General features: G+C 76.6%; 53 protein-coding genes and 1 tRNA gene (2 of these 54 running past the window's edge). 28 read left to right on the forward strand and 26 right to left on the reverse strand.

What is annotated here, in order from left to right:
- Positions 1-278: the 5' portion of a GXWXG domain-containing protein gene (locus WAA21_RS03625; protein WP_336921393.1), read on the reverse strand. The gene continues 262 nt to the left of window position 1, outside the view; the window shows 278 of its 540 coding nt (coding positions 1-278); it begins with the start codon at positions 276-278; its stop codon lies beyond the left edge, outside the window.
- Positions 275-1,876 (reverse strand): DUF7059 domain-containing protein, encoded by a 1,602-nt coding sequence (locus WAA21_RS03630; protein ID WP_336921394.1) that lies wholly within the window; start codon positions 1,874-1,876, stop codon positions 275-277. The genes WAA21_RS03625 and WAA21_RS03630 overlap by 4 nt, the downstream gene beginning before the upstream one ends.
- A 406-nt stretch (positions 1,877-2,282) precedes the next feature.
- Between WAA21_RS03630 and sthA the strand changes: the two genes are divergently transcribed.
- The gene (sthA, locus tag WAA21_RS03635; protein WP_336921395.1) at positions 2,283-3,752 is read left to right on the forward strand and encodes a Si-specific NAD(P)(+) transhydrogenase; all 1,470 of its coding nucleotides are present in this window, start codon (positions 2,283-2,285) and stop codon (positions 3,750-3,752) included.
- Positions 3,753-3,815: 63 nt separating this feature from the next.
- Here the strand turns inward: sthA and WAA21_RS03640 are convergent, their stop codons facing one another.
- The 3 genes from WAA21_RS03640 to WAA21_RS03650 all read right to left on the reverse strand — a co-directional run bounded on the left by WAA21_RS03640 (position 3,816) and on the right by WAA21_RS03650 (position 7,195).
- Entirely contained in the window at positions 3,816-6,116 is a 2,301-nt protein-coding gene (locus WAA21_RS03640; protein ID WP_336921396.1) for a sodium-translocating pyrophosphatase, read from the reverse strand.
- 247 nt (positions 6,117-6,363) lie between these two features.
- Positions 6,364-6,798 carry an ATP-binding protein gene (locus WAA21_RS03645; RefSeq protein ID WP_336921398.1) on the reverse strand — a complete coding sequence of 145 codons (435 nt, stop codon included), beginning with the start codon at positions 6,796-6,798 and terminating at the stop codon, positions 6,364-6,366.
- Between the two features lie 4 nt (positions 6,799-6,802).
- Positions 6,803-7,195 (reverse strand): STAS domain-containing protein, encoded by a 393-nt coding sequence (locus tag WAA21_RS03650; protein ID WP_336921399.1) that lies wholly within the window; start codon positions 7,193-7,195, stop codon positions 6,803-6,805.
- A 197-nt stretch (positions 7,196-7,392) separates the two neighbouring features.
- On the opposite strand from WAA21_RS03650, the gene WAA21_RS03655 reads away from it, so the two are divergent.
- Positions 7,393-9,969, forward strand: coding sequence for a DEAD/DEAH box helicase (locus WAA21_RS03655; protein WP_336921400.1), 2,577 nt, complete (start codon positions 7,393-7,395; stop codon positions 9,967-9,969).
- Positions 9,970-10,083: 114 nt separating this feature from the next.
- A complete protein-coding gene (locus WAA21_RS03660; protein WP_336921401.1) occupies positions 10,084-10,731 on the forward strand; it encodes a hypothetical protein in 648 nt (215 codons plus the stop codon).
- Between the two features lie 70 nt (positions 10,732-10,801).
- Here the strand turns inward: WAA21_RS03660 and WAA21_RS03665 are convergent, their stop codons facing one another.
- The 6 genes from WAA21_RS03665 to ssd all read right to left on the reverse strand — a co-directional run bounded on the left by WAA21_RS03665 (position 10,802) and on the right by ssd (position 15,507).
- Positions 10,802-11,179 carry an Rv3654c family TadE-like protein gene (locus WAA21_RS03665; RefSeq protein ID WP_336921402.1) on the reverse strand — a complete coding sequence of 126 codons (378 nt, stop codon included), beginning with the start codon at positions 11,177-11,179 and terminating at the stop codon, positions 10,802-10,804.
- Complete coding sequence (locus tag WAA21_RS03670; RefSeq protein ID WP_336921403.1) at positions 11,158-11,493, reverse strand: TadE family type IV pilus minor pilin; 336 nt, start codon at positions 11,491-11,493, stop codon at positions 11,158-11,160. Before WAA21_RS03670 ends, WAA21_RS03665 begins: the two co-directional genes overlap by 22 nt.
- Before the next feature lie 109 nt (positions 11,494-11,602).
- The gene (locus WAA21_RS03675; RefSeq protein ID WP_336921404.1) at positions 11,603-11,872 is read right to left on the reverse strand and encodes a DUF4244 domain-containing protein; all 270 of its coding nucleotides are present in this window, start codon (positions 11,870-11,872) and stop codon (positions 11,603-11,605) included.
- 169 nt (positions 11,873-12,041) lie between these two features.
- Complete coding sequence (locus tag WAA21_RS03680) at positions 12,042-13,088, reverse strand: hypothetical protein (RefSeq protein WP_336921405.1); 1,047 nt, start codon at positions 13,086-13,088, stop codon at positions 12,042-12,044.
- Positions 13,085-14,194 (reverse strand): TadA family conjugal transfer-associated ATPase, encoded by a 1,110-nt coding sequence (locus tag WAA21_RS03685; RefSeq protein WP_336921407.1) that lies wholly within the window; start codon positions 14,192-14,194, stop codon positions 13,085-13,087. Before WAA21_RS03685 ends, WAA21_RS03680 begins: the two co-directional genes overlap by 4 nt.
- Positions 14,191-15,507, reverse strand: a complete 1,317-nt coding sequence (gene ssd, locus WAA21_RS03690; protein ID WP_336921408.1) for a septum site-determining protein Ssd — start codon at positions 15,505-15,507, stop codon at positions 14,191-14,193. The genes WAA21_RS03685 and ssd overlap by 4 nt, the downstream gene beginning before the upstream one ends.
- A gap of 430 nt (positions 15,508-15,937) precedes the next feature.
- On the opposite strand from ssd, the gene WAA21_RS03695 reads away from it, so the two are divergent.
- Positions 15,938-16,753: an HAD family hydrolase gene (locus WAA21_RS03695; protein ID WP_336921409.1), complete on the forward strand. Its 816-nt coding sequence runs from the start codon at positions 15,938-15,940 to the stop codon at positions 16,751-16,753.
- A gap of 25 nt (positions 16,754-16,778) precedes the next feature.
- Here the strand turns inward: WAA21_RS03695 and WAA21_RS03700 are convergent, their stop codons facing one another.
- The 3 genes from WAA21_RS03700 to xylA form a co-directional block, all read right to left on the reverse strand.
- Entirely contained in the window at positions 16,779-17,627 is an 849-nt protein-coding gene (locus WAA21_RS03700; RefSeq protein WP_336921410.1) for a hypothetical protein, read from the reverse strand.
- A 317-nt stretch (positions 17,628-17,944) separates the two neighbouring features.
- Positions 17,945-19,408: a xylulokinase gene (gene xylB / locus WAA21_RS03705; protein ID WP_336921412.1), complete on the reverse strand. Its 1,464-nt coding sequence runs from the start codon at positions 19,406-19,408 to the stop codon at positions 17,945-17,947.
- An 8-nt stretch (positions 19,409-19,416) separates the two neighbouring features.
- The gene (gene xylA / locus WAA21_RS03710) at positions 19,417-20,607 is read right to left on the reverse strand and encodes a xylose isomerase (protein WP_336921413.1); all 1,191 of its coding nucleotides are present in this window, start codon (positions 20,605-20,607) and stop codon (positions 19,417-19,419) included.
- 211 nt (positions 20,608-20,818) lie between these two features.
- On the opposite strand from xylA, the gene WAA21_RS03715 reads away from it, so the two are divergent.
- The 7 genes from WAA21_RS03715 to acs all read left to right on the forward strand — a co-directional run bounded on the left by WAA21_RS03715 (position 20,819) and on the right by acs (position 29,046).
- Positions 20,819-22,066, forward strand: coding sequence for a sensor histidine kinase (locus WAA21_RS03715; protein ID WP_336921414.1), 1,248 nt, complete (start codon positions 20,819-20,821; stop codon positions 22,064-22,066).
- 19 nt (positions 22,067-22,085) lie between these two features.
- Positions 22,086-22,847, forward strand: coding sequence for a LytR/AlgR family response regulator transcription factor (locus tag WAA21_RS03720; RefSeq protein WP_336921415.1), 762 nt, complete (start codon positions 22,086-22,088; stop codon positions 22,845-22,847).
- Positions 22,844-23,227: a hypothetical protein gene (locus WAA21_RS03725; protein ID WP_336921417.1), complete on the forward strand. Its 384-nt coding sequence runs from the start codon at positions 22,844-22,846 to the stop codon at positions 23,225-23,227. The genes WAA21_RS03720 and WAA21_RS03725 overlap by 4 nt, the downstream gene beginning before the upstream one ends.
- A complete protein-coding gene (locus WAA21_RS03730) occupies positions 23,224-24,819 on the forward strand; it encodes a sodium/solute symporter (RefSeq protein ID WP_336921418.1) in 1,596 nt (531 codons plus the stop codon). Before WAA21_RS03725 ends, WAA21_RS03730 begins: the two co-directional genes overlap by 4 nt.
- Positions 24,820-24,999: 180 nt before the next feature.
- Positions 25,000-25,293: a DUF485 domain-containing protein gene (locus tag WAA21_RS03735; RefSeq protein WP_336921457.1), complete on the forward strand. Its 294-nt coding sequence runs from the start codon at positions 25,000-25,002 to the stop codon at positions 25,291-25,293.
- Positions 25,290-26,909 (forward strand): solute symporter family protein, encoded by a 1,620-nt coding sequence (locus WAA21_RS03740; RefSeq protein WP_336921419.1) that lies wholly within the window; start codon positions 25,290-25,292, stop codon positions 26,907-26,909. The genes WAA21_RS03735 and WAA21_RS03740 overlap by 4 nt, the downstream gene beginning before the upstream one ends.
- Before the next feature lie 151 nt (positions 26,910-27,060).
- Positions 27,061-29,046 (forward strand): acetate--CoA ligase, encoded by a 1,986-nt coding sequence (acs, locus tag WAA21_RS03745; RefSeq protein WP_336921421.1) that lies wholly within the window; start codon positions 27,061-27,063, stop codon positions 29,044-29,046.
- A 721-nt stretch (positions 29,047-29,767) separates the two neighbouring features.
- On the opposite strand, the gene WAA21_RS03750 is transcribed toward acs, so the two are convergent.
- Positions 29,768-30,706: a type IV toxin-antitoxin system AbiEi family antitoxin domain-containing protein gene (locus WAA21_RS03750; protein WP_336921422.1), complete on the reverse strand. Its 939-nt coding sequence runs from the start codon at positions 30,704-30,706 to the stop codon at positions 29,768-29,770.
- A gap of 337 nt (positions 30,707-31,043) precedes the next feature.
- On the opposite strand from WAA21_RS03750, the gene WAA21_RS03755 reads away from it, so the two are divergent.
- From WAA21_RS03755 to WAA21_RS03805, 11 genes are all read left to right on the forward strand, one after another.
- A complete protein-coding gene (locus tag WAA21_RS03755; protein WP_336921423.1) occupies positions 31,044-32,441 on the forward strand; it encodes a dihydrolipoyl dehydrogenase family protein in 1,398 nt (465 codons plus the stop codon).
- A 37-nt stretch (positions 32,442-32,478) separates the two neighbouring features.
- Positions 32,479-33,657, forward strand: a complete 1,179-nt coding sequence (locus tag WAA21_RS03760; RefSeq protein ID WP_336921424.1) for a baeRF2 domain-containing protein — start codon at positions 32,479-32,481, stop codon at positions 33,655-33,657.
- 243 nt (positions 33,658-33,900) lie between these two features.
- Entirely contained in the window at positions 33,901-36,864 is a 2,964-nt protein-coding gene (mbhE, locus tag WAA21_RS03765; RefSeq protein WP_336921425.1) for a hydrogen gas-evolving membrane-bound hydrogenase subunit E, read from the forward strand.
- A complete protein-coding gene (locus WAA21_RS03770) occupies positions 36,861-37,289 on the forward strand; it encodes a sodium:proton antiporter (protein ID WP_336921426.1) in 429 nt (142 codons plus the stop codon). The genes mbhE and WAA21_RS03770 overlap by 4 nt, the downstream gene beginning before the upstream one ends.
- Positions 37,279-38,922 (forward strand): monovalent cation/H+ antiporter subunit D family protein, encoded by a 1,644-nt coding sequence (locus tag WAA21_RS03775; protein WP_336921427.1) that lies wholly within the window; start codon positions 37,279-37,281, stop codon positions 38,920-38,922. The genes WAA21_RS03770 and WAA21_RS03775 overlap by 11 nt, the downstream gene beginning before the upstream one ends.
- Positions 38,919-39,368, forward strand: coding sequence for a Na+/H+ antiporter subunit E (locus tag WAA21_RS03780; RefSeq protein ID WP_336921428.1), 450 nt, complete (start codon positions 38,919-38,921; stop codon positions 39,366-39,368). The genes WAA21_RS03775 and WAA21_RS03780 overlap by 4 nt, the downstream gene beginning before the upstream one ends.
- Positions 39,365-39,631 carry a monovalent cation/H+ antiporter complex subunit F gene (locus tag WAA21_RS03785; protein WP_336921429.1) on the forward strand — a complete coding sequence of 89 codons (267 nt, stop codon included), beginning with the start codon at positions 39,365-39,367 and terminating at the stop codon, positions 39,629-39,631. The genes WAA21_RS03780 and WAA21_RS03785 overlap by 4 nt, the downstream gene beginning before the upstream one ends.
- On the forward strand, positions 39,628-40,044 hold the full coding sequence (gene mnhG, locus WAA21_RS03790; RefSeq protein WP_336921430.1) for a monovalent cation/H(+) antiporter subunit G: 417 nt from the start codon (positions 39,628-39,630) through the stop codon (positions 40,042-40,044). The genes WAA21_RS03785 and mnhG overlap by 4 nt, the downstream gene beginning before the upstream one ends.
- 124 nt (positions 40,045-40,168) lie before the next feature.
- Entirely contained in the window at positions 40,169-41,488 is a 1,320-nt protein-coding gene (gene nhaA / locus WAA21_RS03795; RefSeq protein ID WP_336921458.1) for a Na+/H+ antiporter NhaA, read from the forward strand.
- An 84-nt stretch (positions 41,489-41,572) separates the two neighbouring features.
- On the forward strand, positions 41,573-41,980 hold the full coding sequence (locus WAA21_RS03800) for a phage holin family protein (protein WP_336921431.1): 408 nt from the start codon (positions 41,573-41,575) through the stop codon (positions 41,978-41,980).
- Positions 41,981-42,029: 49 nt separating this feature from the next.
- Complete coding sequence (locus WAA21_RS03805; RefSeq protein WP_336921432.1) at positions 42,030-42,911, forward strand: alpha/beta fold hydrolase; 882 nt, start codon at positions 42,030-42,032, stop codon at positions 42,909-42,911.
- A gap of 26 nt (positions 42,912-42,937) precedes the next feature.
- On the opposite strand, the gene WAA21_RS03810 is transcribed toward WAA21_RS03805, so the two are convergent.
- Positions 42,938-44,179, reverse strand: coding sequence for a MarP family serine protease (locus WAA21_RS03810; protein WP_336921433.1), 1,242 nt, complete (start codon positions 44,177-44,179; stop codon positions 42,938-42,940).
- A 26-nt stretch (positions 44,180-44,205) separates the two neighbouring features.
- The gene (locus WAA21_RS03815; protein WP_336921434.1) at positions 44,206-44,913 is read right to left on the reverse strand and encodes an NUDIX hydrolase; all 708 of its coding nucleotides are present in this window, start codon (positions 44,911-44,913) and stop codon (positions 44,206-44,208) included.
- Between the two features lie 201 nt (positions 44,914-45,114).
- On the opposite strand from WAA21_RS03815, the gene WAA21_RS03820 reads away from it, so the two are divergent.
- Both WAA21_RS03820 and WAA21_RS03825 read left to right on the forward strand, forming a co-directional pair.
- Positions 45,115-45,645 carry a hypothetical protein gene (locus WAA21_RS03820; protein WP_336921435.1) on the forward strand — a complete coding sequence of 177 codons (531 nt, stop codon included), beginning with the start codon at positions 45,115-45,117 and terminating at the stop codon, positions 45,643-45,645.
- A 127-nt stretch (positions 45,646-45,772) separates the two neighbouring features.
- On the forward strand, positions 45,773-46,447 hold the full coding sequence (locus tag WAA21_RS03825; protein WP_336921436.1) for a Crp/Fnr family transcriptional regulator: 675 nt from the start codon (positions 45,773-45,775) through the stop codon (positions 46,445-46,447).
- Here the strand turns inward: WAA21_RS03825 and WAA21_RS03830 are convergent.
- The 5 genes from WAA21_RS03830 to WAA21_RS03850 all read right to left on the reverse strand — a co-directional run bounded on the left by WAA21_RS03830 (position 46,404) and on the right by WAA21_RS03850 (position 49,662).
- Positions 46,404-47,018, reverse strand: a complete 615-nt coding sequence (locus WAA21_RS03830; RefSeq protein ID WP_336921437.1) for an NUDIX hydrolase — start codon at positions 47,016-47,018, stop codon at positions 46,404-46,406. The genes WAA21_RS03825 and WAA21_RS03830 overlap by 44 nt on opposite strands.
- Positions 47,015-47,887: an MBL fold metallo-hydrolase gene (locus WAA21_RS03835; RefSeq protein WP_336921438.1), complete on the reverse strand. Its 873-nt coding sequence runs from the start codon at positions 47,885-47,887 to the stop codon at positions 47,015-47,017. Before WAA21_RS03835 ends, WAA21_RS03830 begins: the two co-directional genes overlap by 4 nt.
- Complete coding sequence (locus WAA21_RS03840) at positions 47,884-48,675, reverse strand: NUDIX hydrolase (RefSeq protein ID WP_336921439.1); 792 nt, start codon at positions 48,673-48,675, stop codon at positions 47,884-47,886. Before WAA21_RS03840 ends, WAA21_RS03835 begins: the two co-directional genes overlap by 4 nt.
- Before the next feature lie 10 nt (positions 48,676-48,685).
- Complete coding sequence (locus WAA21_RS03845) at positions 48,686-49,156, reverse strand: RidA family protein (RefSeq protein WP_336921460.1); 471 nt, start codon at positions 49,154-49,156, stop codon at positions 48,686-48,688.
- Positions 49,157-49,506: 350 nt separating this feature from the next.
- Positions 49,507-49,662, reverse strand: coding sequence for a hypothetical protein (locus WAA21_RS03850; protein ID WP_336921440.1), 156 nt, complete (start codon positions 49,660-49,662; stop codon positions 49,507-49,509).
- Between the two features lie 114 nt (positions 49,663-49,776).
- Here WAA21_RS03850 and WAA21_RS03855 point away from each other — a divergent pair, with 114 nt between their 5' ends.
- The gene (locus tag WAA21_RS03855; protein ID WP_336921441.1) at positions 49,777-50,772 is read left to right on the forward strand and encodes an ArsA-related P-loop ATPase; all 996 of its coding nucleotides are present in this window, start codon (positions 49,777-49,779) and stop codon (positions 50,770-50,772) included.
- The gene (locus tag WAA21_RS03860; protein ID WP_336921442.1) at positions 50,769-51,932 is read left to right on the forward strand and encodes an ArsA family ATPase; all 1,164 of its coding nucleotides are present in this window, start codon (positions 50,769-50,771) and stop codon (positions 51,930-51,932) included. Before WAA21_RS03855 ends, WAA21_RS03860 begins: the two co-directional genes overlap by 4 nt.
- 66 nt (positions 51,933-51,998) lie before the next feature.
- Here WAA21_RS03860 and WAA21_RS03865 read toward each other — a convergent pair whose 3' ends face one another.
- The gene (locus WAA21_RS03865) at positions 51,999-52,334 is read right to left on the reverse strand and encodes a WhiB family transcriptional regulator (protein WP_336921443.1); all 336 of its coding nucleotides are present in this window, start codon (positions 52,332-52,334) and stop codon (positions 51,999-52,001) included.
- A gap of 281 nt (positions 52,335-52,615) precedes the next feature.
- On the opposite strand from WAA21_RS03865, the gene WAA21_RS03870 reads away from it, so the two are divergent.
- Both WAA21_RS03870 and WAA21_RS03875 read left to right on the forward strand, forming a co-directional pair.
- Positions 52,616-55,252, forward strand: a complete 2,637-nt coding sequence (locus WAA21_RS03870; protein ID WP_336921444.1) for a penicillin-binding protein — start codon at positions 52,616-52,618, stop codon at positions 55,250-55,252.
- Positions 55,253-55,342: 90 nt separating this feature from the next.
- Positions 55,343-55,416: transfer RNA gene (locus WAA21_RS03875), tRNA-Pro, on the forward strand.
- Positions 55,417-55,532: 116 nt separating this feature from the next.
- Here the strand turns inward: WAA21_RS03875 and WAA21_RS03880 are convergent.
- From WAA21_RS03880 to WAA21_RS03890, 3 genes are all read right to left on the reverse strand, one after another.
- A complete protein-coding gene (locus WAA21_RS03880) occupies positions 55,533-56,246 on the reverse strand; it encodes an aspartate/glutamate racemase family protein (protein ID WP_336921445.1) in 714 nt (237 codons plus the stop codon).
- The gene (locus WAA21_RS03885; protein WP_336921446.1) at positions 56,243-57,538 is read right to left on the reverse strand and encodes a carboxylate--amine ligase; all 1,296 of its coding nucleotides are present in this window, start codon (positions 57,536-57,538) and stop codon (positions 56,243-56,245) included. Before WAA21_RS03885 ends, WAA21_RS03880 begins: the two co-directional genes overlap by 4 nt.
- Before the next feature lie 92 nt (positions 57,539-57,630).
- Positions 57,631-57,671 carry the end of a hypothetical protein gene (locus tag WAA21_RS03890; protein ID WP_336921447.1) on the reverse strand. 295 nt of this gene lie beyond the right edge of the window, so only the last 41 of its 336 coding nucleotides appear in the window; its start codon lies off the right edge, out of view; it ends in the stop codon at positions 57,631-57,633.

Raw genomic sequence — 57,671 nt, forward strand, 5'->3', positions numbered from 1 at the left:
GCCGAGCGAGGCAGCACACCCAGCGTACGCGCGGCCAGTGGCAGCAGCCGGGGCTCCAGCGCCCGGACCCGGCCGTCGCGGCCCTCGAAGAGCAGGGGGTCGACGTCGTCGTCGGAGCGGAACGCCTTGCCCCACCAGCCGTAGGTCCCCAGCAGCCCGTCGAGCACGTGCCCGGTCGGCACCGCCGAGCCCCGCCAACGGCCGTGCAGGGCCGAGGTCGGCAGCGGCTCGCCGGCGTCGAAGCGCTCGAGCGCCCTGTCCCGGTCGCCGCGGCTCACCCCGCCGTCCCAGGCTGCGGCAGCTCGAGCAGCCCCTCGCGGACGAGGTCCTCGACGGCCGGCAGCAGCCGGTCGACGAGCGGTCCGGCCGGCTCCTCGAGGAGGTCCGCGAGCGCGGCGGCCAGCTGCCCGACGGTCAGCTCCCCGTCGCAGGCACCGACGAGGCCCGCGAGCGCGGCCGAGGCCTCGACGACCCGGCCCCGGCGACGGGTGTCGACGAGGTGCACCGTTCGCAGGTCGGCCGCGCCGGGGTCGAGCTCGCGGCGCTCCACGACCCCGGCGGCGACGACCGGGCGGGCGGCGAGCAGCGCCGAGCGGTCGCGGTGGGCGCCCGCGCGTCCGAGGGCGTCGTGACCCGCGAGGCCCGCGGCGAGCACGTCACGCCACGCGCCCGGGACGCTCGCGTGCTCCTCGTCGAGCCGCAGCAGCGGCGGGGTCGAGGGGTCGGCGGCCCGGCGGCGCAGCGTGACGACACCGAAGCCGACGGCCTCGACGCCGCGGGCGTCGAAGTCCTCCAGCCACGCCCGGTACCAGCGCGCCGCCTCGGCGGGGTCCGGCCGCCCGCCGTCGGCGATCCACGCCTCGGCGTACAGGGCGGGGTCGGCGAGCTCGCGCTGCACGACCCACACGTCGAGCACGTCGGCGCCCCCGCTCGCGGTCGCGACGTCGTGCTGCGACTGCTCCGCCCAGCCCCGCAGCCGCGCCCGCCAGCCCTCGCCCGCACGGTCCTCCCAGTTGCCGAGGAACTGCGCGAGGCCGCCCTCGGCGAGGTGCAGCGGCGCCTCCCGCAGCATCCGGCGCACCACGTCGTCGCCGTCGAGGCCGGCGTCACGGTACGTGTACGTCGGCACGTCGGGCCGACGGGGCGTGACGACGAAGGGCAGGTTCGCGACGACCCGGTCGAAGCGCTCGCCCGCGACGGGGGCCAGCAGGCTGCCGGGCCGCACGTCGACGTCGACGTCGTTGAGCGCGGCGGTGAAGCGGGCGAAGGCGCACGCCCGCTCGCTGAGGTCGGTGGCGACGACGCTCGCGCCCGTGCGCGCCAGGTGCAGCGACTGCACGCCGGACCCGGCTCCCACGTCCAGGCAGCGCATGCCGGACAGGGCGGGCACCGTGGCCTCCACCAGCGTGGTCGACGCCGCGCCGACCCCCAGCACGTGGTCGGTGGGCAGCACCCCACCCTGCTGCGCGACCTCGCCCAGGTCGGCGCACACCCACCAGGCCGACTCCCCCAGGTCGTCGGCGACCGCGTGCGGCTGCAGGTCGACGCAGGCGCGGACCCCGCCGTCGACGACGCGCAGCAGGCCGAGCGACTCCGCGGCGGCGACCCCGGTGGACGGCAGGGCCGCCTCCGCCTGCGCCCGCGACACCTCGTCGCCCAGGGTGAACAGCCGCAGCAGGACCCCCACCGGGTCGTCACCGTCGGCCAGGACCCGGCGGGCGGGGACGGCCTGGTCCCGGGCCAGCGCCCGCGCGGCGACGTCCCCGAGCCGCTCGACCACGCCGTCGACCGTGTAGCCGGCGGCCGCCAGGTCCGCCCGCAGCGGCCCCAGGTCGAGGTCGGCTCGGGGCGGGGGCGTGGGGAGGTCCTCGGGCACCGGCCCACGCTATCCACCGGCCGGGGCACGACCACCCGCGAGGAACGTCCCGTCGTGCGGTTCCGGTGCGTGCGGTCCTAGCGTGGCAGCCCATGACCGGCCGGGACCGTCGTCGCCACCGTCCCGCCCCCGGGGGGACCGTGGCCGTGCTGGCCCTGGTCCTCGCGGGCTGCTCGGCCTCCGGCGGGGTCACGTCGGCCCCGGTCACCGACGCGCCGAGCACGGCCGTGGCCGCACCGAGCACTGCGGATCTACCCCCCCGAACGAGACCGCGTCGCTGTTCGCGCCCTACCCGTCCACCGGGTGCGCGGCCGACGACGTCCGGCTGCTGACGGTGCGGCCGTACGCACCCGAGGGCTGAGCCGACGGCTACCCACCACGAGCCGATACGGGCAGACTGCTCTCGGTGACGACCGAGAGCATCCCGGACGCGCCCGCCGTGGCCCCGCACGACCCGGGCCCGGACGACCTCCGCTACGACTACGACCTGCTCGTCATCGGCTCCGGCCCCGGGGGGCAGAAGGCGGCGATCGCCGCGGCCAAGCTCGGCAAGCGGGTCTGCGTGGTCGAGCGCAAGCACATGGTGGGCGGGGTGTGCGTCAACACCGGCACCATCCCGTCCAAGACGCTGCGCGAGGCCGTCATGTACCTCACGGGCATGGCCCAGCGCGACGTGTACGGCGCCAGCTACCGCGTCAAGGCCGACATCACCGTGCAGGACCTGCTGGCCCGGACCCAGCACGTCATCGGCCGCGAGGTCGAGGTCGTGCGGGCGCAGCTGCTCCGCAACCACGTGACGCTGCTGTCGGGCAGCGGCCGCTTCGTCGACCCGCACACCGTCGCGGTGACCGGCGACGCCGGGTCACCCGACCTCACCGTCACCGCGGCGAACGTCGTGCTCGCCACCGGCACGAGCCCCGCCCGGCCGTCCTCGGTCGAGTTCGGCCCCCGGGTCGTCGACTCCGACGGCGTCATCGACCTCGAGCGCGTGCCGTCGTCCATGGTCGTGGCCGGCGCCGGGGTCATCGGCATCGAGTACGCGTCGATGTTCGCCGCGCTCGGCACCCGGGTGACGGTCGTCGACAAGCGCCCGGCGCTGCTGGAGTTCTGCGACCCGGAGGTCGTGGAGTCCCTCAAGTTCCACCTGCGCGACCTCGCGGTCTCCTTCCGGCTCGGCGAGGAGGTCGCCTCGGTCGAGGCGAACGGCTCGGGGACGGTCACGACGCTGACCTCCGGCAAGCGGATCCCGGCCGAGACGGTCATGTACTCCGCGGGGCGGCAGGGCCAGACCGACGCCCTCGACCTCGCCGCCGCCGGCCTGGAGGCGGACTCCCGCGGCCGGATCGCGGTCGGGGACCACTACCGGACCTCGGTGCCGCACATCTACGCCGTCGGCGACGTCATCGGCTTCCCGGCGCTCGCGGCCACGAGCATGGACCAGGGCCGGATCGCGGCCTACGAGGCGTTCGGCGAGCCGGTGCGCGACCTCACGGCGCTGCAGCCCATCGGCATCTACACGATCCCCGAGATCAGCTACTGCGGCCGCACCGAGGCGGACCTCACCGCCGACGCCGTCCCGTACGAGGTGGGCGTCGCGCGCTACCGCGAGCTCGCACGCGGGCAGATCGTCGGTGACCCGTACGGGATGCTCAAGCTGCTCGTCCACACCGGCACCCGCGAGCTGCTCGGCGTGCACGTGTTCGGCACGGCCGCGACCGACCTCGTGCACATCGGTCAGGCGATCATGGGCTGCGGCGGCACGGTCGACTACCTCGTCGACACCGTCCTCAACTACCCGACCCTGTCCGAGGCGTACAAGGTCGCCGCGCTCGACGTGACGAACAAGATCCGGGCGGTCGAGCGGTTCGCCGTGTGAGGCGTGGGTCTGCGTCCCTGTCGACGGACGCGCCGTCCGTCGACAGGAACGCAGGCACGGGGCTCAGACGCGCGTGGCCACCGGCACGTCGTCGGTCATGCTCGACCTGCGGAACTTCGACACGACGACCGCGACGACGATGACGGCGAACGCGACACCGGCGATGCCGTAGCGCAGCGCGTCGTTCTGCCCGTCGCCGATGCTGAGCGACACGACCGCGGGGGCGATGAGGACCGCGACGAGGTTCATCACCTTGATGAGCGGGTTGATGGCCGGGCCGGCGGTGTCCTTGAACGGGTCACCGACGGTGTCGCCGATGATCGTCGCCTCGTGGGCGGGAGAGCCCTTGCCGCCGTGGGCGCCGTCCTCGACGAGCTTCTTCGCGTTGTCCCACGCGCCGCCGGAGTTGGCGAGCAGCACGGCCATGAGCGCACCGGCCGCGATCGCGCCGGCGAGGTAGCCCGCGAGGGGGCCGACACCGAGGCCGAAGCCGACGGCGATCGGCGCGAAGGCGGCGAGCAGGCCCGGCGTGGCGAGCTCGCGCAGCGAGTCGCGCGTCACGATGTCGACGACCTTGCCGTACTCGGGCTTGCCCGTGCCCTCCATGATCCCGGGGATGTCGCGGAACTGGCGGCGCACCTCGAACACGACGGCGCCGGCCGCCCGGCCGACCGCGTTGATGGCCAGGCCCGAGAAGAGGAACACGACGGCCGCGCCGAGCAGGACGCCGACGAGCGTGGCCGGGGAGACGATGCCGTAGTCGACGCTGTCGAGCGCGGCGCCCGCCTCGCCGAGCGCGGTGCGGATCGCGTCGGTGTAGGAGCCGAAGAGCGCCGTCGCCGCCAGCACGGCGGTCGCGATGGCGATGCCCTTGGTGATGGCCTTGGTCGTGTTCCCCACCGCGTCGAGGTCGGTGAGGATCTGCGCGCCGGTCGCGTCGACGTCGCCGGACATCTCGGCGATGCCCTGGGCGTTGTCGCTCACCGGGCCGAAGGTGTCCATCGCGACGATGACGCCGACGGTGGTGAGCAGGCCGCAGCCGGCGAGCGCGATGAGGAACAGCGACAGCGTGACCGAGCCGCCGCCGAGCAGGAAGAGGCCGAAGACGGCCGCGGCGAGGACACCGACGGTGTAGACGGCGGACTCCAGGCCGAGGCCGAAGCCGGACAGCACGACCGTCGCAGGACCGGTGAGGGCCGTCTCCGCGACGTTGCGGGTGGGCGGCTTGATGGTGTCGGTGAAGTAGCCGGTGAGCCACAGGATGACGCCGGCCAGCACGATGCCGACGACGACCGCGACGGTGGCGACCAGGCGGGGGTCGCCCGGCAGGTCGAGGATCGCGGTGTCGGCGACCTCGGAGAACTCGGAGAACGACCCCGGCAGGTACAGGTACGCGGCGGCCGCGGACAGCGCCGCGGCGATGAGCGCCGACAGGTAGAAGCCACGGTTGATCGAGGTGAGGCCCGACTCGCCCTCGCGCGGCTTCACGAGGTAGACGCCGAGGACCGCCGTGATCGCACCGAGCGCGGGCACGATGAGCGGGAACACGAGACCGGCCTCGCCGAAGGCGGCCTTGCCGAGGATGAGGGCGGCCACGAGCGTGACGGCGTAGGACTCGAAGAGGTCCGCGGCCATGCCGGCGCAGTCGCCGACGTTGTCGCCGACGTTGTCGGCGATCGTCGCGGCGTTGCGCGGGTCGTCCTCCGGGATGCCCGCCTCGACCTTGCCGACGAGGTCGGCACCGACGTCGGCGCCCTTGGTGAAGATGCCGCCGCCGACGCGCATGAACATGGCGAGGAGGGCGGCCCCGAAGCCGAAGCCCTCGAGCACGGTGGGGGCGCTGCTGCGGTAGATGAGCACGACGAGCGCCGCGCCGAGCAGGCCGAGGCCGACCGTCGCCATGCCGACCGTCCCGCCGGTGCGGAACGCGATGCGCATGCCGAGGTCGCGGCCGCCGGGGTGGCGGGCCGCGGCGGCGACGCGCAGGTTGGCGCGGGTGGCCAGCCACATGCCGAGGTAGCCGATGCCGGCGGAGAACGCGGCGCCGACGACGAAGGCGATGCTGCGCCCGACGCGGATGTCGCCGTCGCCCGGCAGCAGGAACAGCAGGCCGAAGACGAGGACGACGAACAGGCCGAGGGTCCGGAACTGCCGGCTCAGGTAGGCCGAGGCCCCCTCCTGCACGGCGGTGGCGATCTCCCCCATGCCCGGCGTGCCCTCGGGGGCGCTGAGGACCTGGCGGCGGAAGACGGCGGCCATGGCCAGCGACGCGACGGCGATCGCGAAGACCACGGCGACGATGGCGTACGACGACGCGCCGAAGCCGACGTCGACCCCTCCGGCCGCGAGCGTGGGGCTGGGCATCGGTCCTCCTCAGGACGGCCGGGCAGGGCCGTGTCGTGGTGCGGTCCAGCACCGGCTGGACGGTGGCGTGCGGGTGGGTGGTGCAGCACCTGCCGCGGCGGCACACCGGCAGCCTCGTCGTCGAGTCACCGGGGCCCCCTCTGTCACGGTGGGTGAGCGCTCGGAGTCTAGGGGGTGGGGGCAGCGCCCGCCGACACCCGGGCGGACCGGTGTGGCCCGCGTCACGTCGCGGAGGTGGCCGCCCGGGTCAGAGGAGGTCGCGCCAGGTCAGCACCGTGACGTCGCCGTCGACGTGGACGTCGTCGGCCAGCCCGCGCAGCAGGGCGAGCGCGAGGTCGTCGCCGCCGGCCTCGGGCAGGCCGGTCGCGACGCTGCTGAGCAACGACAGGCCCCCGCCGACGCGGACCACGAACTGCTCACCCAGCTCGCCGCCGGGGCCGAGGACCACCTCGACCGCGCGGTCGGTGATGGTGTTGAGCGCCCACGTCACCGCCTCGCCGACGGCGATGCGCACCTCGTCGACGCGGTCCTCGGGCAGCCCCTCGCGCCGCGCGACCGCGGCCGCGACGAGGCGGGCGGTCCGGACGTTCTCCGGGGAGCCGCCGATCCGCAGGACGACGTCCTCGTCGCCCGCGACGGCCCCCATCGGCAGCTCCACGGCGTCGGACCCCGGCGACGGCACGACCTCAGCCGGCCGTGCCGGTGCCGTCCCGGCCCGCCTCCGCGGCCCCGCCGTCGGAGGCCGAGGAGCCGAGGGCCTCGTCGAGCGAGCCGTGGATGGTGAAGACCTTCGTCAGGCCGGTGATGCGGAAGACCTTGAGGATCTTCTCGCTGGAGCAGACCAGCTCGAGGTCGCCGTCCATGGTGCGCACCCGCTTGAGCCCGCCGACGAGGACCCCGAGGCCCGTCGAGTCGAGGAAGTCGGTGCCGCTCATGTCCACGACGATGTGGCGGGCGCCGTCGGCGACGGCGTCGTTGAGCTGGCTGCGCAGCTGGGGGGCGGTGTACACGTCGATCTCGCCGCCGACCTCGACGACCGTCCGGTCACCGACCGTCCGCGTGGCCAGGGACAGGTCCACGGGGGTCCTCCTCGTCAGTCCGTTCACGCGCTCCCGCGCGTGCGCCGCCGGGGGTCTCCCGGGGCGCTCCGCGACAGTCAAGCACCCACCCGCCTCCCTCGTCCTGTCCACGCGGGGCGGGTCGCCCGATCCGCCCCCACCCGACCCGACGTGTCCCGGTGCTCGGATCCGTCCGGGGCGTGGTCCACCCTGGGACCGTGCACGAGCCCGAGGTCGCGACGCTGACGGGGGCCGGCGTGCCCGCGCCGGGCCGGCCGGCGGGGTCGGTGCCGGACCTGCCGCCCGCCGCCCGCGCGGTGCTGGCCGACCCGCGCGCGGCCCACTGCGTGCGCGGGGTGCTCGTCGACCCCGCGAGGCGGGCCGACACCGTGCCGTTCCCCGCCTGGACCCACCCGGCGCTGCTGGACCGGCTCGCCCGCCACGGCATCGGCTCCGCGTGGTCGCACCAGGTGGAGGCGGCCGAGGCCCTGCGGGCCGGGCGTCACGTGGTGCTGTCCTCCGGTACCGCGTCCGGCAAGTCGCTGGCGTACCTGCTGCCGGTGCTGTCGGGGGTGCTCGACGCGCTCGACGGCCCGCAGGGCGCCCACGACGCGCCGTGCGCGCTGTACCTGTCGCCGACCAAGGCGCTCGCCGCGGACCAGGACCGCCGGCTGCGGGAGCTGGGGGTCCCCGGGCTGCTCACCGGCACGGTGGACGGTGACGCCTCACGCGAGCAGCGCGACTGGGTGCGCGACCACGCGCACGTCGTGCTGTCGAACCCCGACCTGCTCGCCCACGCGCTGCTGCCGGACCACGCCCGCTGGTCGCGGCTCCTGCGCCGGCTGCGCTGGGTCGTCGTCGACGAGTGCCACGTCTACCGAGGCGTCTTCGGGGCGCACGTCGGGGCGGTGCTGCGACGCCTGCGGCGCGTCGCCGCCGCGCACGGCGCCCGACCGGCCGTGGTGCTGTGCTCCGCGACGGTGGCCGAGCCCGGCCGCTTCGCCGAGCGGCTGCTCGGGGAGCCCGTCCTCACCGTGGACGTCGACGGCTCGCCGCACCCCGGTCGGGTCACGGTCCTGTGGGACCCCGTGGTGGGGACCGACGGGACGGGGCGCGGCGCGGGCGACGGACCCGGGGACGGACCCGGGGACGGGCACGGGCACGGCGGCGAGCACGGCGACGAGCACGGCGACGGGGACCGGTCGGGTCTCCGGGACGGCTCGGGCGGGGCGCGGGACGTCGGGGCCGACCGGACGGGCGGCGGTCCCGGGTCCGGTCCCGGGTCGGGTCGCGACCAGGTCCGCCGGCGCTCCGCGACGACTGAGTCCGCCGACCTCCTGGCCGGACTCGTCGGCTCGGGGACGCGCACCCTCGCCTTCGTGGGCAGCCGACGCGGCACCGAGGTGATCGCCGCCCGCGCGCGCGAGCACCTCGTCGACCGGCACGGCGCGCTCGAGGGGGCCGCGCTCGCGGGCACCGTCGTGCCCTACCGCGGTGGCCACCTGCCCGAGGAGCGACGCGCCACCGAGCGGGGTCTGCGTGACGGGTCGGTGCGCGGGGTGGCCGCGACGTCGGCGCTCGAGCTGGGCGTGGACGTGGTCGGCCTCGACGCGGTCGTGATGGCCGGCTGGCCCGGGTCGCTCGCGTCGTGGCGGCAGCGGCTGGGTCGGGCCGGACGGGCCGACGTGCCCGGCACGGGGGTGCTCGTCGCCCACGACGACCCGCTCGACGCCTACGTGCTGGCCCACCCCGACCGCGTCCTCAGCGGCGGGCACGAGGCGGTGACGACCGACCCCGACAACCCCTACGTCCTCCTGCCGCACCTCGCCGCCGCGGCGGCCGAGCTGCCGCTCACCGAGGTCGACCTCGCGCTCTTCGGCCCTGCGGCCGCCCCGCTCGTCGACGTGCTCGTGGAGCGCGGCGACCTGCGGCGACGCCCCGGCGGCTGGTTCTGGTCCCGGCCGCACCGCCCGGGCGTCGACCTGCGCGGGTCCGGTGGCGCGGAGGTGCAGCTGGTCGAGGCCGCCACGGGCCGCGTGCTCGGCACGGTCGACGCGTCCCGGGCGACCGCGACCGTGCACCCCGGCGCCGTCTACGAGCACCTGCTGCGCCGCTACGTCGTCGAGGAGCTCGACCTCGACGGCGGCTGCGCCCTGCTGCGCGCCGAGGACCCCGGCTACGTGACGTTCTCCCGCTCGGTCACGACGACGCACGTCGTGGCCGTCGAGCGCGAGCGTGCGCTCGGGGAGGGCGGTGCCGGCTTCGGCACCCTGGACGTCGTCGAGGCCGTCACGGGGTTCGTCCGCGTCGACCCGCGCTCGGGCGCGGTGCTGGACCAGGAGCACCTGGACCTGCCCACGCGCACGATGCGGACGCGGGGGGCGTGGGTGCTCGCCCCGACCTCGCCGGACGCGCCGGGCGGGCGACGAGGTCGCGGCGCCGTCGCCGGTCGCGCCGTGGCGGCGCTGCACGCGGCCGAGCACGCCCTCACCTCGCTCGTGCCCCTCGTGACGGTCAGCGACCGCCACGACGTCGGCGGCAGCCACGACGCCCACCACCCGGACCTCGCCGGGCCGGCCGTGCTGCTGCACGACACCTGGCCCGGTGGCGCCGGGTTCGCGGAACGGGCCTTCGAGCAGGTCGAGGCGCTCGTCGACGCCGCCGCGGAGGCGGTCGGCGGGTGCTCGTGCCGGGGCGGGTGCCCGGCGTGCGTGGTGCGCGCCGGGTGCGGCAGCGGCAACCAGCCGCTCGACAAGGCCGGGGCGGTCGGGCTGCTGCGGTTGCTGCGCGGCTGACGGGAGCCGCCGGGCGCGCCGGGGGGACCTCGCCCCGGGCCGCCGCTAGCGTGGACGGACCGACGAGCCGGACCTTCCGCGGCCGGCCGCGCGGCGACACGGAAGGAAGGCGCCATGATCGTTCTCGGCATCCTGCTGCTGGTGGTGGCGCTGGCTGTGCTGGCGTTCGTCCTGCTCGGGGGCCTGCCCCCCAGCACCGACACCGACGTGTCCATCGAGGTGTACGGGCTCGCCCTCGACACGACGGCCGTCGCGGTGTTCGCCCTCGGCGCCCTCACCCTGCTGCTCCTGGAGCTCGCCGTCCTGGCGATGCGTTCGGGCGCCCGCAAGTCGGCCCGCCGGCGCGCGGAGCTGCAGCGGCTGCGTCGCGTCGAGGCCGAGGTGCAGTCGCGGCAGGCCGCCGAGGCCCAGCGCAACGCCGCGGCCGAGCCCGTCTACGCCCCTGCCGCCGCACCCTTCGCGCGTCGCGAGAGCGCCGAGCGTCCGCCCGTGCGGCCGGACGGCGACACCGGTTCGCACGACGCGCACAGGGGCGACGACCGGCACGACGACCGGCACGAGGGCGACCGGCCGACGGGCGAGCGGCCCGACGCGGCGACCGACGACCGGGTCGACGAGTCCCGGCGGGACCGGCCCGGTGACGACGACACGGCGGTGGACCGCCGTCCGGACGACAGCGCGGAGTCCGCTCCCGGCCCGCTCGCCACGCCGAGCCCCACCCGACCCACCACGGCACCGGACGAGCACGACCGGAGCTCCTGACCCACGCACCGGCTGCGGCTCGCGCCGCAGCCCGGTGGCGGCGTCCCGCCACGGGGAGGAGCGCTCCTCCTCACGGCGCGGGTCCGGCCCGTGACCGGCCGCTGACCCCGACGCCGGGGTCGAGGCGGACGAGGCGACCGCCGAGCCGGACGGGCGCCCTCACCTCGACCGTCACGTCCCGACCTGCCACGGCGCACCTCGTAAGCGTCACCGGCCGGCCGGTGTGCGCGGCGGTGACCGCGGCAGCCCGCTCGCACGACTCGGCGTGCGTCGAGCCCGTCGACAGTGACGCCGCGGCCGCGAGCGCCGCGAGGTCCGCCACGGCGTCGGCCTGCGCCCGCGACACCGCGACCTGCCCGACGCCGGCGACGACGGAGCAGGCGAGCAGGCAGCCGCCGAGGGCGACCGACACCGTCGCCACCGCCGTCACGGCCCGGGCTCCCGCCACGCGTGGGCGGTGCAGGACAGCGTCGTGACGTCGGCCGGCAGCAGCAGCGCCCCGGGCGCCCGCACCCGGGTCGTCACCCTCACCGCCACCATGCCCGAGGGTGCGGCCGACACGGCGACCGTCCCCGGCCCGCGCAGCACGGCCTCGCCCGCGGCACGGGCCGCGGGCGCACCGTCCCCGCGAGCGAGCGCCCGGGCCGCCGCCCGGGCCGAGTCCGCGCACGTGAGCGCCCCGGCCGAGAGCGCACCCCCGGCCAGGACGACGGCGAGGGCGAGAACCACGACGGGCAGCACGACGGCCGTCTCCGCCGTCACGGTCCCGCGGTCGCCGCGTCCGCGACGGTCCGTCCCCGGCCACCCGCTCACGGTTCGCCCGCACCCCCCTCGTCGACCCGGGTGACCGGCGCCCCGACGCTGCCCGCGGTCACGGCGTGCCGAGGGCGCTGCGGATGAGCGCGGTGAGCATCTCCTGCACCTCGCCGCTGCGGAGCACCGCGTACAGCAGCCCGGCGAAGCCGACGGCGGCGAGGGTCGCGACGGCGTACTCGGCCGTCGCCATGCCGGCGTCCCCGGCCCACCGGGCCGCGGGTGCGCCGCTGTCGGGCGCGCGCTCGGGTGCCGGTGCGACCCCGTCCCCGCGGGCGCCGGTCGGCGTCGACGGCGTGGTTCCGGCGGTGCTGCTCCTGCGTGACATGGTGCCTCCCAGTGACTGCGGGCCGGTCGGCCCGTCCCTGCCCCGACCCTGACGGCGACGGCCGACCCGGCGCGGGCCGCCGACGCCGGTCGGTGGACGACGGGGGTCCCTCCGGCCTGTGGGCACATCGCGGGCACGCCCGCGGGCACGGCGGGGCGCGGCCGGCGCGTCACGCCAGGCCGTCGCTCAGCAGCCGGAGCACCACCGGGGCGATGCCGAGCAGCAGGAAGCCGGGCAGGGCCGCGAGGCCGAGCGGCAGGACGAGCCGCGCGGCGAGGCGCCCGGTCGCGGCCTGCACCTCGGTCTCCGCCTCCCGGCGGACCTCCTCCGCCGCGAGGCGCAGCGACCTGGCCGCCGGGGCGCCGGTGGCCAGGGAGAACCCGACGGCGTCGCGCAGCGGCTCCAGGGGTCCGTGCACCACCGCGAGGCGGAGGTCCCCGACGTCCGTCCCGTCGGCGAGGCGGTGCAGCTCCGCCACGCGGGCGTCGCTCGGCTGAACCCCGGCGAGCGCGTCGGCGACCGCCCGCAGGGCGGTCGCCGTGCCGCAACCGGAGCCGAGGGCGGCAGCCGCGAGGTCGCAGACCGTGGCGTCGTCGACGCCCGTGCCGGTCCCGCCACCGGCCGCGGACGCGAGCGCGACGAGGCGGGCCGCCCACCACCAGGACAGCGCGAGGAGCAGCAGCCCGAGGACCGCGCAGACCCGTCCCCACGCCGTGCCCGTGAGGACCCCGACGGCGTCGACACCGACGAGTGACGCGGCGGCGGGCCCGGCGAGCGGCAGCGCCCCCACCACCCGGGCGGAGGCGACCGGTCCGGCGAGCGCGGCCCGGCGCCGGGCGTCCGCCGCGGCCCGGGCACGGACGGACTCCGCCGCACCTCGCAGGACGTCGGCGGAGGCGACACCGAGTCGCTCGACGAGCGCGACGGCCGCGCGCACGCCGTCGCGCCCGCGCGCGGCGGCAGCCTCCACGGGGCGCTGCGGGTCGAGCACGTCGGCGCCCGCGTGCCGCAGCGCGTCCGGCCACGGCAGTCCGGCGCCCGCGCCGAGAGCCAGCCGCTCCGCGCAGCGGACGACGTCGTGGACGCCCACCTGCACCTCGCGTACGTCCCCCGGCGGCGAGGAGCCGGCACGCCCGCCGGCGCGGCGCAGCGCGCGGCCGGCGCGCCCGACAGCCGGGCGGCGCCCGACGGTGCGGCGGCCCGTCGGTCTCCTCACGCGACGTGCGCCCCAACCCGCCGCGACGCACGGCGCCCGTCGCGCCCGTCGCGCCCGTCGCTCCCGTCGCGGACGTCGCGGACGTCGCGGACGTCGCGCCCGTCGCGCCCGTCGCGCCCGTCGCGGACGTCGCGGACGTCGCGGCCAATGCGGACGTCGCGGCCGATGCGGTCGAGGTGCGGCACGAGCGCAGCCGGAGGAACCGAGCCGCCCGGGCCGTCCTGCCATCCCCACACGCCGTCGACCGTCCGGCGCCCGTCCGGGGACCGGCTCACCGCGACGACGGCGTCGACGGCCGTTCGCGCCTGGAGCAGGGTCGTGGCCGGGTCGAGCCCGGCGGCGCCGCCGAGGGCGACGAGGCGCGCGGGCACGTCCTCGGGTGCGGCGGCGTGGACCGTCGCCGCCCCGCAGTGCCCCGAGCCGAGCGCGAGGAGCACCTCGCGGACCTCGGGACCGCGGCACTCCCCCACGACGAGGCGGTCCGGGCGCATGCGCAGCGCCTGCCGGACCAGGACCCCGAGGCCGACCTCGCCGGCCCCCTCGACGTTGCCGGGCCGCGACTCCAGCCGCACCACGTGGGGGTGCTCGGGGTCGAGCTCGGTCGCGTCCTCGACGATCACGAGGCGCTCCTCGGCGCCCACCTCGGCGAGCAGGGCCGCGAGCAGGGTCGTCTTGCCGGAGCCCGTCGGCCCCGTGACGAGCACGCTCGCGCGGCGGCGCACCAGCCCGCGCAGCCCGTCGGCCAGCCCGCTGGTCAGGCCGCCCGTGCGCTGCAGGGCGGTGAGGCCGCCGCTCACGCGCGGCACGCGCAGGCTCACGTGCGTGCCGCCTCGGGCGAGCGCCGGCAGCACCGCGTGCAGCCTGACGCCCGAGGGCAGCCGCGCGTCCACCCACGGCGACGCCTCGTCGAGGCGGCGGCCGGCGAGCGCGGCCAGGCGGACGGCGAGCGCCCGGACCTGGGGCTCGGTGTCGAGCCGGTCCACCCGGACTCGTCGCAGCCCGCCCCTCCCGTCCACCCACACCCGGCCGGGACCGTTGACGAGGACGTCGGTGACGGCCGGGTCGTCGAGCAGCGGCTCGAGCGGGCCGAGGTCGGGCACGGTCACGCCGCCCCGGTCGGGCCCGGCGGCACCGCCGTGAGGTCGTCGAGCCACAGCTCCGCCCACCGCCGGAGGGGGCTGCGCGCGCTCTCGGCGAACGGAGCCCCGCCGTCGAGCGCCGCGGCGATGCCGGCCTCGGCGCGCACGACATCCGCGCGCGTCAGCGGGGCGGCGCCTGCTCCCCCGAGCCGCTCCGCGCCGGCCCGCAGGGCCACCACGGCGTCGGCCGCCCGCAGCCCACCGGGCGAGGGCCCCCGCACCAGCACGTGCAGCTCGGCCGGGCGCCAGCCCAGCCACGCTCGCAGCACCGCGGGCGCGGCGGCCGCTGCCCGGACCTCGGCCGGGCAGACGAGGAGCAGGACGTCCGGCCCGTCCGTCCCGTCCGGCCCGGCGCCGGCCGGGGGTCGGACCTCGGTGGCGGCGGCGGCGCGCGGTGACGGGCCGCGGGCGACGGGCACCGTTGCGGTGCACGGGCTGCGGGGCAGGTCCACCACCACGAGGTCGTGGTCCCTGCGGGCCGCCTCCCAGACCGCCGCGACGGCACCGGCTGACACCGGCTCGGTCCGGTGACCGGCGCGGCCGTGGCTCAGGAGCCGCACGCCGTCGACGTCCGGCAGTGCGGTGGACAGGCCGCCGCACGGCAGCGGACCCTCGACGTCGCCGAGGTCCGGCCACCGCAGCCCCGGCAGCTCCTCGGCACCGAGCGCGAGGTCGAGCCCGCCCCCGCCGGGGTCCGCGTCGAGCAGCAGGACCCGGGGCGGGTCCGCGCGCCCGGCCCGGACCGCCTCCGTGGCGAGCGCCACGGCGGTGCTCGACGCACCCGCGCCGCCGCGCGCGCCGACCACCGCGACGCAGCGGGCGCGGGGTCGCGCGGCCCGTTGCAGCCGCTGCAGCAGCCAGGCCCGGGCCGTGGGCAGCACCGCGACGTGCTCCGCACCGAGCGCGAGCGCAGCCCGCCACACCGCGGGTGGCGGCTCGCCGTCGTCACCGGGAGGAGACTCGTGGACGACGAGCACGCCGGGTCGCCGCGGCATGCCCGTGAGCCCGCCGAGCCCACCCGGCTCGTCCGGCCCGCCCGGCCCGCCGGATCCGCCCGGCCCGCCTCGTCCTTCGCCCGCGGTGCCCACGAGGACGGCGGCCGCCCCGTCCCACGACGGCGGTGGCGGCGACGGTGGCTCCGACCGGGCCGGCACGCCGGCGCTGCGGCAGAGCTCGACGAGGCGCGCCCGTGCCGCGGGGTCCTCCGCCACGCACAGCACGACGGCGTCCCGCTCCGGCGAGGATCGGGGGTGGGCCCACGGGCGCTGACCGGCTGCCACGACGACACGTCCCTCCCGGCGACGGATCGTCCGGCGCCGGGAGCGAGCCAAGCGGGTGCCCTGCCACGGCCGCGCGGTCCGTCGCACGGGCTGTGGACGCGTGGACCACGGGTGGCCTGTGGACGCGACACCGGCGAGCGACCGACCACGCACCGACCGGACCGCGGCAGAAAAGGGGGCGGCCCCTGCCGGGGGGACGCAGGGGCCGCCGGGCTCGGCACGCCGGGGGGGACGGGGCCGAACCCACAGGGCTGGGGGAAGCCCTACGGAGAGTGTGGGGGTTATTCATCTTTCACACAAGTCCTTCGGGGCGAGTCGTGGCACGGCGGCGCCGGACGAGCGGCCGCACCCGGCGCGTCGGCGCGGCGCTCCGGCCGCCCCGGAGCCGCCCGCGGCGCGCCGTGTCACCGGGCGTCCGTACCCTGGCCCGGTGCCGTCCGACACCGTCCCGCGTGCCGCGGCGTTCTTCGACCTCGACAAGACCGTGCTCGCGGCCTCCAGCACGTTCGCGCTCGGTCGTGGCCTCCGCCGACGCGGCCTGCTGCCCCCGCGCACCGCGGCCCGCAGCGCGTACGCGCACGCCACCTACATGCTGCGCGGCGCGGACCACCTGCAGATGGAGCGGATGCGCGAGCTGCTCAGCGAGCTCGTGACGGGCTGGGACACCGCCGTGGTCCGCGACGTCGTCGAGGAGGCGCTCGAGGACGTCATCGTCCCGCTCGTGTACCCGGAGGCCGCGGAGCTGCTGCGCTGGCACGCGGAGTTCGGCCGCGACGTCGTCGTGGTGTCCTCCGGCGCGCAGGAGGTGGTGGGCCCGGTCGGCGACCGCCTCGGCGCGACGCTGACGGTCGGCAGCACGATGGAGGTCGTCGACGACCGCTACACCGGTCGCATCGAGCGGTACACCTACGGCCCGGAGAAGGCGGCCGTGCTGCGGCGCCTCGCGGACGAGCGCGGCTACGACCTGGCCGCGAGCTACGCGTACTCCGACTCGATGACGGACCTGCCGATGCTCGAGGCCGTCGGGCGCCCGCACGCCGTCAACCCCGACCGTCAGCTGGCCGCGCACGCCGAGACGGCCGGGTGGCCCGTCCTCGAGCTGGTCCCGCCGCCCGCGGCCGCGCGCAGCCTCGCGGCGGTCCCCGTGCCGTCGCCCGTGGCCGTCGGGACGGTGGGTGCCGTGGGCGTCGCCACCGCGACGGCCGGGCTGGGCTGGTACCTCGCTCGCAGGCGCCGCCGGCCCTGACCCCGGTCCGTCGGTCCGGCGACCCTCAGCCGGGCCCCGTCCCGACGAGCCGGCCGGCCATGACCTCCTCCGCGACCCGTCCGGCCTCGACGGCGCCCGCCACGACGGCGTCACCCCACCAGCGCACCCAGGCCGCGACGGCGTCGGGGTCGCCGCTGCGGTAGCCCGCGAGGGCGGCGTCCCGTCCGGCCCGGTCGGCGAGCGCGTGCCGCTCCGGCACGACGACGCCCGCCGGGTCCAGACCGCCGTCCACCACGACGGCCCGGGCGAGTGCCCGCGCGACGACGCCCGAGACGGGGGCGAAGGCGTCCCCGGCGGTCACCTCGGCGTCCACGAGGGCCGCCGTCACCAGGGTGGGCACGGGCGAGCGCCCGGAGACCAGCCGCGACAGCAGCTCGAGGCGCTCGGCGGCGCTGCCGCTCGGGCGGCCCAGCCGCGAGGGGTCGGCGACGAGGTCGGCGGCGGCGAGCGCGTGGAAGCGGGCCATGACCTGCCGCGGCGCCCGGCTGAGCAGCGGGGCGGACGGGTGGGCGTCGAGCGTGACACGGAGCGCACCCAGGACCAGCGCGGTCACCGGGTCGACGCCGGCCCGGCCGGCGGGGCCTCGGTCGTGTCCCGACGCGGCCCGCTCCGTCGCGCCGCGCTCCGGGGGCACCGCGAGCAGGGCGCGCACGCGGTCCAGCCCGAGGCGCGCCCCGTCGAGCTCGGCCGAGGCCGCGGCCGCACGCACGCACGACTCGGCGCGCACCTGCTCCGCGCGGCGCCGCATGGCCGGCAGCCACCGCAGCCCCGTGCACGCCTCTCGCGCCTCGGCGACCGCGCCGACCACGGCAGGGTGCGCGACGAGGGGCCTCACGTCGGCACCGGCGTCCACCCGTGAAGGGTAGGTGCGGGCACCCCGGCGACCGGACCCGGCCACCGTCCCCGTGCCCTCGACACGTCCGCCAGCAGGTCGGGACGGCCGGCGGCGGCGGGACCGTCGCGCCGCCGCGGGGGGTGACGGCCCGTCACGTCGTCGCACGTCTGCTGCACGAGCGCATGCTGGCCGCAGCCGGCCGCCGACGTCGCGGCGGTTCGCGGCCGCACGACGAGGTGTCACGCAGCGTTCACCGGACGCCCGCCGTCCCGTCACCGCGGCGTCACCCCGGCCGGCGCGCACCCTCACGAGGGACCGGCCGGGGGTGCACGCCCTCAGTCGGTGCGGACGCGGTCCAGCACGTGCCCCGCGGCCTCGGCGTAGCGGTCACGGACGTGCGGGGTGGCGTCCACCTCGACCGTCCGCGACCGCGCGAGCGTCCACGTGGGCGGCTCCGGCTCACCCGACAGCGCCCAGGCGGCCTGGCGCGCGGCGCCGTCGGCCACGTACTCCGACGGCTCCGGCACGACGACCGGGCAGCCGAGGACCGCCGAGGCGACCTGCTGCACGGCGGGCGAGGCGGCCCCGCCACCGACGAGGACCACGCGCTTCAGCGTCCCGCCGTGCGCGAGCAGGGCGTCGACGCCCGCGGCGAGGCCGCACACGACCCCCTCGACCGCGGCCCGTGCGAGGTGGGCGGGGGTGGTGCTCGCCAGCGTCATGCCGTGCAGCGACCCCGTCGCGTCGGGCAGGTCCGGGGTCCGCTCGCCCTCGAGGTACGGCACGAGCACGAGACCGTCGGCCCCGGGCGGCGCCGACAGGGCGAGCTCGGACAGCCGGTCGTGGTCCACGCCCAGCAGGCGCGCGGTCGCGTCGAGGACGCGGGCCGCGTTGAGGGTGCACACGAGCGGCAGGTAGCGGCCGGTCGCGTCGGCGAAGCCGGCGACGATGCCGCTGGGGTCGGCGGCCGCCACGTCGCTCACGACGCTCGCCACGCCGGACGTGCCGACGGACAGGACGACGTCGCCGGGCTCGACCTGGAGCCCGAGCGCCGCCGCGGCGTTGTCGCCCGTGCCGGCGCCGAGCACCGTGCCCCGGGCCAGCGGGGTGCCGTCCGCCCCGTCGGCGACCTCGCCCGCACGGGCGCCCGGCTCGACGACGCGCGGGACGACCGCGTCGTGCCCGAGCCCGGCCTCGAGCAGGTCGGCGCGGTAGCCGCCGTCGGCGGGGCTCCAGTAGCCGGTCCCGGACGCGTCGCCGCGGTCGGTGGTCAGGGCGTCGAGCGCCGCGCCGGCGCCCGGGCCGTGCCCGAGCAGGCGCCACGTCAGCCAGTCGTGGGGCAGGCACACGGCCGCCACGCGCGCGGCCGCGTCGGGCTCGTGGTCGCGCAGCCACCGCAGCTTGGTGACCGTGAAGCTCGCGACCGGCACGACGCCGGTCGCCTCCGCCCACGCCTCGCGGCCGCGTTCCTCGACGAGGTCGCGGGCCGCGCCCGCCGAGCGGGTGTCGTTCCACAGCAGCGCGGGCCGCACCACCTCGCCGGCCTCGTCGAGGGCGACCATGCCGTGCTGCTGGGCACCGACCGACACGGCCGAGACGTCGTCGAGGCCGCCCGCCGCCGAGACCGCCTGGCGCAGCGCGTCCCACCAGCGGTCGGGGTGGACCTCGGTGCCGTCGGGGTGCGGCGCCCGACCGAAGCGCACGAGCGCCCCGGTCGCGGCGTCGCGCACGACGACCTTGCACGCCTGCGTCGAGGAGTCGACGCCCGCGACGAGCACCCGTCCGTCCGTCCCTGCCACCGCGGGCCTCAGCGGGCGCCGAGCAGGTGCTCGATCGCGAGCTGGTCCAGCCGCGTGTAGTGCTTGCCCAGGCGCGCGGCCGCCTCCACGTCGTACTCCTCGAACGCCGAGCGGTCCGCGAGGAGGTCCTTCCACGTCTCGCCGTCGGCGAGAGCGGGGCGGGCGAGGTCGGCGGCGCCGGAGGCCCGCTGCGCCTCCTGCACCTCCGGGTCGGCGCGGAAGGCCGCGGCGCGCTCCTTGAGCAGCAGGTACGTGCGCATGTTCGCCGCGGCCGACTCCCACACGTCGGCGGGGTCGTCGGTGCGGTACGGCTTGTAGTCGAAGTGGCGGGGGCCGGTGTAGGCCTCTCCGCCGCCGGGGGCGCCGTTCTCCAGCAGGTCGACGAGGAAGAACGCGCTCTTGACGTCGCCGTGGCCGAACACGAAGTCCTGGTCGTACTTCGGCCCGTGCTGGCCGTTGAGGTCGATGTGGAAGAGCTTGCCCTGCCACAGCGCCTGCGCGACCCCGTGGACCATGTTCATGCCGGCCATCTGCTCGTGGCCGACCTCGGGGTTGATGCCGACGAGGTCGGGCCGCTCGAGGGTGGAGATGAAGGCGATGGCGTGGCCGATGGTCGGCAGGAAGATGTCGCCGCGGGGCTCGTTCGGCTTGGGCTCGAGCGCGAACCGGAGGCCGTAGCCCTGGTCCTCGGAGTACTGCACGAGGAGGTCGATGCCCTCCTTGTAGCGCTGGAGGGCGACCTGCACGTCCTTGGCGGCGTCGGTCTCGGCGCCCTCGCGCCCGCCCCACATGACGTAGGTCTCGGCGCCGAGCTCGGCGGCGAGGTCCATGTTCCGCATGATCTTGCGCAGCGAGTAGCGGCGCAGCGCCGGGTCGGAGGCGGTGAAGGCGCCGTCCTTGAAGACCGGGTGGCTGAACATGTTCGTCGTCGCCATCGGCACCTTGAGTCCGGTCCGCTCCAGCGCGTCCTTGAACCGGGCGATGATCCCGTCGCGCGTGGCGTCGTCGGAGCCGAACGGGACGAGGTCGTCGTCGTGGAACGTGACGCCGTACGCGCCGAGCTCGGCCAGACGCTCGACGCTCTCGACGACGTCGACGGGTCCGCGGGTCACCGGCCCGAACGGGTCGTTGCCCGGCCAGCCGACGGTCCACAGACCGAACGTGAACTTGTCCTGGGGGGTGGGCGCGCCGACGGCCATGGGGGAACTCCTTCGTCCGGGGTCGCGCGGCAGCCGTGCACACGCGAGCCCCATTAGGCTAGCGATCAAACGAACGCTCTGTCCAGCAGCAGCGGTCAACGGCACCCTAGGCGCGCCGGACGGTCGGCGCGCCTCGCCGCGACCTCGCCCGCTCCTGGCGCCGCGCCCGGCGCCTCACCCGAGCGGGCGCCTCGACCGCGATACTCCCGGCATGGACCTGTGGGCCCCGCCCGCCGCCGCCTCGGGCGGTGTCGTCCTCGTCCTCCTGCTCCTCGCGGGCCTCGCCCTGGCCGGGCGGGCGCGGGCGCGCGGCGGCCCGGGACGCCGCCTCACGAGCGAGGCGGACCGGGCCCGCTTCGACACCCTGCACCTCACCGCGCTCGCGGCGCCCCACCTGCGCCAGGGCCTCACCGCCGCCGGCGCCCGACCGGCGGCCCCGCACCTGCGCCGCCTGCTCGGCACCCCGGCGCTGGCCGTCGTGTCGACGGGCGAGCTGCTCGCGTGGGAGTCCGCCGACGACCCCGCCGCGGTCGGCGGCGACGGCACGCTCGCCGCGCCGCACGGCCACGACCCGCGCGTGCACGCCGCGCGCGCGGTGACCGAGAGCCGCACGCGCGTGCTCGGTGCGGTCGAGGTGCGGTGCGGGCAGCCGCGCTGCCCGCTGCGCAGCGCCGTCGTGGCGGTCGTCGGGGTCGAGGACCGCGTGCTCGGGGCGCTCGTCGCCTACTCCGCGTACCGGCCGACCGCCCCCCTGGTCCGTGCGACGGAGGAGGTGGCCCGCTGGGTCGCGAGCCAGGTGGAGCTCGCCGAGCTCGACCTGCAGCGCACGCGCACCGCCGAGGCCGAGCTGCGGGCCCTGCGCGCGCAGATCAGCCCGCACTTCGTCTACAACTGCCTCGCCGCCATCGCGGTCTTCGTGCGCACCGACCCCGACCGCGCCCGCGAGCTGCTGCTCGACTTCGCCGACTTCACCCGGTACGCGTTCCGGCGCGAGGCGCAGTTCACGACGCTCGCCGACGAGCTGCGCAACGTCGAGCGCTACCTCGTGCTCGAGCAGGCCCGGTTCGGCGACCGCCTGACGGTCGACCTCACCGTCGCGCAGGAGGTGCTGCAGGTGACGATCCCCTTCCTGTGCGTGCAGCCGCTCGTCGAGAACGCCGTCCGCCACGGGCTGGAGAGCGGACACGGGACGGTCCGGGTCGTGGTGCGCGCCGACGACGACGGCGACGCCGCCGTCATCTCCGTGGACGACGACGGGGCGGGTGCGGACCCCGACGTCGTGCTCGCCGCGGTCGAGGGCCGCGGGTCACGGGACTCCATCGGGCTCGGCAACGTCGACCTGCGGCTGCGGCAGGTCTACGGCGACGCGGCCGGCCTGGTCGTCGACACCGCGCCGGGGGCGGGCACGCGGGTGTCCTTCCGCGTGCCGAAGTTCGTGGTCGGGGTCCGGCCGGGCTGAGGCGTCTACGCTCCCGCGCATGGCAGCCGACGGGGCCGAGCGGCTCCGGGTGCTCGTCGTCGACGACGAGCAGCCCGCGCGGGAGGAGCTCGCGTTCCTGCTGCAGCGCGACGACGTCGTCGGCGACGTCGTGACGGTCGCGCGGGCCGACGAGGCGCTGCGCCGGCTCGGCGCGGGCGACGTCGACGTCGTCCTGTCCGACATCCACATGCCCGGCCTGGACGGCATCGACCTGGCGCGCGCGGTGCGGCGGCTGCCCCGCCCGCCCGCCGTCGTCTTCGTCACCGCGCACGACGAGCACGCGGTCGCGGCGTTCGACCTCGAGGTCGTCGACTACGTCCTCAAGCCCGTCCGCCCGGCGCGCCTCGCGGCGGCGCTGCGGCGCGTCACCGACAAGGTGGCCGACCGGGTGGCGAGCACCGAGCCGGCGGACGAGACGCTGCCGGTGGAGCTCGGCGGGGTCACGCGCTTCGTGCAGCGCAGCTCGGTGCTGTGGGCGGAGGCGCAGGGCGACTACGTGCGCCTGCACACGGCCACCGGCTCGCACCTGCTGCGTTCCACGCTGTCGCAGCTGGACGAGCGCTGGTCGCGCGCGGGTTTCGTCCGGACGCACCGCAGCCTGCTCGTGGCCGTCGGTGCCGTGCGCGAGCTGCGCAGCGAGGACGGTCGGCACAGCCTCGTCGTGGGCGACGGTGCGCTCAGGCGCGAGCTGCCCGTGGCCCGGCGGCACGCGCGGGAGGTGCGCGAGCGCCTCGAGCGCGACCCGGACGCCGTCCGGTGAGCGAGCACCCGCGCCGGCGGCCCGCGCGCGTGCGCGTCACCCGCAGCGTGCCGCTGCGCGGACGGGTGCCCTCCCCGGCGCAGAGCCCCGAGGTCGTGTCGGTGTACGACCGCGACCTGCGCCGCACCCAGCTGCGCTGGTCGGTGCTGTCCCTGCTCGTCGTCGTGCTGCCGCTGCTGCTGCTGCCCCTGGTCGCGGTCCTCGCCCCCGGCCTGGTCTCGCTGCCCGTGCTCGGCGTGCCGCTCGCCTGGCTCGTGCTCTCGGTGGGCACCTACCCCGTCTTCTGGCTCGTCGGACGCTGGCACGTCAACGGCGCCGAGCGCACGGAGGCGGAGTACGTGGAGCTCGTCGGCGAGGGCACCGGGGACGGGCCGCCGTGACCCTCGGCCCGCAGCAGTACGCGGCGCTCGTGTCGGTGACGCTCGTCGTCGCCGTCACCGTCCTCGTGGCCGCCTACGGCACGCGCTTCTCCCGCACCACGGGCGACTTCTACGTCGCCAGCCGCGCGGTGCGGCCGTGGTGGAACGCGAGCGCGATCGGCGGGGAGTACCTGTCGGCGGCGAGCTTCCTCGGCGTGGCCGGGCTGGTCCTGCTCGAGGGCGCGGACGCCCTGTGGTTCCCGATCGGCTACACGGTCGGCTACCTGCTGCTGCTCGGGTTCGTCGCCGCGCCGCTGCGTCGCTCGGGCGCCTACACGCTGCCCGACTTCGCCGAGCTGCGCCTCGGCTCGCGCGAGGCCCGGCGGGCCTCCGCGCTCGTCGTGGTCGTCGTCGGCTGGCTGTACCTGCTGCCGCAGTTCACCGCCGCGGGCCTGGTGTGGGCGACGGCGACGGGCCTGCCGCGCACGCTCGGCACCCTCGTGGTGGCGGCCGTGGTCGCGGGGGCGGTCGCGGGCGGCGGCATGCGCTCCATCACGATCGTCCAGGCGGTGCAGTACTGGCTCAAGCTCACCGCCGTCGCCGTCCCGGCGTGCGTGCTGCTGGCGCTGTGGGGCCGGCAGGGGGCGCCCGTCCCGACGGCGCCCGCGGGCTGGTGGGTGCCGAGCAGCGACCCCGGCGACCTGTACGCGACGTACTCGCTGCTGCTCGCGCTCCTGCTCGGCACGATGGGGCTGCCGCACGTGCTCACGCGCTTCTACACCAACCCGGACGGGCGGGACGCGCGACGGACGACGCGCACCGTCATCGGCCTGCTCGGGCTGTTCTACGTGTGGCCGCCGGTGTACGCGGTCCTCGGGCTGCTGTGGGCGCCGGAGCTCGCCCGGCCGGGGCGCGCCGAGACCGTCGTCGTCGACCTGCCCCAGCTCGCGCTGCCCGGCACGGCGGGGGTCGTGCTCGGGGCGGTGGCGCTCGGCGGCGCCTTCGCCGCCTTCCTCTCGACGGCGAGCGGGCTGACGGTCGCGGTGTCGGGGGTGCTCGCGCGCGACCTCGTGCCGCAGCCCGGCCGCACGGCCCGCGGCAGCCGGGGCGGCCCCGACCCCGCGGGCGACCGCACGGCCGTCAGCCGGTTCCGGCTCGCCACCGTGGCCGCGCTCGCGGTGCCCGTCGGCGTCGCGCTGCTCGGGGTCGACGTCCCGCTCGCGGCGACGGTCGGGCTCGCGTTCGCCCTCGCCGCCTCGACGTTCGCGCCGCTGCTGCTGCTCGGCATCTGGTGGGACGGGCTCCGGACCGGTCCCGCGCTGCTGGGGATGGGTGTCGGCGGGGCCGCGGCCGCGGGCGCCGCCGTCGCGACGCTCACGGGGGTCGCGGACGCCGCGCCGGGGCCGCTCGGGGAGGCGCTGCGACAGCCCGCGGCGTGGACGGTGCCGCTCGCCGCGGCGGTCATGGTGGTCGGCTCCCTGTGGGCGGCCCGTCGCGACCGGGTCCGGCCGCCGGGCCGGCCTCGCACCGCGGCGCCCGCCGGGGTGCCCGCCGCGCTGCTGCACCGGCCCGAGCCGACCGCTCGTCGCGGGCCGACGACCGCTCGTCGCTGACGCGCACCGGATGCGCGCGCAGCGCCCGGTGCCGCCCCCACCCTGTCGCGAGACCGGTCGCACCGCCGCGACCGCACGGCACGAGGAGGTCCCGTGAGCACGACCCACGACCCAGGGCGCCACGACGCCCCCGGCGCCAGCGCCCCGCACCACGACGGGGGCGTCACGTCCTGGCAGGAGGTGCAGGCGAGCGAGGACTTCCAGGCGCTGCGCCGGGCCTTCCGCCGCTTCGTCTTCCCCATGACGGTCGCGTTCCTCGTCTGGTACTTCACCTACGTCCTGCTCGCGGCGTACGCGACGGACTTCTTCGCCACGCCGGTGTTCGGCAACGTCAACGTCGGCATCCTCTTCGGCCTCGGGCAGTTCCTGTCCACTGCGCTCATCACCATCGCCTACGTGCGCTGGACCAACCGCAACCTCGACGCGCAGGCCGAGAAGCTCGGGGCGCTCGTCCGGCTGGAGGAGCACCGGTGAGCGCGCTGCCGCTGTCCGCCGCCGCGACCGAGGCGGTCGGCAACCCGCTGGTCAACATCGGGATCTTCGTCCTGTTCGTCGCCGTCACCCTCGTCGTGGTGTTCCGCGCCTCGAAGAACACCAAGACCGCCGCGGACTACTACGCCGCCGGCCGGTCCTTCACCGGCGGCCAGAACGGCACCGCCATCGCGGGCGACTACCTGTCGGCCGCGAGCTTCCTCGGCATCGCCGGCGCCATCGCGGTCAACGGCTACGACGGCTTCCTGTACTCGATCGGCTTCCTCGTGGCGTGGCTCGTCGCGCTCCTGCTCGTCGCCGAGCTCCTGCGCAACACCGGCAAGTTCACGATGGCCGACGTCCTGTCCTTCCGGCTGCGCCAGCGCCCGGTCCGCATGGCCGCGGCGACGGCGACCCTCGCGGTCAGCTTCTTCTACCTGCTCGCCCAGATGGCCGGCGCCGGCGGGCTCGTCGCGCTGCTGCTCAACGTGCAGTCGACGGCCGGTCAGTCCCTCGTCATCGCCGTCGTCGGCGCACTCATGATCGTCTATGTGCTCGTCGGCGGCATGAAGGGCACGACCTGGGTGCAGATCATCAAGGCGACGCTCCTCATCAGCGGCGCGGCCCTCATGACCGTCTGGGTGCTCGCCCTCGCGGACTTCAACCTGTCCTCGCTGCTCGGCCAGGCCGTCGAGGCGGCCGGCAACCCGCAGCTGCTGGAGCCCATGCAGCAGTACGGCGCGAGCAACCTCACGAAGCTCAACTTCATCTCGCTCGCGCTCGCCCTGGTCCTCGGGACCGCGGGCCTGCCGCACGTGCTCATGCGCTTCTACACGGTGCCGACCGCCAAGGAGGCCCGCCGCAGCGTCGTGTGGGCCATCGCCCTCATCGGCCTGTTCTACCTCTTCACGCTCGTGCTCGGCTTCGGCGCGATGGCGTTCGTCGGGCAGGACCGCATCCTCGCCGCGCCCGGCGGGGTCAACTCCGCGGCGCCGCTGCTCGCCTACGAGCTCGGTGGGACGCTGCTGCTCGGCGTCATCGCGGCGGTCGCGTTCGCGACGATCCTCGCCGTGGTCGCCGGCCTCACCATCACCGCGGCGGCGAGCTTCGCGCACGACATCTACGCCAGCGTCATCAAGAACGGCGAGGGCAACCCCGACGCCGAGGTCCGCATCGCCCGGTGGACGGTCGTCGTCATCGGCGTCGTGTCCATCCTCGGCGGCATCGCGGCGAACGGGCAGAACATCGCGTTCCTCGTCGCGCTCGCCTTCGCGGTCGCCGCGAGCGCGAACCTGCCGACGATCCTGTACTCGCTGTTCTGGCCCCGCTTCAACACCCGGGGCGCGCTGTTCAGCATGTGGGGCGGGCTACTCAGCTGCATCGTCCTCATCGCCCTGTCGCCGACGGTCTCCGGCGCGGAGACCTCGATGATCCCGAGCGCGGACTTCGACGTCTTCCCGCTCGCGAACCCGGGCATCGTCTCGATCCCGCTCGCGTTCCTCCTCGGCTGGGTCGGCACCGTCACGGGCCGCCCCTCGCCGGAGCACGACGCCAAGCAGGCCGAGATGGAGGTCCGCTCGCTCACGGGCGCCGGCGCCGAGAAGGCCGTCGCGCACTGAGCCCCGTCCTCCGCCCGGGCGGGGCCGCCCCCGAGCCCCCGCCCGGGCGGGCAGTACCCGCGCGGGGCCGCCGTCACTACGGTGGCCCCGCGGCCACGTCAGCGCCCGTCAGCCCCACTGACCCGCCCCACCGTCGCGCGAAGGAGCACCGATGAGCACGGAGACCGCCCGCACGCACGCCCTGGAGAACCTGTCGGTGGAGAGCCGGCGGTTCCCGCCGCCGGAGGACTTCGCCGCGCAGGCCGTCGCGACCGCGGAGCTGTACGAGGAGGCCTCGAACGACCGGCTCGCGTTCTGGGCGAAGCAGGCGCGCGAGCGGCTGTCGTGGGAGACCGACTTCACCGAGACGCTCGACTGGACGAACCCGCCCTTCGCGAAGTGGTTCGTCGGCGGGCGGCTCAACGCGGCGTACAACTGCGTCGACCGCCACGTCGAGGCCGGCAACGGCGACCGGGTCGCGATCCACTGGGAGGGCGAGCCGGGCGACACGCGCACCCTCACCTACGCCGACCTGCAGCGCGAGGTCTCGAAGGCCGCGAACGCCTTCGCCGCCCTCGGTGTCGGGCAGGGCGACCGCGTCGCGGTGTACCTGCCGATGATCCCCGAGGCCGCGATCACGATGCTCGCGTGCGCGCGGCTGGGTGCCGCGCACTCGGTCGTGTTCGGCGGGTTCAGCGCGGACGCGCTGCGCAGCCGCATCGAGGACGCGGAGGCGACGCTCGTCGTCACCTCCGACGGCGGCTACCGCCGCGGGGCGCCGTCGGCGCTCAAGCCCGCGGTCGACGCGGCGCTGGAGGCCGGCGGGGCGAGCGTGCAGAACGTCGTCGTGGTGCGCCGCACCGAGCAGGACGTGGCGTGGACCGAGGGCCGCGACCACTGGTGGCACGACGTCGTCGACAGCGCGTCGGAGGAGCACACGGCCGAGGCGTTCGACTCCGAGAACCCGCTGTACATCCTCTACACGTCCGGCACGACGGGGAAGCCGAAGGGCATCCTCCACACGACGGGCGGCTACCTCACGCAGGTGGCGTACACGCACGCCACCGTGTTCGACCTGCGCCCGGAGACGGACGTGTACTGGTGCGCCGCCGACGTCGGCTGGGTGACGGGGCACTCCTACGTCGTGTACGGCCCGCTCGCGAACGGCGCGACGCAGGTGATGTATGAGGGCACGCCCGACACCCCGCACAAGGGCCGCTGGTGGGAGATCTGCGCGAAGTACGGCGTGACGATCCTCTACGCCGCGCCGACCGCGATCCGCACGTTCATGAAGTGGGGCGAGGAGATCCCGGCCGAGCACGACCTGTCGTCGATCCGCCTCCTCGGCTCGGTCGGCGAGCCCATCAACCCGGAGGCGTGGGTCTGGTACCGCCGGGTGATCGGCGGGGACCGGACGCCGATCGTCGACACGTGGTGGCAGACCGAGACCGGCGGCATGATGATCAGCCCGCTGCCGGGCGTCACGACGCTCAAGCCGGGGTCGGCGCAGGTGCCGCTGCCCGGCATCAGCGCCGCGGTGGTGGACGACGAGGGCAACGAGGTCGGGCCCGGGGGTGGCGGCTACCTCGTGCTGACGGAGCCGTGGCCGTCGATGCTGCGGACGATCTGGGGCGACGACCAGCGCTTCCAGGACACGTACTGGTCGCGCTTCCCCGGCCGCTACTTCGCGGGCGACGGCGCCAAGCTGGACGACGACGGCGACGTGTGGCTGCTCGGCCGCGTCGACGACGTCATGAACGTGTCCGGTCACCGCCTGTCGACCACCGAGATCGAGTCGGCGCTCGTGTCGCACCCGGCCGTGGCCGAGGCCGCCGTGGTGGGCGCGACCGACGACACGACCGGCCAGGCGCCCGTGGCGTTCGTCATCCTGCGCGGGAACGCCGAGTCCGTCCTGGGCGACGCCGACCCGCAGGAGGCCCTGCGCGCGCACGTGGCCAAGGAGATCGGTGCCATCGCGAAGCCCAAGCGCGTGCTCGTCGTGCAGGAGCTGCCCAAGACGCGCTCCGGCAAGATCATGCGGCGGCTGCTGCGCGACGTCGCCGAGAACCGGGAGCTCGGAGACGTCACGACGCTCACCGACGCCGGGGTCATGAGCCTCATCCAGGACGGGCTGCAGACCGCCAAGCCGGAGGACTGACGCCGGGTCCGGCTCCAGGAGCGCCCTTCCCCGGTCCGCTGGGGAGGGGCGCTGCGGCGTCCTACGGCGTCCCACGGCGACCCCGGCGGTCGCTGGCACCCCACCACGGTCACGGGCGCCGTCATCCGGACGTCCCGACCACGCACCCCACCCGACCACGGTCACGGGCGCCGTCATCCGGACGCCCCGACCACGCACCCCACCCCACCACGGTCACGGGCGCCGTCATCCGGACGCCCCGACCACGCACCCCACCCCACCACGGTCACCGGCGCCTCCATCCGGACGCCCCGACCACGCACCCCACCCCACCACCGTCACGCACCCCGTCATCCGGACGCCCCGACCACGCACCCCACCCCACCACCGTCACGCACCCCGTCATCCGGACGCCCCGACCACGCACCCCACCCCACCACCGTCACGCACCCCGTCATCCGGACGCCCCGACCACGCACCCCACCCCACCACCGTCACGCACCCCGTCATCCGGACGCCCCGACCACGCACCCCACCCCACCACCGTCACGCACCCCGTCATCCGGACGCCCCGACCACGCACCCCACCCCACCACCGTCACGCACCCCGTCATCCGGACGCCCCGACCACGCACCCCACCCCACCACCGTCACGCACCCCGTCATCCGGACGCCCCGACCACGCACCCCACCCGACCACGGACACGCGCCCCGTCATCCGGACGCCCCGACCGCGGTGACGTCAGCCGGCGCGGCGCGCGGGGCGGAGCGCCGCCCGGACGGCGTCGGGGATGGTGGCCGGGTCGAGCGTGTCCGCCCAGGTGAAGCGCAGCACGGAGTGCCCGAGGGCGAGCAGGTGGTTGGCACGGGCGCGGTCGCGGTGCAGCGCCTCGACCGACCCGTGCACGGCTGCACCATCGGCCTCGACGAGAAGCAGCGAGCCGTCCGGGCGCTCGAAGGCGAGGTCGACCCGGGCGAGCCACGCTCCGTCACGGACCTCGAGCTGCAACGCGTGGGGCACCAGGCCCCCCTCCACGCAACGCAGCCGGACGCGGCTCTCCAGCGCCGACTCGGCGCGGGGGTCGGCGAGGTCGAACAGGTCGGCCAGGTGCCCGCTCCGGTTCCGCCGACGCGCCCGGGGCCGCAGCGCGCGCACCTCGTCGACGCTGAGCAGTCCTGCGCGCAGCGCCTCGTCCAGCAGCGCGAGCGCCTCGAGCCGGTCGACCGTCAGGACGACGTCGAGGACGCTGCGATCAGGCCGCGTCACCGGCAGGTGGCCCCACCGGGTGACCTCGTCCTCACCCAGCGGCCACTCGTGCGGGACCAGGTCCGGCCGCGCGAGCAGGCCACGACCTGACGGCACGATGACCTCCAGCGGCCGAACCGGCACGCAGCGCAGACCCCAGGCGCGAGCCGCGCTGGCCCCGGCCACGACGGCGTCCGGCACGGTGAGCAGGACGGCAGCCGCCGCGACGTGAGGGTCCGAGGGCGACAGCCGGCGATCCACGAGCAGGACGCCGCGGCGCACGCGTCGGTAGTCGCCCCTGCGGACCCGTAGGCGCAGCTCGGCCGCCCCGACCCCGGCCGCCCGCAGCTGCGCGACCGTCAGGACGCCACCCTGACGCCCGGCCAGGTCGGCCACGGTGCCGTCGGGGCCGCGGCTCGGGGTCGGTGGCGACATGCGACGAGCCTGCCGCGCCCCGTCGTGCGCCGTGAGGCGTCGTCCACAGGGCTGCGGCGGCGAGACGGTGCCCCGTGAGCAGACCCCGCGGCCCGATGCCCCGGAATCCGGACGTCCCGACCCCGCACGCGCGGCCAGACCGCCTCGGGCCTCCGGAATCCGGACCTCCCGACCACGCACGCCCCCTCAGGCCGGCCCGGACCTCCGGAATCCGGACGTCCCGCCCGTCTACGCCCCCGCCCCCGGACCGCCCGGGTGCGGGCTCCGGGACGCGTCGGGACCCCCCCGCCGCACGCCTCGGCATGCGGAGGCCGGCCGGAGCACCCACGCTCGCGCCATGAGCACCCCCGACCCCGACCGTCCCTACGACGTCCTCGTCATCGGCGCCGGGCCCGCCGGCACGGCCGCGGCGGTGCGGGCCGCCGAGCTCGGCGCGCGCGTCGCCGTGGTCGAGGGCAGGCGGACCGGGGGCACGTGCGTCAACACCGGGTGCGTGCCGACGCGCGTCCTGGCCAAGACGGCCCGCTTCCTGCGCGAGATCCGCACCGCGGGCGCGTACGGCATCGACGTGGCGGACTACTCGGTGAGCTGGCCGCGCACGGTGGCGAAGGTGCGCGAGGTCGTCGACAAGGTGCACGACGCGAAGGCGGACCCCGAGCGCCTGGCGCGCGCGGGGGCCGAGCTGTTCCTCGAGGGCCGCGCGCGCTTCGTCGACCCGCACACGGTCGAGCTCGCCGACAGCGGGCGCCGGCTCCGCGCGGACCAGGTCGTGCTGTGCGTGGGTGGCCGCTCGCGCCGCCTGCCGGTACCGGGCGCCGGGCTCGCGCACGTGCCCGAGCAGGTCCTCGACCTGCCCGACGTGCCGCGCCGCGTCGCCGTCGTCGGTGCGGGCAACACCGGCGCACAGCTCGTGACGGTCTTCAGCGCCTTCGGCGCGGAGGTCAGCCTGCTCGACGTCGCCCCCGACATCCTCCCCGGCCAGGACGCGTCCATCGCCGAGGTCGTACGCGCCTCCTTCGACGCCGACGGCGTCGACGTGCGCACCGGCATCGAGACCGTCACCGGTCTGGAACGGCACGAGGACGGCATCCGCCTCGGCTGGCGCGACCGCGACGGCGAGAACAGCAGGGCCGTCGACGTCGTCGTCATGAGCACCGGCTGGCCCGCGGACACCGAGGGCCTCGGGCTGGACGCCGCCGGCGTCGAGACCGACGGCTCCGCGGTGCCGGTCGACGAGTACCTGCGGACCAACGTCGAGCACGTCTACGCCGCGGGCGACGCCAACCAGCAGGCGATGCTCGTGCAGGCCGCCCACGTCGAGGCCGAGGCCGCGGCGCGCAACGCCGTCCTCGGGCCCACCGCCCGCGCCCCGCACCACCTCATGCCCAGCGGCGGCTTCACCGACCCCGACTACGCGGGCGTCGGCCTCACCGAGCAGGCCGCCCGTGAGCGCGACCGCGAGGTCGTCGTCGCGACCGTCCGCTACGCCGACGTGGAGCGGCCGATCATCGACGACCGCGAGGAGGGCTTCCTCAAGCTCGTCGCCGACCGCCGGCGCGAGGTGCTGCTCGGCGCGCACGCGGCGGGCGAGGCCGCCGTCGAGGTCATCCAGTCGGTGACGACGGCCATGGCGGCGGGCGCCGACGTCGCGACGCTCACGCGCGTGGAGTTCGCCTACCCCACCTACAGCGCCGTCATCGGCGAGGCCGCCCGGGCCCTGCTCGCCCGGCCCTGAGCGCGGTTTGTCCGGTTCCGCCGGGGGTACCGCACGGATGGACCTGTACGCGACACCGGAGGACACCGTGCACCTCGGCTGGCTGAACGAGACCGTGACGACCGACGGGCCCGTGGCGACCGTCCACGTCGACGTCACCCGCACCGACCCGCAGGGCGGTCACACCACGGAGCTGCACTGGCAGGCCGTGCGGGACCGCCTCGGTGAGCAGGGCGCGCCCGAGCCCGTCATCGACGCCGTCCACGAACGCGTCACCGCGGCCACCGGCGCGGCGGGCGAGCTGGGCCGGCACCTCGTCGTCGACGTCGACCGACCGGACGAGCCGCTCCTCGACCTGCTCGTCGAGCAGCGCCCGACGCAGGACGAGGCGACCTTCGGCGCGGTGCCGTCGCTGACGCCGCTCCTGCGCGCCCTGGACTCCGCCGTGCCGTACCTGCTCGTGGAGGCCGACCACAGCGGGGCCGACGTCACCGTCGTGGACTTCCTCGGCCGGACGGTGCGCACCGACGACGTCGAGGGCGGGCACGACGTGCTGCACAAGGTGCGCGGCGGGGCGTGGTCGCACCGGCGCATGCAGCAGCGGGTCGAGGACTCCTTCGAGCGCAACGCCGACGCGGTGGTCGAGCGGGTGCGGCGCCTCGCCGAGGCGCACGCGCCCGACGTCGTGCTGCTCACCGGGGACCCGCACGCGTGCGGCCTCGTGCGCGACGCGCTGGACTCCGGCCCGCTCGGGGAGCGGCTGCGCTGGCTCCGGGCCGGCGGCCGCGCCGACGGCGTGGACCGTGACGCGCTCGAGGCCGAGGTGGCCGAGGCGCTGCGCGAGGTGCGGCTGGCCCGCATGGCCGACGTCGTCGCGCGCTTCGAGGCGGCCCGTGGGCAGGACCGCCTCGCGGCGGCCGGCCTGGCCGGGGTCGTCGGCGCGGTGCAGCGCGCGGCGGTCGACACCCTCCTCGTCGACGCGGACGCGCTGGGCGAGGCGGTCCTCGCCACCGACGCGACGCAGCCGACGCTCGTGGGGACCACGGAGCAGGAGGTCAGCGACCTCGGCGGCGAGCAGCCGCTGACCGCGCCCGCGCTCGACGTGCTCGTGCGCGCCTGCGTCGCGCAGGACGCCTCGCTCGAGCTGGTCGACGGGGTCTCGGGCGTGCTCGACGGCGGGGTCGGGGCGCTGCTGCGCTTCGACGTGCGCCCCGCGACGCCCACCGCCGGGGACTGACGCGCGCGCCGCGGGCACCCAGGACGGGGGTGCCCGCGGCGTCCCCGAGGGCCACCTCCCGCGTCGTGCACCGCTCGCAGGGAGGGCTGCGTCGCCCGGCCCGGGTACCCTCGGGGCATCAGGTGAGCCGGGAAGTCTGGTCGGCACGGAGGGCGACGCGCGGACGACGTGCGTCGGGCTCTGGCCGCCACGACACTGCTGGGCGCGTGCCCCCGCGCGCCCACCCTGCCTGGAGACCGTCCCGTGACCCTGGTCGTCGCCCTGCTCGCCATGGCCGCTGCCGCCTGCGCCGCGCCGTGGCTGGCCCGTCGCCTGGACCGCGACGCGGGCTACCCGCTCGCCGCGGTGTTCCTCGGCACCGGCCTGCTGCTGACCTCCAGCGCCCCCGCCGTCCTGGCCGGCGACGAGGTCCGCTTCACCGCCGCGTGGATCCCCTCCCTCGACGTCGCGCTGCAGCTGCGCATGGACGGCCTCTCGCTGCTGTTCGTCGTGCTCGTGCTCGGTGTCGGCGCGCTCGTCATGGCCTACTGCGCCCGCTACCTCAGCCACAGCCACGAGCACGGCCGGCTGTTCACGCTCCTCACGCTGTTCGCGACGGCCATGCTCGGTCTCGTCCTCGCCGACGACCTCGTCGTGCTCTTCGTGTTCTGGGAGCTCACGACGATCTGCTCCTTCCTGCTCATCGGCGGACCCGGCCTGAAGGCGGCGAGGCCGGCGACGCGGGCGCTCGTCACGACCGGCGCCGGCGGCCTGTGCCTTCTCGGTGCGGTGGTGCTGCTCGGCTGGATCGCCGGCACCACCGACATGACGGCCGTGCTGCAGCAGAGCGACGCCGTGCGCGAGCACCCGCTCGGTGCGGTCGCGGCCGTGCTCGTCGTGCTCGCGGCGTTCACGAAGTCCGCCCAGGTGCCGTTCCACTTCTGGCTGCCCGATGCGATGGTCGCCCTCACCCCCGTCAGCGCGTACCTGCACGCCGCGACGCTGGTGAAGGGCGGCATCTACCTGCTGCTGCGCTTCTCCTCCCCGTTCGCGGGCGCGCCCGGCTGGACCCTCGCGCTGGTGACGGTCGGGCTGGCGACGAGCGTCTTCGGCGCCGTCCTCGCCCTCAAGCAGCACGACCTCAAGGGCCTGCTCGCGTACTCGACGGTGTCCCAGCTCGGCTGGATCGTCACGCTCATCGGCGTCGGCACCCCCACGGCCCTCGCGGTCGCCGCGCTGCACACCTTCGCGCACGCCCTGTTCAAGGCGACGCTGTTCATGCTCGTCGGGGTGATCGACCGGGAGGCCGGCTCGCGGGACATCCGGGAGCTGTCGGGGCTGTACCGGGTGATGCCGGTGACGGCGACGCTCACGGGCCTCGCCGCGCTGTCGATGGCCGGGCTGCCGCCGTTCCTCGGCTTCGTGTCGAAGGAGGAGGCGTACTACGCGTTCCTCGAGCTGCCGGCCGCGTGGGGCTGGCTGGTGGCCGGGGTCGCGGTCGTGTCGGCGGCCCTCACGTTCGCCTACGGCTTCCGCATCCTCTACGGCGCCTTCGGAGGTCGGACCCTGCAGCGGCGGCTCTACGAGCCGGGGGTGCTGTTCCTCGTGCCGGCCGCCGTCCCCGCCGTCCTCGGCCTCTTGCTCGGCGTCCTCACCTCCGCCCTGAACCCGCTCGTCAACCGGACCGTCCGGGACACCTCGCTGCTGGACGAGGACGTCGTCGCGCTCACGCTGTGGCGCGGCATCGACTCCCCCGCCCTGTGGCTGTCGGTCCTGACGGTCGCGCTCGGCACCGCGCTGTTCGTGCGGCGCGACCCGGTCGACGCGCGCCTGCAGCGTCTCGACGTCCGCCCGCACGGGGCGGACGTCCTCGACCGGCTCTACGACGGCGCGATCGCCTTCGGCGACCGGGTCGCCCGGCCCGCCCGGACCGGGCTGCTGGCGCCGCACCTGCTGCCGGTCCTCGTCCTCGTGCTCCTGGTGGGGGCGGCGGGCGCCGTCGGCCTCGACGCGCTGACCGAAACCCCGGTCCCGACGACCCGCCCCGGCGACTGGGTGCTCGTCGGGCTGCTCGCCGTGACGGTGCCGCTGCTGTGCCTCGCGCGCTCGCGGCTGGCCGCGATCGGGCTGCTCGGTGCCGTCGGGCTCGTGGTCGGGGCGTGGTTCGCCGTGCTCGGTGCCCCGGACCTCGCCCTCACCCAGGTCCTCGTCGAGATCCTCACCGTCGTCGTCGCCGTGCTCGTGCTGCGGCGGCTGCCCGCCCGGTTCTCGCGCACCTCGCGGCGCCGCGGCGCCGGCGCCGCGGTGGTCGCGGTCCTCGCCGGCCTCACCGCGGGGGCGGGCACCCTCGCCCTGACCGGCCGGCGCGAGCTGTCGGAGACCGGACGCTGGCTGCTGGCCAACGGCCCCGAGGCCAGCGGCGGGACGAACGTCGTCAACACCGTCCTCGTCGACTTCCGCGGGCTCGACACGATGGGCGAGGCGGCGGTCCTCGCGATGGCCGCGGTCGGGCTGCTCGCCCTGCTGCGAGCGGACCGCGCCGACGGTGACGACGAGCGTCCCGTGCGCCGCCTGGCCCCCGGCGCCGGGACGGGCGACCGCGCGGTCGTGCTGGTCGCGGCGCGGCTGCTCGGGCCCGTGTTCCTCGTGCTGTCGCTGTGGCTGCTGTGGCGCGGGCACTACGAGCCCGGCGGCGGCTTCATCTCCGCGCTCGTCGCCGGCGCCGGTGTCGCGGTCATGCGGCTGCCGGACCGGACCGTGGGCCGTCGCGCCGAGAGGCGCGGGACCCGCGCGCGACGGCTGCCCGACGCCCGGGTCCTCGTCGGCGCGGGCCTCGTGGTCGCGACCGTCTCGGGGGCCCTCGGCCTGCTCGCCGGCTCCTACCTGCGCCCGATCAGGACCGAGGTGACGGTGGGCCCCCTCAGCCAGTCGCTCACGACGTCCTTCCTCTTCGACGTCGGCGTCTACCTGTGCGTCGTCGGCATCGTCGTCGCCGCGGTCGACCGGCTCGCCGACGGCGTGAGCCCGGCCCTGGCACGGGGCGACGGGTCCGGCGGGACCGGCGGGACCGGCGGGACCGGCGGGACCGGCGCCTCGGGCGAGGTGGGCGGGCCGCACCGGGTGGGACCCGCGGACGCGGCGTCCGGACCGGACGAGACCGGCCCGCCCGACCCACCCGACGCGCCCGGGACACCCGGGACGCGCGCGCCCGCGGGGGTGACGCCGTGAGCTCCGCCGTCATGGTCGCCCTGCTGGTCGCGGGCGGCACGTACCTCGTCCTGCAGCGGGGGCTCGTCCGCGTGACGCTCGGCTTCGTCCTGCTCGGGCACGCCGCCAACCTCGTGCTCCTCGCCGCCGGCGGCACGGGCCGCCGCGAGGAGCCGCTGCTCGGCACGACCGACGCCGCGCTGGCGGCCGACCCGCTGCCGCAGGCCTTCGCCCTCACCGCCATCGTCATCACGTTCGGCATCACGGTGTACCTGCTCGCACTCGCCTCCAGCGGCGGCGACCCCGAGGCGGACGACCCCGCTGACGCGCCCGGCGCCGCGCCGGTCGACGACTCCGCCGACGACCCGGACGAGGCGCCGGTCGACGACCCGGCCGCGTCCCGGACCGGGGCCGAGCGAGGGGCGGGTGGTCGACGTGGGCGCTGAGGAGCTGGACGGGATGCATGCGGCCCTCGCGACGGCGCTGCCGCTGCTGCTCGCCGTACCCCTGCTCGCCGCGGGTCTCGCGGTCCTCGTACGGTCCACGACCGCGCGGCGCGCCGTCGGCCTGGCGACGGCCGGACTCGTGCTCGCCTACGCCGCGGCCCTGCTGTGGGCGACGGCGGACGGCACCGTCCTCGCCGAGCAGGTGTCGGGCTGGCCCGCCGGGGTGTCGATCTCGTTCGCCGCCGACACGTTCAGCGCGCTCATGGTCGCGGTGGCGGCGCTGCTGGTGCTCGTCGGCTCCTGGTACGCCGTCCGCGCCGGCGACGACCGGGACCCGTACTTCGTGCCGCTCGTGCTCGTGATGTCGGGCGGGGCCTACGGCGCGTTCGCGACCGCCGACCTGTTCAACCTCTTCGTCATGGTCGAGGTCGCTCTCATCCCGTCCTACGTGCTGCTCACCCGGTCCGGACGGCCCGGCGCGGTCGCGGCCGGCCGGGTGTACCTCACGATCAACCTGCTGGTGTCGACGGTCCTGCTCGCGGGCATCGCGCTGCTGTACGGCGTGACGGGCACGGTCAACCTCGGGCAGCTGGCGGGCGCGGCGGCGGGGAGCACGGCCGCGGAGGTCGCGACCGGCGTCGTGCTCGTCGCGCTCGCCGGCAAGGCCGCGCTCGTGCCGGTCCACAGCTGGCTGCCGCGCTCCTACCCGTACGCCTCGACCGCGGTGAGCGCGATCCTGTCGGGGCTGCTCACCAAGATCGGCGTCTACGGCCTGTTCCGCGTGTACTCCGTCGTCCTGGACGGCGACCCGCGCTGGGCCGTCGTCGCGCAGGTCGTGCTCGTCGCGACCATGACGGTGGGGGTGCTCGGCGCGCTCGGCGAGACCTCGGTCCGGGGGGTGCTGACCTTCCACATGGTGAGCCAGGTCGGCTACATCCTGCTCGGGCTCGGCTTCTTCGGGGTCGCAGGCATCGCGGCCGGGGTCTTCTACCTCGTCCACCACATCATCGTGAAGGCCGCTCTCTTCCTCGTGGTCGGGGCGGTGGAGGAGACCCGCGGGACCGGCGCCCTCTCCCGGCTCGGCGGGGTGGCGCGCACGGAGCCGCTGCTCGCGCTCGCGTTCCTCGCCGCCGCGCTGTCCCTCACCGGCATCCCGCCGTTCTCCGGCTTCGTCGCGAAGTACGCGCTCATCCGGGGCGCGGTCGAGGAGGGCGCGCTCGTGGCGGCCGGCGCCGCCCTCGTCGTCAGCCTCCTCACGCTGCTGTCGATGCTCAAGCTGTGGAACGGGGTCTTCTGGGGCGAGGACCCCGATCGCGGGCATCGGCAGCGGTCGGACACCGGGCAGGGGTCGCCGTCGCCCGCGACCGGCGGGTCCGGCGACGGCACGAGCCCCACCACCCACCCGGCGGGCACCGCGACCCGCGAGGACGCGAGCCCGCAGCCGCACCCCCGCATCCCCCTCGGGCTCGTCCTGCCGGGCGTGGTCCTCGCGGCCTGCAGCCTCGCCATCGGCGTCGGCGCGCAGGGGCTGCTCAGCCTGTCGACCACCGCGGCGGAGAACCTCGTCGACACCGCCCGCTACGTGACGGCCGTGACGGGCGAGACGCCCGACCCGACGGAGACGGCCCCGTGAGCGGGCCCGCGGGCGCGCACCTCGCCCGCGCCGGTCGGCTCCTGCGGTTCGCCGGCTGGTTCCTCGGCGAGCTCACGCGGGCCAACGTGCAGGTGACGTGGGACGTCCTCACCCCCACCAGCCGCCTCGAACCCGGCGTGGTGGCCCTGCCGCTGCGCTGCCGCACCGACCTGGAGGTCGCCCTGCTGTCCGGTCTCGTCACGCTCACCCCCGGCACCCTCACGCTCGCGGTGCGCGAGCCCGCGGCCGAGGGCGGCGGCACCATGTGGGTCCACGGCATGTACTCACCGGACGCCGACGCCTTCCGGCGCGAGCTCGACGACCTGCAGCGGCGCATGCTGCGGGCGATGCGGCTCGAGGGTGCCGAGGACCTCGACAACCCCGAGAGCCCCGAGAGCCCCGAGGGCCCCGAGGGCGCCGGCGGGTCGGCGGCGGTGACGACGTGACCTCGACCCTCGTGCTCGACGTGCTGCTCGTCGTGCTCGCCCTCAGCCTCCTGCCCGCCGTGTGGCGGATGCTCGTCGGGCCGACCCCGTCGGACCGCGCGATGGCCGCCGACCACGGCTTCTTCGTGCTCGTCGCGGCGCTCGCCCTCCTCGCCGTCCGGCTGCCGACCCCCGCCCTGCTAGACGTCGTGCTGGTCGCGACGCTCGTCGGCTTCCTCGCCACCGTCACGCTCGCCCGGCTCGTGGACCGGCGACGCTCGTGAGCGCGCTGGAGGGCCTCGCCGTGGCCGCATCGGTCGTGGGGCACGTCCTCGTCGTGCTCGGCGTCGCGCTGGTCGCGGTCGCGGCGCTCGGTCTCGTGCGCCTGCCGGACCCCTTCAGCCGGCTGAGCGCCGTGACCAAGTCCGGGGTGGCGGGGGTCTGCCTCGTGCTGCTCGGCGTGCTGGGGATCCACCCGTCGTGGTCGGCGCTGGCGACGGTGGTGCTCGCGGTCGCGCTGCAGCTCCTCACCAACCCCGTCGGCGGCTTCGCGCTCGGCCGCGCCGCGTACCGCTCCGGCGCACCGCTGTCGTCGCGGACGCGCTACGACGAGCTGGCGGGCGAGGCGTCCGAGGACCGGACGGGCGACGCACCGGACCGGGCCACCCCCCGCCGGGCGCCTACCCTGGAGCGGTGAGGCAGACGACGCGCGACCCCGGGCCGGCCTGAGCGTGGCCGGGGACACCACCCGAGACGGCGGTGCGGGCGGTACCGCACCGGACGGCGACCGGTCGCGGCAGGAGGCGCACCGGCCGAAGCTCGTGCTCTTCCGCCGCGGCGACGACGACCGTGACACCGTCGTCATCGCCGACGCGCTCCGTGCGGAGACGGTCGGCGGCGCGGTGCTCCTCGTCGCGGCGGTCCTCGCGGTCGTGTGGGCGAACCTGCCCGTCCGGGAGTCCTACGAGGCGCTGCGGGAGGCCGTGCCCTACGACGGCTCGCTCGTCGTCGGCCCGATCGACTTCCACCTCGACCTGACCGTCGCGGAGTGGGCGGCGGACGGCCTGCTCGCGATCTTCTTCTTCATCGTCGGCCTCGAGCTCAAGCGCGAGTTCCTCGCGGGCTCGCTGCGCCGCCCGTCGCAGGCCGCCGTGCCGATCCTCGCCGCGGTCGGCGGCATGGCCGTCCCGGCACTCTTCTACACGGCGGTGGCCGCGCGGGGCGGCTCCGACGCCCTCGTCGGCTGGGCGATCCCGGCCGCCACGGACATCGCCTTCGCCCTCGCGGTGCTCGCCGTCATCGGCTCCCACCTGCCCGCCGCGCTGCGTGCGTTCCTGCTCACCCTCGCGGTCGTCGACGACCTGCTCGCCATCGTCATCATCGCCGTCTTCTACACCTCCGAGCTGCAGATCGGGTTCCTCGCCGCCGCGTTCGTGCCGCTGGCGCTGTTCGCCCTGCTCGTGCAGCGGCGCATCACCTCGGAGTACCTGCTCATCCCCCTCGCACTCGTGACGTGGCTGCTGGTCCACGAGTCCGGCGTGCACGCCACCATCGCGGGCGTCCTCCTCGGTTTCACCGTCCCCGTGTCCCGGCCCGACGACGAGCGGGAGTGCCTGGCCTCGCACCTGGAGCACGTGTGGCGCCCTGTGTCGGCCGGCATCGCGATCCCGCTGTACGCGTTCTTCGCCGCGGGCGTGAACTTCACCGAGGGCGGCCTCGGGGAGGTGTTCGCCGACCCGGTCGCGCAGGGCGTCATCGCGGGGCTCGTGCTCGGCAAGGCGATCGGCGTCGGCGGCACCACGTACCTGCTCGCGCGCTTCACCCGCGCCGAGCTCGACGAGGACCTCGCGTGGCAGGACGTCGTCGGGGTCGCCCTGCTGGCGGGCATCGGCTTCACGGTGTCGCTGCTCATCGGCGAGCTCGCCTTCGGTACGGAGTCCGAGGCGGGCATGCACGTGACGGCCGGCGTGCTCTTCGGCTCGCTCATCTCCGCGCTGCTGGCCTCGGCGGTGCTCTCCCGGCGCAACCGCGTCTACCGCCTCATCCACGAGCGCGAGGGCGCGATGCCCTCCCCCCGCGAGCAGGTCGCGGACGCGGGCGAGGAGGTGCGTGAACGCGCCGAGGAGATCGACCCGCGATAGCGTGCCCGCGTGTCGCACGCCATGCCCCCCCGTCCCCCGACCGCCCCGGTCGACGCCTCTTCGGAGCGGTCGATAGGACAGCTCGTGTCGGACGCGGTCGGCGACGTGCGCGCGATCGTCCAGCACGAGAAGGACCTCGCCAAGGCGGAGATCACCGGTGCGGCCAAGAAGGGCGGCGCCGGGGCGGCGCTCCTGGTCGTGGCCGCGACGCTCCTCGGCCTCGGCACGGTCTACCTGCTGATCGCGGCCGCCGAGGCGCTCGTCGCCGCGGGCATGACGCGCTGGGGCGCCTTCCTCGTGGTCGGCGGGGCCGTGGTCGTGCTCGGCCTGCTGCTCGCCCTCGTGGGCGTGCTCCTGCTCAAGCGCGTGCGCGGCCCGCAGCGCACCGTGGAGCAGGGGAAGGGCACGGTGCAGGACGTCAAGGAGGCGCTGCACCACGACGACGCCGACGGTCCCGTCCCCGCCCCCGCAGCGGGTGCCCGCACGTCGTAGCCGGCGCGACCCCTTCCCGGCGCACCTCACCGACGCGTCGGTGGTCGGTGTGCCCGGGCCCTGGGAGCACCGTTTCGTCGGCGCGCACGCGGCGCGCTTCCACGTCGCCGCGGCCGAGCCGCCGCCGGACCCGTCCCGCGAGCCGGGCAGGCACCCGCCGCTCGTCCTGCTGCTGCACGGCAGCCTGCAGAACTGGTGGGCGTGGCGCCACGTGCTACCGCTGCTCGCCGCGGCGGGCTACCGCGCCGTGGCCGCCGACCTGCGAGGTCACGGGGCGAGCGACGCCACCCCGCGCGGCTACGACCAGCCGGGCCTCGCCGACGACGTCGAGGCGCTCGTGCGCTCCCTGGGCCACGCGCGGGCGGTCGTCGTCGGCCACGACCTCGGCGGCTGGGTGGGCTGGACCCTCGCCCACCGCGCACCGGAGCGCGTCGCCGGCCTGGTGACCGTCGCCGCCCCGCCCCCGGCGGGCGTCACGGGGCTGCGCGGGACCTCGGCCGGGCTGTGCCGCGCGCTGCTCGCGGCCCAGGTGCCGGTCCTGCCCGAGCACCGGCTGCTGCACCGTGACGCCCTGCGGCGCCACCTCGACGCCGGTCGCCCGCTCGGGAGCCCCGTGGCCGACGACGAGGCCGGCTACTGGCGCGCCGCGGTCCGCGTGCCCTCGGTCGCCCACACCGTCCTCGAGCCCGCCCGCTGGCTCGGCCGCTCGCGGCTGCGCCCCGACGGCGCACGGTGGCGGCGCTCGGTCGCCCGCCCGCCGGCCGTGCCGTGGCTCGCGGTCCACGGCCGCGAGGACCGGTTGACCCCGCGGGCCCCGGCAGGTGCGACGGTCCTCGAGGGGGCCGGGCACCAGGTGCCCGAGGAGGCGCCCGACGGGCTCGTCGCGGCCCTGCTGCCGTGGCTGCGGAGCGTCGCGCCCCTGGACGCCTGACGGGCGCCCGGGCGCCCGGGACCCGCTCAGCCCGGGGCGCAGTCCCCGGTCGGCACCGCGTCGGTCGCGCCGGCCCGGTCGAGCACGGGCGCCGCCTCCTCGAGCGTGACGGCGTAGCCGGTGCCGGCGTCGCGCAGGCTCCGAGCGAAGACCACCCCGACGACGGCCCCGTCCCCGTCGAGCACGGGCCCCCCGCTGTTGCCCGGCCGCACCTGGGCGTTGAGGGAGTACACCTCGCGGGTGACCTGCTCGCCGCCGTAGATGTCCTCCCCGACGGCCTGTACGACGTCGCGGACCCGGGCCGCGCCGAGCACGTACGGGCCGTTGAGGGGGAACCCGGCGACGACGGCCTCGTCGCCGCGGGCGAGCTCGGTCCCCACCGGCAGGGGGCGCGCCTGCAGGCCGGGGACGGCGAGCACGGCGAGGTCGCGCTCGGGGTCGAAGACGACGACGGTGGCCGCGAGCCGCTCGCCCGTCCCGCCGACCTGCACCTGGGGCTCGGCCACACCCGCGACGACGTGGGCGTTGGTCACGACCCGCTCGGGAGCGATCACCCAGCCGGAGCCCTCCTGGCCCCGGCGGCACGCGTCCGCCACCCCCGTGACGCGCACGACGCCGGCCCCGGCCGCGACGACGGCCGGGTCCTGCAGCACCGCGGCGTCCGGCGCCTCGACGGGCACGAGCGGCTCGACCGCCTCGCCGACGAAGGCCCGCGGGAAGAGGTCACCGCTCACGCTGTCGTAGTAGGAGGTGAGGACGCCCGCCAGCCGGTCGGGCACGACCCGGTCGACGGCCGCGACGACGCGGGAGCCGGCGACGGCCTGCGACAGGGTCGGGAAGGGGCTCACCCGCACCGCACCCGCGATCGCCCACACCACCAGACCCACCGCGACCACGGAGGCGACCATGCCGGTGACGGCGTCGACGGCCCGCGCGGGCTGCCAGGTGACGCGCCGGCGGACCGCCAGGGCGACGGCCCCGAGCAGCGCCTGGCCGAGCACGCCGGCGAGGAGGGCGCCCACGAGCAGGAGGACCGAGCGGCCGGGCCCGGGCGGAAGGTCGGGGACGGCCCCGGGCAGCAGCCGGGCCGCGAGCAGCGCCGCGCCGACGAAGCCGACGAGCGAGGCCAGCCCGACGACCAGCCCCTGCCGGAAGCCGGCTCCCGCGTACCCGACGAGCAGGAGCACGAGCAGGAGGTCGAGCAGGAGGCTGCCGCTCAGCGGGAGGCCGCCGGCCGCTCCCTGCGCGGCGGCCGCGCCCGTCGTCACGGCGCTCCCCACCGACCCCGCCGCCGTCACGCCTGGCCCCCGTCGTCCAGCGGGGAGCCCTCGTGGTCCACGACCGGGGTCGTGTCCCACGGCACGGCGAGACCGGCGAGGTCGAGCAGCCACGACAGCAGCCCGGCGGTGAAGCCCCACACGAAGAAGCCGTCGACGACGAAGCCCGGGCCCTCCCCACGGCCGGCCGGGTAGCGGACGCCCACGCGGTTGGCCGGGTCGACGAGCGCGGCGACGGGCACGCGGCCGACCGCGGCGACCTCGGCGAGGTCCACGGGCGCCACCGGGTGCGGGGCGTGCCACCACGCGACGACCGTCGTCACCTCGTGGTCGGCCGGCGGCGCCCACAGCGCCGGCAGGGTGCCGAGGGGGCTCACGCCGGCCGGGTCGACGCCGACCTCCTCCTGCGCCTCCCGCAGCGCGGTCGCGACGTCGTCGACGTCCTCCGGGTCGCGCCGCCCACCGGGGAGGGCGACCTGGCCGGCGTGGCTGCGGAGGGTGTCGGCGCGGCGGGTGAGCAGCACGTCGGGGCCGTCGGGTCCCTGCCCGAGCAGCACGAGGACCGCCGCCGGCCGGACCGTCGCACGTCGACCGGCAGGCACCTGCCGCCGCCACGGCACCGGCGACGACCGGCCGGCCTCGACCGCCCGCCGCCAGGGTCCGAGCCACTCCGGGCCGCCGCCGGGGGCGCCGCCGGGCGGGCGCGCGGGGCTCTCGGACGGCACGGGCCAAGCGTAGGCCGACCCCCCGTGCGCCCTCCGGGTGACGGCCCCCGGCCCCGCTCACGTGCGGCCCCGCGACACCCGACAACCCGGTGACCGCACAGCGACGACGGCCGTCGTCGCCCCCGCCCACCTCGCCCCACCTCCGGACCACCCGCTCAGCCCGCCCGGCCCTCGAGGCCGGAACCTCGTGGAAGGACCCACATGCGCATCCCCCGGCAGCCGTCGGCCGACGACCGCACGCGCCTCGCGGCCGGCCCGGTGCCCGCGACGGGCGCGGACGGGGCGGCTCCCGGTGGGTCGCTCCTGCAGGACCGCCTCGCGGGCCTCGTCGACGAGCTCCGGGCCGTGGGCTACTGGCAGCGCCTCGTGCAGGCGCGCACCGACCTCGTCGTCGCGGGGCTCCTGTACGGCTCGCCGGTCCCCACGCAGGCCGGCCCCCACCGCCTCGACCCCCGCGTCGACGACGAGCCGTCCCTGCTCGCGGCCGGGATGGACCTCGAGCGCCTGCTCGCGGACCTCGCCCCGCTGTGCAGCGCGGGCGCCGGACCCGGGGAGCACCTCGAGCGCCTGCGCGGGAGCGCGACGCGGCTCGCGGCGCGGCGCCGGCACCTCCTCTCGGAGGTCGAGGCGCTCGAGCTCGCCCTGCAGGACGCGGCCGCGCTCGAGGCGGAGCGCGCCGCCGAGGCCGCCGCCCGTGCGGCCTGCACCCCCGTGCTGCCCGCCCCCTCCTGACCGTCGTCGGCCGCCGCAGGCGCCCCCGGGAGCGCCGGGGTCGCGGGGGGCGGCGCCGGGCGGCCGGTTCCGGCATGATCGGCCTGACCGCGCGCCTCCCGGGTGCCGCGGCGCTGGAGGTGGAGACATGGCCGAGGAGGTCCTGCGTCGCGCGCCGCTGCTCGCTGCCCTCGACGAGGACTCGGCCCAGGAGCTCGTCGCGCGCATGCGCCCCGTCGAGCTCGCCCGCGGGGAGCGCCTGTTCCACGAGGGCGACCCCGGCGACGCCCTCTACGTGATCGAGACGGGCAAGATCAAGCTCGGCCGGCGGGCGACGGACGGCCGGGAGAACCTGCTGGCGATCCTCGGTCCCGGCGAGATGTTCGGCGAGCTGTCGCTGTTCGACCCGGGCCCCCGCGTGGCCACCGCCGTCGCGGTCTCCGCGGGTCGCGTCCACTCCCTCACCCGCGAGGACTTCGTCCCGCTGCTCGACCAGCCCCGCGTCGCGCTGTCGCTGCTCGCGGCCCTCGGCCGGCGCCTCCGCCGCACCAACGAGGCCCTCGCCGACCTCGTGTTCTCCGACGTGCCCGGCCGGGTGGCCAAGGCGCTGCTCGACCTCGCGCGCCGCTTCGGGCGCCCCGTCGAGGACGGCGTCCTCGTCGCGCACGAGCTCACGCAGGAGGAGCTGGCGCAGCTGGTGGGCGCGAGCCGCGAGACGGTCAACAAGGCCCTCGCCGACTTCGCCGGCCGCGGCTGGCTGCGCCTGGAGGCGCGGGCCGTCACGATCCTCGACGTGGAGCGCCTGCACCGCCGCGCCCGCTGAGCCCCGGCCCGAGGTCCGCGAGCCACCACAGCAGCGCCACGAGCGACAGCCCCTCGACGACGAGGCCCTCGCGGACCAGCCGACGCACGTGCGCGCGCGGGGCCCACACGAGGCCGTCCGCCTCCACGGGGTCGTGGTCCGCGACCTGCCGCACGGCCCGGGCGGCGCACACCTCGAAGCGGTGGTCGGCGGAGCCGCCGACGGGGTGGAACCCGGAGAGGTGGCGGACGTCGGCCACCTCCCAGCCGGTCTCCTCCCGCGTCTCCCGCGCCGCCGCCTCCGCCGGCGTCTCGCCCGGCTCGACCCTGCCCGCCGGCACCTCCCAGCCCCACGTCCCCGTGACGACCCGGTGCCGGCCGAGCAGCAGGACCTCCTCCTGCCCGTCCGGGCCGTCGCGGAGCACGAGGCAGCACGCGGCGGGCACCGGCTGGCGGACGGCGTGGTGCTCGTAGCGACGACCGTCCGGCTGCTCGACGTCGAGCAGCCGCAGGGACAGCCACGGGCTCTCGTAGAGGCTGCGCTCGCCGTGCACCCGCCACCGGCTCGTCCCGGCGTGCTCGGGGCCGGTCATCCGGTCGCGTCGCTGCGGGCGAGGTGGACGAGCGTCGCGCGGACGGTCCGGCCCGCGGCGCCGAGCAGGACCGGGTCCGTGAGATCGGGGTAGACGTGGGCGACGACGGCCGCCACGAGCCCGTCGTCGTCCGCGGGCGCCCGGGCGCCGACGCGGTCCCGGCCCGGGTCGAGCAGGGCGAGCGCCTCGCGCACCTGGCGGACGCGCTCGGCGCGGTGCCGCAGCAGCTCCTCGACGCGCCGGGCGAGGTCGGGCACCTCCGGGCCGTGCCCCGGCAGGCCCCGCCACGGCCGGGCGCCCCCGTCGTCGCGGGTCCCGTCATGGTCGCCCTCGCCCCCGCCGCCGACGCCGCCGCCGTCGAGGAGGGCGCGCAGCCGCCGCAGCGACGCGAGGTGCGCGCCGAGGTCACCGTCCGGGTGCGCGACCACCGACGTGCCGCGGCCCAGGACCGTGTCGCCGGTGAGGACGACCCGCTCCCCGGCCACGACGAGCCCCACCGAGTCGTCGGTGTGCCCGGCCAGCGCGAGCGGCTCCGCGGGCTCGTCGCACACCGCGGCGACCGCCTCGGGCGTCACGGGGTCACCGAGGGACGGGTCGGCGGCCAGCACTGGGGCGCCGGCACGGGCCAGCGCCGCTCGCAGGAGCGGCGCGCCGAGCGCCTCGGAGTGGTCGGGGTGCCGGTGGGTGAGGAGCACACCGGCCAGGGCGGGACCGACGGCGTCGAGGACGGCCCGCAGGTGGGCGTCGTCGGCGGGACCGGGGTCGACGACGAGGACCCGTCGCCGGCCGACCAGCCACGTGTTCGTGCCCTCGAGGGTCATCGGGCCGGGGTTGTCGGCCCGGACGAGCCGCACGGCCGGCTGCGTCACGGCACCTGCCCGGCGTGGCGCGGCAGGAGCAGGTCGACCTCCGGCAGGCCGTCGGGGCCGGGGGGCGCGTCCGCCCACGCGGCGCGGGGCACCACCGGCACGAGCGAACCACCCGCGACGACCGCCGCGGCCGCGGCGTCGGCCCTCGAGCCGGCCACCGACTCGGCCCCCGAGTCGGTCACCGCGTCGACCGTCGCCGCGGCAGCCGCCGCGAGGTCCCGCAGGACGGCCCGGGTCGGGGGCAGCGCGCGGCGTGGGCCGCTGCGCACCTCGGCGAGCAGGTCGGCGGGTGCCGCCCAGCCGTGCTCGTGCGTCTCGCCGCCCTCCGCCGGGGCGACGCCCGCCGGGTCCGCGCCCGCCGGGAGCACCCCGACGACGAAGGTGGTGTCGAAGCGACGCGGCTCGTGCTCGGGCGTCACCCACCGGGCGAAGCCGCGCAGGTCCCGGGCCCGCAGCCGGACCCCGGTCTCCTCCTCGCACTCGCGCGCCGCCGCGCGTGCGAGCACCGCGAGCCGGTCCGGGGGGCCCGGCTCGCCCGGGCGCCGGGACCGGTCGACCGTCTCCACGACACCGCCGGGGAACGCGAGCAGCCCGGGCCACGTGCTGAGCCCGCGCCCTCGCGTGAGCCACAGCACCTCGACGCGGCCGTCGGGGCCGTCGCGCAGCACGCAGACGCTCGCGGCCACGGCGGGCGCGGGGCCCGCGGGCGCCCCGGCGTCGAGCCACCGGCGCGCGGTGCCGTCGGCGTCCCTCGGCAGGCGCAGCGCGGTGGCCTCGGACTCGCTCATGCGGGGCCGCTCAGCCGACCTCGACGACGATCTCCACCTCGACCGGCGCACCGAGCGGCAGCGCGACCACGCCGACGGCCGAGCGCGCGTGGCGGCCGGCGTCGCCGAAGACCTGCCCGAGCAGCTCGGAGGCGCCGTTGACGACCGCGGGCTGCTGGGTGAACCCGGGGGCGCTGGCGACGAAGCCCGTCACCTTCACGACGCGCACCACCTCGTCGAGGTCGACGACGGACGCCACGGCGGCGAGCGCGTTGAGCGCGCAGCGCCGGGCGAGGCCCGCGGCGGTCTCGACGTCGACGTCCACGGCCTGGTCGCCGACGACGCCGGTCGTGGCGAGGGCGCCGTCGACCATCGGCAGCTGCCCGGACGTGTGGACGAACGACCCGGCGCGCACGGCCGGCACGTACGCGGCCAGCGGGGCGGGGGTCGGCGGCAGCTCGAGCCCGAGCTGGGCGAGCCGCTCCGTCGGCGTCCCGGACAGCTCGGGCGTCTGCTGGTGGGTGCCGTCGCCCTCGGGCTGCGGCTCCCGCCCGGTGCCGTCGACGACGGCGGGCTCGGCCGACGGCTCGGAGTACGGCAGGTCGTCGACCGGCTGCCCCGCCGGGGCCGCGGCGCCGGCGTCGCCCGGGGACGGTGCGTCCTCGCCGGAGCCGTCCGGCGCCGGGACCTGCGGCTCGGGGGCGTCCGCGGCGTAGTCCTCGACCGGCTGCTCGTTCGGGTGCTCGCGCGACGGCTCGTCCCCGGGGTCCTGCGTGCTCACGACGTCCTCCTGGTGGTCGGTCTCGGCGTCCTCGCCGGCCCGGGGCTCGCTGCCGGGGGTGCTCACGGGCCTCAGCCCTTCGGCCGCTTGAGGTAGGCGACGAGGCCCTGGCCGCCCGGCCCCTCGATGACGTTGACCAGCTCCCAGCCGTCCTCGCCCCACTGGTCGAGGATCTGCTTGGTGGCGTGGACGATGAGCGGCACCGTCGCGTACTCCCACTGCTGCATGCCCGGCAGCGTACGCGGCGCGGCACGGGGACGCGCCCGTTCGTGATCTTGCGTGCGGTCGAGGCGGCCTCCCCCGGGCGTGCCGCCCGGTCGGGGCCTCCCTACGGTGTGCACGTGCCCGACCTGCTCGCCGCCCGGGTCCGCCTCCACGTGGTCACCGGCAAGGGCGGCACCGGCAAGACCACCGCCGCGGCGGCCCTCGGGCTGGCCCTCGCGCGACGCGGTCGCCGGGTGCTGCTCATGGAGGTCGAGGGCAGGCAGGGCCTCGCGCGGCTGTTCGACACGGGGCCCCTCGGCTACGACGCCTCCCCGCTCGTGCGGCTGCCCAGGGGGGAGCTGCTGGGCCTGTCGGTCGACGCGAAGCAGGCGCTGCTGGAGTACCTCGAGGTCTTCTACCGCCTGGGCCGGGCGGGCCGGGCGCTCGAGCGCATCGGGGCCGTCGACTTCGCGACGACGATCGCGCCGGGCCTGCGCGACGTCCTGCTCACCGGCAAGGTGTACGACGCCGTCCGGCAGCGCAGGGGCAGCCGCCGGGGCGACGGCCCGTACGCCTACGACCACGTCGTGCTCGACGCACCGCCGACGGGCCGGATCGGCCGCTTCCTCAACGTCAACGCCCTCGTCGCCGACCTCGCGCGGGTCGGGCCGGTGCACGGGCAGGCGGCGGCGATGACCGAGGTCTTCACGTCGTCGGCGACGGCCGTGCACGTCGTCACCCTGCTGGAGGACATGCCGGTGCAGGAGACGGTCGACGCGGTCGAGGAGCTGGCGCGGCTCGGGCTGCCGCTGGGGCGCCTGCTCGTCAACCAGGTGCGCCCGTCGCTGCTGGCCGACGACCGGCTCGAGCCGGTCGCGGCCGGCGACGTGGACGTCGCCGGGCTCCGCGCGGGCCTGCAGGCGGCCGGGGTCGGCGGCCGCGCGCCGCGCGTGCGGGCGGAGGCGCTGGCCCGGCAGACCGTCGAGCACGCCCAGCGGGTCACGCGCGAGCACGGTCTGCGTCACCGCCTGGACGACCTCGGGCTCCCGGTCGTCGAGCTGCCGCAGCTGGGCGGCGCCCACGGCGGGGTCGACCAGGCGGGCGTGCACGAGCTCGCCGGGGTGCTTGCGTGAGCGGCGAGCGTCTCGACGTCGACGCGCTGCTCGACGACCGCTCCGTGCGGGTCGTGGTGTGCACGGGCTCCGGCGGCGTCGGCAAGACCACGTGCGCCGCCGCCCTCGCGCTGCGCGCGGCCGAGCGCGGGCGGCGGGCGGTGGTGCTCACCATCGACCCCGCGCGGCGCCTCGCGCAGTCGCTCGGGCTCACCGAGCTCGACAACACGCCCCGGCCGGTCGCGGGCGTCGAGGGGGCCGCCGGCGGGACGCTCGACGCGATGATGCTCGACATGAAGCGGACCTTCGACGAGGTCGTCGAGGCGCACGCGACGCCGGACAAGGCCCGGCAGATCCTCGCGAACCCCTTCTACCAGGCGCTGTCGAGCTCCTTCGCCGGGACGCAGGAGTACATGGCGATGGAGAAGCTCGGCCAGCTGCGCGCGCGGACGGAGCCGGACGGCACCGACACGTGGGACCTCATCGTCGTCGACACGCCGCCGAGCCGGTCGGCGCTGGACTTCCTCGACGCGCCGGAGCGGCTCGGCTCGTTCCTCGACGGCCGCCTGCTGCGGCTGCTGCTGGCGCCGGCCAAGGCGGGCGGGCGGGCGTACGTGCGGGTGTTCTCCGCGTTCGCGGGCGGGGTGACGGGGCTGCTCAACCGGTTGCTGGGAGCGCAGATCCTCGGTGACCTGCAGATGCTGCTCTCGGCCTTCGACACGATGTTCGGCGGGTTCCGCGAGCGCGCCGAACGCACGTACGCGCTGCTGAAGGGGCCGGGGTCGGCCTTCGTCGTCGTCGCGGCCCCCGAGCACGACGCGGTGCGTGAGGCCGGCTACTTCGTCGACCGGCTGCAGGTGGAGGGCATGCCGCTGGCGGGTGTCGTCGTCAACCGGGTGACGACCTCGGAGGAGGAGCACCTGGACGCCGACGCGGCGCTGGAGGCCGCGGGGCGCGCGGACGGGCTCACGCGGGAGGCGCTGCTCGTGCACGCCCGCCGGGTGCGGCGCGTGGTCGCGGAGCGGGACGTCCTGGCTCGGCTCACGCGCCTGCGCCCGCCGGTTCCGACGGTCGTCGTGCCCGCGCGCCCGCTCGACGTCGTGGACCTCGACGCGCTGCGTGCGGTCGGGGCCGACCTCGCCGCCGGTGCCGCGGTCCCGCCCGCGCCCCTCACCCCCTGAGGGCGGCGCGGCCGCGGTGCGGAGGGCGGTGGCAGCCGCCGGGGACGGCGTGCACCGGGCGGGTCGTCAGAGGCGGCCGGCCCCCGAGGTCACCCGCTGCGCCGGCACGGCGGTGTCGGCGAGGCTCGCCTCGTGGCGCTGACGGGCCTGCTGCAGGACCGTCTTCCACGACAGCACCTCCGGGTGGTCGCGCAGGAGCTGGCGGCGCTCGCGCTCCGTGAGCCCGCCCCACACCCCGAACTCGGTGCGGGTGTCGAGTGCCTGGGCCAGGCACTCGGTGCGGACGGGGCACGCGCGGCACAGGACCTTCGCCTGCTGCTGCGCCGCACCCTGCACGAAGAGCGCGTCCGGGTCCTCCCCACGGCAGGTGGCCAGCTCGGGCCACTCCTCGACCCACGTCATGCGGACCTCCTCCCCGCCCGACGGGGTCCCTCCCGACGGGCGTTCACGTGCTGCTGGTGCTGTATCGGTCGTCCGGACAGAAAGTTACGGAGCGTGCTCGGGTCGCAGAACCTCCCAACGGACCGACCTCGGTCCGCCGAACGGCGGTACCGGGGTCCGCCGAACGGAGGATGCGGTCCGGTGGGGCGCCCCGGTCCGGGACCGAGGTCCCGGGTGCCGGTGCGGTCCCGCACCCTGTGTCGGCACGTACCCTCGTGTGCATGAGGGGTACTGCTGCTCGTGTGATACGAGCCGTCGGCGACGGCCGGATTGGTCCTGGTCGTCCCGCGCGTGTCCGGCTGCTCGCGCTGGTGCGGAGCGGCGACGACGGGAACGCGGCGACGACGCTCGTGCGCGTCACGACCCTGCTCGCGGCGTTCGTCGCGGTGTCGCTCGTGGCGGGGGTCCTCGCCGCCGGGCTCGTGCTCCCCGCGGCGGCGGGCGCCGGCTTCCTCACGCGCAACGGCACCGAGTACTACGAGGACCTGCCGACGGACCTCGAGCTGCCCCCGCTGTCGCAGACCTCGACGATGGTCGCCGCCGACGGCGGCCTCATCGCCCGCTTCTACAGCGAGAACCGGGCCATCACGAGCCTGCCGCAGATGGGCGAGTGGGCGCCCAAGGCCATCATGGCCGTCGAGGACGACCGCTTCTACGAGCACGGTGGCATCGACGCGCGCGGCACGGCGCGTGCGCTGGCCAACAACCTCCTCGGCGGCGCCGAGCAGGGCGCGTCGACCCTCACGCAGCAGTACGTCAAGCAGGTGCAGCTGGAGTCCGCGGTCTACAGCGGCGACCCGGACGAGCTCGCCCGGGTGCAGTCGGAGATCGCCGCCAGCGGGCCGGTCGGCTACGGCCGCAAGCTGCGCGAGGCCAAGCTCGCGATCGCGCTGGAGGAGGAGCTGAGCAAGGACGAGATCCTCGAGCGCTACCTCAACATCGCCAACTTCGGCAACGCGACCTACGGCATCCAGGCCGCCGCGCAGCGGTACTTCTCCGTCAACGCCAGCGAGCTCAACGTCGCCCAGGCGGCGCTGCTCGCCGGCATCGTGCAGTCGCCGAGCCGGTGGGACCCGCTGGACAACCCGGAGTCCGCGACGAGCCGCCGGAACGTCGTCCTGTCGCGCATGCTCGCGACGGACGTCATCAGCCAGGAGCAGTACGACCAGGCGGTCACCTCCGACCTCAACCTCCGGCCGCGCGAGACGCGCCGCGGCTGCATCACCGCCGGCGCCTTCGCCTACTTCTGCAACTACGTGGAGCGCCTCATCCTCAGCGACCCCGCCTACGGCGAGACCGTCGAGGAGCGGCAGAACCTCCTCGACCGCGGCGGGCTGCGCATCCACACGACCATCGAGCCCGAGGTCCAGCAGCTCGCGTGGGACGCGGTCCGCACGCAGGTGCCGGAGACCGACCGGGCCGGGGTGGCCATGAGCGTCGTGCAGCCCGGCACCGGCAAGATCATCGCGATGGCCCAGAACCGGGTGTACGGCACGGACGCGTCCGACCCGGCGCAGTCCTCGACCAACTTCAACGTCGACCAGCGCTACGGCGGCGGCGTCGGCTTCCAGCCGGGCTCCAACATGAAGCCCGTCGTGCTCGCGACCTGGCTCGAGCAGGGCCGCTCCCTGACCGACCGCATCCCCGCCCCCGAGACCCGCACCTTCCGCTTCGGCGACTTCACGGAGTGCGGGGAGGCCATCAAGCCGGTCGACGACACCTACAGCCCGAGCAACTCCGGCGGCACGGCGCCGTCGCTGTCCATCGCCGAGGCGACCTTCCGCTCGAGCAACACCGCCTACATCGGCATCACGAGCCAGCTCGACCTCTGCGACATCCAGGACATGGCGACGCGCCTCGGCATGAACCCCGCCACGGACCCCGACGGCGAGGTCCGCCGGGTCATCAGCATGGCGCTCGGCACCACGGAGGTCTCGCCGCTCACGGTCGCCGAGGTCTACGCGACCTTCGCCGCCGACGGCGTGCACTGCGAGCCCATCGCCATCACCGTCATCCGGGACCGCGACGGCGAGCAGCTGCCGGCGCCGCCGCAGACGTGCAACCAGGTGATCGAGCCGGACATCGCCCGGGGCGTCAACGAGGCGCTGCAGCAGACGCTGTCCTCCCCCCAGGGCACGGCGCGGAACTCGGGGTTCGACGGGGTCGCAGCCGGCAAGACCGGTACGACGAACGACTCGATCGCCGTGTGGTTCACCGGCTACACCCGTGAGATGGCCGCGTCGGTGTGGGTCGGCGACCCGGGTGTCGACGGCACGCCGCGGTCCCTGGAGGACTTCGAGGTCAACGGCCGCTTCATCCCGTCGGTCTTCGGCTCCTCGCTCGCGCTGCCCACGTGGGACGCGTTCGCCGTCCCCGCCGCCGAGGAGTTCGGCTGGGGCGAGGAGGAGTTCACGCCCCCGGACGACGACGTCGTCTTCGGGCCACGCTTCGCCGTCCCGCGCGTGACCGGGCAGTCGGAGGACGACGCGGCGGACGAGCTCCGCGCGCTCGGGCTGCGCGTCTCGGTCGCCTCCGAGCGCCGCTACTCCGGCTCGGTCCCCCGCGGGGACGTCCTCACCCAGTCGCCGTCCTCCGGCGCGCTGGTCCGTTCCGGGCAGACCGTCACGCTCACGCTGTCCGCCGGCGAGGAGCCGCCGCCGCCCCCGGAGCCCGAGCCCGCGCCGGACCCGGAGCCCGAGCCCAGCGAGGGTGGTGACGCAGGTGGCGACGGCGGCGGTGGCAACGGCGGCGGTGGCAACGGCGGCGGGAACGGCAACGGCGGCGGCGGGAACGGCGGCGGCGGGAACGGCGGCGGCGGGAACGGCAACGGCGGGAACGGCGGCGGCGGGAACGGCAACGGCGGCGCCGACGACGACTGACGCCCGAGCGGCCGGCCCGCGCGCGCCCGCGGCGCCAGCCGGCCGCGACGGTCGGGACCGCCCCGTGTCTCGGCTACACTCGTGCGCGCACGGGCTGTAGCGCAGCTTGGTAGCGCACCTCGTTCGGGACGAGGGGGTCGTGGGTTCAAATCCCGCCAGCCCGACGTGCACGGAGGCCGGTCCCCGCAGGGGGCCGGCCTCCTGTCGTCCCCGGTCCCCCGGGCGGCGGCACGGCACCCGGGCGGCGGCACGGCACCCGTGCCGCCGCGGTCCGCGAGACCTAGCCCGTGGTGCGGGCGCCCGCGAGCGAGATCGTGGCGCGGGCCAGTGCGTCGACGGAGTCGACGACGCGGACCCGGGCCGTGCCCGCGACCGGGGCCGAGACGACCGACAGCTCCGTGCAGCCGAGCACCACGCACTGCGCCCCGCGGTCGCCGAGCCGGTCCGCGACGGCCGCGAGCGCCGGGACGTCGACGGGACGGTTGGCCTTGACCTGCTCGTAGATGACCGACATGACGGTCCGCTGGTCGGCCGCCGACGGCACCACCGCCTCCAGCCCGGCCGCCTCGAGCTCGTCGTGGTACGTGCGCGCGGCGACGGTGCCGTCGGTCGCGAGGACGCCGACCCGCCTGACGTCGGGCACCGTCGCGACGACCTCGCGGACGGTCGCGTGCACGATGCCGACGACCTCGACGCCCGCGGCCGCACGCACCTGCGGCAGGAACGGCTCGGCCGTGTTGCACGGCAGCACGACGGCCCGGGCGCCGAGCCGCACGAGGTCCGCGGCCGACGCGGCGAGCACCGGTCCCGGGTCCTCGGCGCTGCGCCCGAGCAGGAAGGCGGTCCGGTCGGGCGTCGAGGCCCGCTGGTGCACGACGAGGTCGACGTGCTCCTGGTCGGTGGCCGCGTCGGTGAGGCGGACGACCCGGTCGAGGAAGTACGCGGTGGCCAGCGGCCCGACCCCGCCGACGACGCCGACGAGGCGGCGCGTCACGCCGTCCGCCCCGCGGGCTGCAGCTGCCGGGCGCGCGCCTCGCCGACCGGGTAGTGGCGGGCGAACTTGCGGTACTGGTTGGCGTGGCTGGCGGCGAGGTAGGCGAGGCGCCGGGGGTCGCGCTCGGCGGAGTACCACAGCGGGTTGTGGACGTGCCCCGCCCGGTAGGCCGCTCGCACGCGCGCCCGCAGGTCCTCGTCGAGGTAGCGCAGCAGCAGGGGGCGCGGCAGCACCGTGAAGAGGTGGCCGGGCTCGGCGTGCTCCGGTGAGCCCGGCGGGTACGGGTCGAGGCCGCGGACGTACTCGCGCACGTACGGCGCGACCGGGTCCGTCTGCCCGGCCGCGACGTAGAAGTTGCTGCGCCCGAGCCGCGGGTTGAGCTCGAAGAACACCGTGCGGCCCGTGCGCGGATCGACCTTGAGGTCGAAGTTGGCCCACCCCGTCCAGCCGACGTGCTCCAGCAGGCGCGTGGCGTCGGCGACGACGTCGGGGTCGTGGTCGGTGAGGATCGCCGCGGGGTTGCCGATGGCGCTCGGCGCGTGCTCCTCCAGCAGCACGTGCCCGAACGAGGAGTAGCGGACCCGGCCGGAGCGGTCGCTGTAGCACGTGAGGATGCGCATGCCGGAGTCGTCGCCGGCCACGAGCTCCTGCACGAGGAAGCCGGAGGTGTAGCCCGCGCGGCGGACCCGGGCGAGCAGGTCGAGCAGCTGCGCCCGGTCGGCCACGACGAAGCCCTTGCGCTTGCCCTCGAAGCTCACGCCCGCGTAGGCGACCGTGCTCGCGGCCTTGGCGAAGACCGGGAAGACGAGACCGCTCGTGTCCACCGCCGGGTCCACGTCGGACGGCGTCGACGTGCCCGGCAGGAGCGAGAGGTCCGCGACGACCGTCCGCGGGTGGGCGACGCCCAGCTCCGCGCACACCCGGCTGAACTCGGCCTTGTCCGTCATCCGCCGCAGCAGCGGCGCCTCGACGTACGGCACGACGACCGTCTCCGGCAGCCGGTCGCGCACCTCGACGAGCCGGGCGACGAGCCGGTCGGCGCTCGCGAGCACGATCGTCGCGGCGTCGGGCTCGACGAGACGGTGCAGGACGGCCACGAGCGTGTCGGGGTCCTCCAGGGCCGGCTCCCGCACGTGCTGCAGGGCGGCCGAGCGGGACATGAGCCCGCTCGCGGCGCCCGACACGACGACAGGTCGCACGCCGTGGTTCTCGTGGAAGTGCCGGGCCAGGCTGTAGGCGCCGATGTCCCCGCCGAGCACGACCGGACGCAGTGCAGCGGGTGCGCCGTCCACGGTCCTCCCTGGGCTCGTCCGGCCCACGCGGGAGCGCCGACCGTGCCCGGACACGCTACCGGGCGACGGTCGGCGCTCACGACCGCGGCGGCTCAGCGGTCGCTGATGCGTCCCTGGGCGCCGGGCTGGACGT

Origin of the sequence: Aquipuribacter sp. SD81, from assembly GCF_037153975.1 — a bacterium.
Classification (GTDB): Bacteria; Actinomycetota; Actinomycetes; order Actinomycetales; family JBBAYJ01; genus Aquipuribacter.

Coding starts and splice junctions, on each gene's coding strand:
- WAA21_RS03720 (WP_336921415.1), top strand. CDS start 22,086: ATGGCAGCCGACGGGGCCGAGCGGCTCCGGGTGCTCGTCGTCGACGAC.
- WAA21_RS03675 (WP_336921404.1), bottom strand. CDS start 11,872: ATGTCACGCAGGAGCAGCACCGCCGGAACCACGCCGTCGACGCCGACC.
- WAA21_RS03640 (WP_336921396.1), bottom strand. CDS start 6,116: ATGCCCAGCCCCACGCTCGCGGCCGGAGGGGTCGACGTCGGCTTCGGC.
- acs (WP_336921421.1), top strand. CDS start 27,061: ATGAGCACGGAGACCGCCCGCACGCACGCCCTGGAGAACCTGTCGGTG.
- WAA21_RS03660 (WP_336921401.1), top strand. CDS start 10,084: ATGATCGTTCTCGGCATCCTGCTGCTGGTGGTGGCGCTGGCTGTGCTG.
- WAA21_RS03715 (WP_336921414.1), top strand. CDS start 20,819: ATGGACCTGTGGGCCCCGCCCGCCGCCGCCTCGGGCGGTGTCGTCCTC.
- WAA21_RS03755 (WP_336921423.1), top strand. CDS start 31,044: ATGAGCACCCCCGACCCCGACCGTCCCTACGACGTCCTCGTCATCGGC.
- xylA (WP_336921413.1), bottom strand. CDS start 20,607: ATGGCCGTCGGCGCGCCCACCCCCCAGGACAAGTTCACGTTCGGTCTG.
- WAA21_RS03820 (WP_336921435.1), top strand. CDS start 45,115: ATGCGCATCCCCCGGCAGCCGTCGGCCGACGACCGCACGCGCCTCGCG.
- WAA21_RS03750 (WP_336921422.1), bottom strand. CDS start 30,706: ATGTCGCCACCGACCCCGAGCCGCGGCCCCGACGGCACCGTGGCCGAC.
- WAA21_RS03865 (WP_336921443.1), bottom strand. CDS start 52,334: ATGACGTGGGTCGAGGAGTGGCCCGAGCTGGCCACCTGCCGTGGGGAG.
- WAA21_RS03840 (WP_336921439.1), bottom strand. CDS start 48,675: ATGAGCGAGTCCGAGGCCACCGCGCTGCGCCTGCCGAGGGACGCCGAC.
- WAA21_RS03825 (WP_336921436.1), top strand. CDS start 45,773: ATGGCCGAGGAGGTCCTGCGTCGCGCGCCGCTGCTCGCTGCCCTCGAC.
- WAA21_RS03850 (WP_336921440.1), bottom strand. CDS start 49,662: ATGCAGCAGTGGGAGTACGCGACGGTGCCGCTCATCGTCCACGCCACC.
- WAA21_RS03760 (WP_336921424.1), top strand. CDS start 32,479: ATGGACCTGTACGCGACACCGGAGGACACCGTGCACCTCGGCTGGCTG.
- WAA21_RS03830 (WP_336921437.1), bottom strand. CDS start 47,018: ATGACCGGCCCCGAGCACGCCGGGACGAGCCGGTGGCGGGTGCACGGC.